Source organism: Streptomyces sp. NPDC004031 (assembly GCF_053604375.1).
The window spans coordinates 1-57006 of record NZ_JBSGHL010000017.1 but is presented as its reverse complement, the minus strand read 5'-3'; the positions used below and the strand labels follow the sequence as shown (position 1 = coordinate 57006).

The following is a 57006-nucleotide window of genomic DNA, read 5'->3' as shown; positions in this document are numbered from 1 at the left end:
TCGCCGACACGCGCGGGGCGGCACGGCGTTTCTTCCACATCGACGCCGAGTCGATCGTGCTCGCCGTGCTGACCGAGCTGGCGCGTGACGGCAAGGTCGACCGGTCGGTGCTCAAGCAGGCCGTGGACCGCTACCAGCTGCTCGACGCGTCGGCCGCCGACCCCGGCGCCGCCGGCGGCGACGCCTGACACCCGCACCCACGGAGCACCCCGGAGCCCCGGACGGCAGCCCTGCCGCCCGGGGCTCCGCCCGTTCCCGGGCCTTGTCACGCGCTTTCCCGGCCCCGGCTTGTCTAGGCTGACCGGGCGCGCCGCCGTCCCCTGACCCCCGGCCGGGCCGCCCGCACCCCCGCACGGTCCACGCCGCTCCGTCCCGAGGCAACCGCGAGTGTCCGCACCTCCAGCGCCGCCCCTTCCCCGCGAACCCCTTGCCGGGGAGCCGCGCCGCACCGGGGCCCGGCCCGCCACGGGAGGCCCGCCGCGCCCGCGCGGGCCCCGCCCCGGCACCGGTCCCGCGCGGGCGGTGGCGCTGCCGCGTCCGCGGACCGAGGCCGTACCCCCGAAAGCCGTACCCCCGAAGGCGGTACCCGCCAAGGCCGCGCCGCCGGCCGCCCGCGTCTTCCTGCCCGGCAGGAGGGGGCCCGGGTCGGCGCGGGTGCTGGTGGCGCTCGCCGTGGCCTTCGTGCTGCTGGCCACGACCGGGTGGACGGCCGTCCGCCCGCACGGCCCGCGCGACGCCCGTACCGCCGCCGTGCACGCCTGGCGGCGGGCCACCGTCGCGGGCCACCGGCTGCCGGACCCGGACACCGCGCCGCCCGGCGTCGTCGCGCGCTTCTTCGCGTCCCTCGGCCGCCCGCAGGCCCTCGCCCTGGCCCGCCGCTACGCCCTCGTCGTCGGCAACCTCGACGGGGCGCCCGTGGCGCTGCGCTACCAGGCAAACCGGTACGCGCTGCGCGCCGCCCGCGACCGCGAGCGGCGCCGCTCGGCCGACGCCGCCCTGTCGCCCGCGGGCCGCACGGACGCCGGGCGGCTCGCCAACCGCTACGCCTCGCTGCTGCGCGGCGGCCGGCAGATCCTCGCGTTCGACCCCGCCGGGGACGGGCGGGCCGCCGAGGTCTTCGGCGACCTCACGACGGCGGCCCGGGTCGCCGTCGTCGTGCCGGGCGTCGGCACGGACATCCTCACCTTCGAGCGCACCTACGGCCGCTACTCCGCCCCCGCCGGCATGGCCCGCGCCCTCTACCGGCGCGAGCGCGCCCTCGACCCGTCCGCCGGGGTCGCCGTCATCGCCTGGGCCGACTGGACCGCCCCCCAGGGCATCGGCCTGGACGCCTCCACCGCGGAGCTGGCCGAACGCGGCGCGCCCCGGCTGCTGCGGCTGCTGGCCGCCCTGCCGCGGCGGCAGCACGTGGCCCTCTTCTGCCACTCGTACGGCTCGGTGCTGTGCGGGGTGGCCGCGCCCCGGCTGCGGCGCGGGCAGGTGACCGACATCGCGGTGTCCGGCAGCCCCGGGATGCACGTCGGGAGCGCCGCGGATCTGCACACCGCGGCGCACGTGTGGGCGGCCCGGGACGACGGCGACTGGATAGCGGACGTCCCGCACATCGAGTTCGCCGGGCTCGGCCACGGTACGGATCCGGTCGCCGCGGCGTTCGGCGCCCGGGTGGTGCGGACGGGGCGGGCCGAGGGGCACGCCGGATATTTCGTCCCCGGTACCGCGAGCCTTGCGAACTTCGCCCGTATCGCGCTGGCCCGCTACTCCTCGGTCACGCTGAAGTCTGCGCCCCCCTCCGCGTAACGGGCCTGCACCGTGGGGCAGAGGGATGGACCGATTACGCATAGGGTGACGCGTATGGGCGATGTGCTGGCCGGAAGCAATGCCGTATGGGAGTTCGAGCCCGACGCCGTCGTGATCCGGTACAGCCGGAGCGCGGGCCGCAACGCGCGGCTGCTCCCGGCACTGCGCGAGCGGCGGATCCCGCACGCCGCGCTGGAGGCGGTGGAGCTGGAGGCGGGCCGCCGCGGCCATGTGGTGCTGCGGGCGGTGCCGCGGGCGGGGGCCGACCCGGTGGTCGAGGCGGCGGCCGGTCAGCTCAAGGAGACCGCCGACCCCTACCGGCTGATCCTGCCCGACTCCGCGGAGGTGCTCGCGGAGTTCTACCGCGACGAGCTACGCGCGGTGATCGCCGGACCCGGCGAGCCGCTGACCCGCTTCCTGGTGGACGCCCCGGCCCCGCCGCTGGCCTTCAAGGCGTACGACGCGCGGGTGCTGTTCGACGGCCGCACGGTCAGCTTCCGCTGGTTCTGGACCGGCGCGTCCACCGCCAAGTGGAAGGCCGGGGACCAGAGCTTCCCGGTCGAGGAGCTGCGCGGCGTCGACTGGCGCTCCCCGGAGCTGCTGCACGGCTATCTGCGGCTGCTGCGGCGCGACGGCGGGCCCCAGCCGGGCGAACCCGACCAGGACCCGGCCGCCGTGCTGTTCGGCCTCGGCTACGGCCCGGTGCAGGAGTCGCTGCCGTTCGCCGCCGCGGTGCTCGCGGCGATCCGGGCGGCCCGCGTCCGGCCGTAGCCGCGGGTCACTCGCGCGCGTCGGACGTCGAGCTCATGTCCGGGTAGCGGTCGCCCGCGACCTGCCCGGCGATGGCGTCCAGCTCGGCCAGCTCGGCGCCGTCCAGCACGATCCCGGCCGCCGCGACGTTCTCCAGGACCCGGGAGGCCTTGCGGGTGCCGGGGATCGGCACGACCGCCAGGCCGTGCGCCTGGGCCCGCGAGTGCACCCACGCCAGCGCGATCTGCCCCGGTGTCGCGTCGTGCGCCTTCGCGACCCGGCGGATCGGCTCCAGCAGCTCCGCGTTGCGCCGGGCGTTGTCGCCGGTGAAGCGCGGCTGGTGGCGGCGGAAGTCGTTCGCGGCGAGATCCGCGGTGGCGTCCTGGAAGGAGCCGGTCAGGAAGCCGCGCCCGAGCGGCGAGTACGGCACGAAGGCCACACCCAGGTCGGCCGCCGCGCCGACCACCGACTTCTCCACGTCCCGGCTGAAGAGCGACCACTCCGACTGCACCGCGGCGATCGGGTGCACCGCGTGCGCCTCGCGCAGCTCCGGCCCGGTCACCTCGGACAGCCCCAGGTGCCGCACCTTGCCCGCGGCCACCAGCTCGCCCATCGCGCCGACCGACTCGGCCAGCGGCACGTCCGGGTTGCGGCGGTGCATGTAGTACAGGTCGATGACGTCGATGCCCAGGCGGCGCAGGCTCGCGTCGACGGCCTGCCGGATGTACGGCGGGTCGTTGCGGATGGCCCGGTAGGTCGGGTCGTCCGCGCGGCGCTCGTTGGCGAACTTCGTCGCGAGGGTCACCTCGTCGCGGTGCGCGGCGAGGAAGGGCGCGAGGAACTCCTCATTCGCGCCGATGCCGTACATGTCGGCGGTGTCGAAGAGCGTCACGCCCGCGTCCAGCGCGGTCTCCAGCGTCTCGCGGGCGGCAGCCTCGTCGGTGTCGCCGTAGAACTCGCTCATGCCCATGCAGCCCAGGCCCTGGACACCCACCAGCGGGCCGTCCGCGCCCAGCCGTACCGTCTCGATCCGTGCGGCGGCCATCATGCACCTGTCCTCTCCGGCGCCGGTTCGGCGCCCCCATACGTACCGATCTTGTGGTCGAGCACCGTCAGGGTGTCCTGCAGCTCGGCGATCCGCGCGACCACGTCCTCCCGGGTCGCCTCCAGCAGCGCCTTGCGCTGCGCGAAGGTCTGCTCCCCGGCCTTGACCATCTCCGCGTACGTCACCATGTCGGCGACCGGCATACCCGTCAGCCGCAGCTTCCCGACGAAGGCCAGCCAGTCCAGATCCCGGTTCCGGAAGCGGCGCTGCCCGGTGTTCGACCGGTCCACGTGCGGCATCAGCCCGATCCGCTCGTACCAGCGCAGCGTGTGCGCGCTCAGCCCGGTCAGCTCGGCGACCTCGCTGATCGTGTACTGGTCCCGCCCGTCCGGTCTCGGATACGGCGGGGGCGGCGTGCACACCGCGGCCGGGGGTGTTTCCTGCTGCACCATCTGGACGACCGTCATGCTCTCCACGCTAAGACCTTGGAGTGCACTCGAAGCAAGTACGGCCGGTTAGGCTCGCCGCATGCAGACCCTGCGGATGATCGAACAGTGGCCCGTCCCGAACGCGGCGGCGGTCGTCGTACGCAAGGACGGCACCCTCGCGGGCACGTACGGCCCCCAGGACCGGCCCTTCCCGCTCGCCTCGGTCACCAAGCCGCTCACCGCCTGGGCGGCGCTCGTCGCCCTCGAGGAGGGCGCCTACGAGCTCGACGACCCCGCCGGGCCCGACGGCTCGACCGTACGGCATCTGCTCGCGCACACCTCGGGCCTCGCGTTCGACGAGCACCGGGTCATGGCCGCGCCGGGCACCCGGCGGATCTACTCCAACGCGGGCTTCGAGGTCCTCGGCGAGACCGTCGCCAAGGCCACCGGGATGTCCTTCGCCTCCTACCTCGACGAGGCGGTGCTCCAGCCGCTCGGCATGACCGCCACCACGCTGCCGGGCTCCCCCGGCGCGGGCGCCGTCTCCACCGCCGCGGACCTGGCCCGCTTCGCCGCGGAGGTGCAGGCGCCGCGCCTGCTCCACCCCACGACGGTGGCGGGCGCGACCCTGGAGGTCGCCTTCCCCGGCCTGCGCGGCGTCCTCCCCGGCTACGGCATGCAGTCCCCCAACGACTGGGGCCTCGGCTTCGAGATCCGCTCCACCAAATCCCCGCACTGGACCGGCGCGCACTCCTCCCCCGCGACCTTCGGTCACTTCGGCCAGTCCGGCACGTTCCTGTGGTGCGACCCGAACGCGGGGTTCGCGTGCGCGGCCCTGACCGACCGCGATTTCGGCCCCTGGGCCATCGAGGCGTGGCCGCCCTTCACCGACGCGGTGCTGGCCGAACTCGCGTAGGGGGGCTGAGGCCCAGCCCCACGGGCTGCCCCGTACGGCCGTCGCGGGACCGTCCGCCGGTGGATGGCTGAGCGCGCAGTTCCCCGCGCCCCTGGGTGACTGCCACTTGGCGTCGCCGGGTGCCTTTCCCACCGTGGGGGCTGAGCGCGCAGTTCCCCGCGCCCCTGGTGTGTTGCCCTGCGCGGCATGAGCAGGCCCTTACCGCCCAGGGTGAGCGTTTTTAGGGGCGCGGGGAACTGCGCGGTCAACCCACCACCGGGGGAAGGTCCCGGGCCGGCCGCAAGGGGCAGCCCGGGGGGCTGGGCCTCAGCCGAAGGAAGGCTCCGCGGACATCGCCCAGTAGACGTATTCCGCCGGGCCCTCCGTGCTGAGCGCAGCGGATTGCTCGTCCGTGAGGCGGGCGGCGTCGCCCGGAGAAAGCTCGGCTCCGTCGAGCCGCACGGTGCCCCGGAGTACGTGGACGTACCCGAAACGGGCCCCCGGCAGGGAGAGCTCGTCCGGCGCGGCCGGGCGCCCCGCCCACAGGGTCGCCGCGGGCTGCCGCAGGGGCAGCACCGCGTCGGGGCTCTCCCCGGCGAGGAGCGTGAGGCCGGGCCCCACCGGCACGGGCGCGGTCGCGGCGGCGTACTGCGGGGGCACCCCGAAGGCGCCGGGGTGCAGCCACATCTGGAGGAAACGCAGGGGCCCCGCCCCGGCGTTGGCCTCGATGTGCCGTACCCCCGAGCCCGCGCCCAGCAGTTGCGCGTCCCCGGCCGCCAGCCGTACGACGCGCCCCGAGGCGTCCCGGTGCTCCAGGGTGCCTTCGACGACCCACGTCACGATCTCCGTGTCGCGGTGCGTGTGTTCGGCGAATCCGGCGCCCGGCGCGAGCCGTTCCTCGTTGCAGGCGACGAGCAGCCCGAAGCGGACGTTGCCGGGGTCGTAGTAGCCGGAGAAGGAGAAGGCGTGCCGGGTGTCGATCCCGGCGGCCTCGTCCCCGCCGCGGTAGCGGTCGGCGGCCCGCCGTACGTCGATCATGCGGCCCACCGTATCCACCGGCGGGGGAAGTGGGGCGAAAGCCCGCGAACGGGCATCCGGCGAATGGCGGGAAATCGGACCCCATAGGCTTGGCCATGTGCCGCATGCCTCGCAGTCTCCGCAGCCCCCCGCCGAACCCGGTCGCGGGGAGCACTCCGCGACGCTGCGCCGGCTGGAGAAGTCGGCGGGGCGGCTGGCCGCCAACGCCATCGCGCGGATGGACGAGACGCTGCCGTGGTATCGCGCGATGCCGCCGGAGAACCGCTCCTGGATCGGCCTGGTCGCCCAGGCGGGCATCGCGGCCTTCACCGAGTGGTTCCGGCACCCGGAGGCGCCGCAGGCGATCAGCACGGACGTCTTCGGCACCGCGCCGCGCGAGCTGACCCGGGCGATCTCGCTGCGGCAGACCGTGGAGATGGTGCGGACCACGATCGAGGTCATGGAGGCCGCGATCGACGAGGTCGCGGCGCCCGGCGACGAGGCGGTGCTGCGCGAGGCGCTGCTGGTGTACGCGCGGGAGATCGCCTTCGCCACCGCGCAGGTCTACGCGCAGGCCGCGGAGGCGCGCGGCGCGTGGGACGCCCGGCTGGAGTCGCTGGTGGTCAACGCGGTGCTGTCGGGCGAGGCGGACGAGGGCGTGCTGTCCCGGGCCGCGGCGCTGGGCTGGAACTCGCCGGACAAGATCGTGGTGGTGCTGGGCACCGCGCCCAACGGGGACAGCGAGCTGACGGTGGAGGCGATCCGGCGGGCCTCGCGGCACGCGAAGCTCCAGGTGCTGACCGGGGTGCTGGGCGAGCGGCTGGTCGTGGTGGCGGGCGGCTCGGACGATCCGCTGCGGGTCGCGAAGGCGCTGATCGGGCCGTTCGCGCCGGGTCCTGTGGTGGCGGGCCCGGTGGTGGGCGACCTGCTGTCGGCGACCCGCTCGGCGCGGGCCGCGGCGGCGGGTCTGCGGGCCTGCCAGGCGTGGCCGGACGCGCCGCGGCCGGTGTCGTCGGACGATCTGCTGCCGGAGCGGGCGATGGCCGGCGACCGGACGGCCCGCGAGCAGTTGGTGGAGGAGATCTACAGGCCGCTCGAAGAGGCGGGTTCCGCGCTGCTGGAGACGCTGAGTGTCTATCTGGAGCAGGCGTCTTCGCTGGAGGGGGCCGCGCGCATGCTGTTCGTGCACCCCAATACCGTTCGCTACCGGCTGCGACGTGTGACCGATGTCACCGGCTGGTCACCCTCCGATGTGCGCTCGGCGTTCACCCTGCGCATTGCCCTGATCCTCGGCCGGCTCTCCGAGAGCGAGCGGCCTCACTAGGGGTTTGTTGGACACCCACAAATCACCTCACAGTTCTTGGTCCCTGTCCCCACGGGCGTCGGACCCCGTCGGCGAGAGAGAGTGTGAACGTGCTCGTACTCGTCGCTCCCGGCCAGGGCGCCCAGACGCCCGGCTTCCTCGCCCCATGGCTCGAACTGCCCGGCGCCGCCGACCGCCTCGCCGGGTGGTCCGCCGCGGCCGAACTCGACCTGGCCCGCTACGGCACCGAGGCCGACGCGGACGAGATCCGCGACACCAAGGTGGCGCAGCCGCTGCTGGTGGCCGCCGGTCTGCTGTCCGCGGACGCGCTCGGTGTCACCCCCGCCGTGCTCGCCGGACACAGTGTCGGCGAGATCACCGCGGCCGCGCTCGCCGGAGTGATCTCGGCGGACGACGCCATCGCCTTCACCGCCGCGCGCGGTCGGGCGATGGCCGAGGCCGCCGCGGTGACCGAGACCGGTATGTCCGCGGTCCTCGGCGGCGACCCCGACACCGTGCTGGCGCACCTCGACGCGCTCGGCCTGACCCCGGCGAACATCAACGGGGCCGGTCAGATCGTCGCCGCGGGCACCCTGGAGCAGCTCGCCGAGCTGTCCGCGAACCGCCCGGAGAAGGCGCGGGTCATCGCGCTCAAGGTGGCGGGCGCGTTCCACACCGCCCATATGGCCCCGGCCGTCGCCGCCCTGGAGACGCTCGCGCCGAAGTTGGCCGTAAACGACCCGTCCGTCCCCTATGTTTCCAACGCCGACGGGCAGACGGTGGACAGTGGCGCCGAGGTTGTCCGCCGGCTCGTGGTGCAGGTGTCCAACCCGGTGCGCTGGGATCTGTGCATGGAGACGTTTGTGGAGCGCGGCGTCACCGCGATCATCGAGGTCTCGCCCGGCGGCACCCTCGTCGGGCTGGCCAAGCGGGCGCTGCCCGGGGTGCGGACGCTGGCGCTGAAGACCCCCGAGGACCTGGAAGCGGCCCGCGAGCTGATCGCGGAGGACGCCGAAGCAGCGGCCGCATCCGAAGCACCTGCCGAACAGGAGCCGTTGCAGCGATGACAGCGAAGATCAGCCCCAGCAAGGGTTCCCCGTACGCGCGGATCCTCGGCGTGGGCGGCTACCGCCCGAGCCGGGTGGTGCCCAACGAGGTGATCCTGGAGCGCATCGACTCCAGCGACGAGTGGATCCGCTCGCGGTCCGGCATCGCCAGCCGGCACTGGGCGGGCCCGGAGGAGACCGTCGCGGAGATGTCGCTGGAGGCGGGCGGCAAGGCCATCGCCGACGCCGGGATCAGCGCCTCCGAGATCGACGCCGTCGTCGTCGCGACGGTGTCGCACTTCAAGCAGACCCCGGCCGTCGCGACCGACATCGCGCACCGCATCGGCGCGGGCAAGCCGGCCGCGTTCGACATCTCCGCGGGCTGCGCGGGCTTCACCTACGGCCTGACCCTCGCCAAGGGCATGGTCACCGACGGCACCGCCAAGTACGTGCTGGTGATCGGTGTGGAGCGGCTGAGCGACCTGACGGACCTGGAGGACCGGGCGACGGCCTTCCTGTTCGGCGACGGCGCGGGCGCGGTCATCGTGGGCCCCTCCCAGGTGCCGGCGATAGGTCCGACGGTGTGGGGCTCGGAGGGCGACAAGTCCGAGACCATCAAGCAGACCGTGTCGTGGGACGAGCACTTCCGCGGCGCCGAGGCGGCCGAACTTCCGGTGGACTCGTCCGGCAAGGTGAAGTTCCCCGCCATCACCCAGGAGGGCCAGGCGGTCTTCCGCTGGGCGGTCTTCGAGATGGCCAAGGTCGCCCAGGAGGCGCTGGACGCCGCCGGGGTCAGCGCCGACCAGCTGGACGCCTTCATCCCGCACCAGGCCAACATGCGCATCATCGACTCGATGATCAAGGCGCTCAAGCTGCCCGACCATGTCGCGGTCGCCCGCGACATCGAGACCACCGGCAACACCTCCGCCGCGTCCATCCCGCTCGCCATGGAGCGGCTGCTCGCCACCGGTGCGGCCAAGAGCGGTGACACCGCGCTGGTCATCGGCTTCGGGGCGGGTCTGGTGTACGCGGCGACTGTGGTTACTCTCCCCTAGTCACACCCCCGCGGCGCCGCAGTCCCGCGCCGTCGCTTTCGGTTACACATCAAGGAGCCCCGAAGACAATGGCCACCCAGGAAGAGATCGTCGAAGGTCTCGCCGAGATCGTGAACGAGATCGCCGGCATCCCCACCGAGGACGTCAAGCTCGACAAGTCCTTCACCGACGACCTGGACGTCGACTCGCTGTCCATGGTCGAGGTCGTCGTGGCGGCCGAGGAGCGGTTCGGTGTGAAGATCCCGGACGACGACGTCAAGAACCTCAAGACCGTCGGCGACGCGGCCGACTACATCCTCAAGGCCCAGCAGGCCTGACGCCCGTAACCGGGCCGAAACGATCCCTCGGCCTCGGCCCGGGGACCGGCAACCGGGACGACGCGCCTGTCGCCCGCCCTTCTAGAGTGGAGAGACAATTCCTGTGAGCCCGACCAATCGCACCGTGGTCGTCACCGGTATCGGAGCAACCACACCGCTGGGTGGCGACAGCGCGTCGACCTGGGAGGCGCTGCTGGCCGGACGGTCCGGCGTGCGCCTGCTCGAACAGGACTGGGCCGCCGAACTGCCGGTCCGCATCGCCGCCCAGATCGCGGTGGAACCCGCCGAGGTGCTGCCGCGGCCGCTGGCCCGCAAGCTGGACCGCAGCGCGCAGTTCGCGCTGATCGCCGCGCGCGAGGCATGGGCGGACGCGGGCTACACCGCGAAGGCCGGCGAGGACGAGAAGGTCGACCCGGACCGGCTCGGCGCGGTCATCGCCTCCGGCATCGGCGGTGTGACGACCCTCCTCGGGCAGTACGACGTGCTCAAGGAGCAGGGCGTCCGCAAGGTCTCCCCGCACACCGTGCCGATGCTGATGCCCAACAGCCCGGCCGCGAACGTCGGCATCGAGGTCAACGCGCGGGCCGGCGTGCACACCCCGGTCAGCGCGTGCGCCTCGGGCGCCGAGGCCATCGGCTACGCGGTGGAGATGATCCGCACCGGCCGCGCCGACGTGGTGGTGGCCGGCGGCACCGAGGCGGCGATCCACCCGCTGCCCATCGTCGCCTTCGGCAACATGATGGCGATGTCCAAGAACAACGACGACCCGCAGGGCGCCTCCCGCCCCTTCGACGCGGACCGCAACGGCTTCGTCATGGGCGAGGGCGCGGGCGTGATCGTGCTGGAGTCCGCGGACCACGCGCGGGCGCGCGGCGCCCGGGTGTACGCCGAGGTGATAGGGCAGGGGATCTCCGCCGACGCCCACCACATCACCCAGCCGGAGCCGAGCGGCCGCGGGATCGCGGCGGCCCTCCAGCACCTGCTGGACAACTCCGACCTCAAGCCGGCCGAGATCGTGCACGTCAACGCGCACGCCACGTCCACCCCGCAGGGCGACATCGCGGAGATCAAGGCGCTGCGCAGCGTCTTCGGCGACGACGTGGACCACATGGCGGTCTCCGCGACCAAGTCCATGACCGGCCACCTGCTGGGCGGCGCGGGCGGCATCGAGACCGTCGCCACCGTGCTGGCCATGCACCACCGGCTGGCCCCGCCGACCATCAACCTGGTCAGCAAGGACCCGGCGGCCGACGCGGACATCGTCTCCGGCGAGGCCCGCCCGCTGCCCGAGGGCACGATCGCGGCCCTCAACGACTCCTTCGGCTTCGGCGGCCACAACGTCGTCCTGGCCGTGCGGAGCTGGAACGGCTGACCTCCGCCGTACGAGCGCGCCGGGAGACCCGGGGCGGGCCGCGTGCCCGCCCCGGGTCCACCGTTTTTCCACCGCCTTACGCGTCCCAGCTCGCGAAGTAGCCCGCCGCCATGTCCTCGCCGCCGTGCCCCTGCGCGGCGGCCCGGCGGAAGCGGGCGGAACCGGCCGAGGCGACGTCCATCCGCACACCCGCCGCCTGCCCGGCCGCGACGATGAGGTCCAGGTCCTTGGCGGCGCCCTCGACCGTGAAGCTCGGGGTGAAGTCGCCGCCGAGGATGGCCGCGGCCTTCGTCCGCAGGTACGGCGAATCCATCGCGCCGCCCTCGATGGCCTCGAAGAAGCGGTCCGGGTCGACGTCCAGCGCCTTGGCCAGGGCGAGCGTCTCACCGGTCGCGGCGGTCAGGGCCAGCACCCAGTTGTTGAGGACGAGCTTCAGCCGGCTGGCCGGGCCCTCCTCGGGCGCGCCGGACAGCCATACGGTCGTCCGCCCGATCGCGTCGAAGACCTTGTCGGCGACCGGCCGGGCGGCGTCCGGCCCGGCCGCGAGCACGGTGAGCTGCCCGGAATCGGCCACCGAGCGGGTACCGAGCACGGGCGCGTCGACGAAGAGCAGGTCGTGGGCGGCGGCGCGGGCGGCGAGCAGCGCCTGCGCCTCGGGCCCGACCGTACCCGTCTGCAGCCAGACGGCACCGGCGGGAAGGGCGGGCTCGGCGGCGGTCAGCACCTCCAGGGTGGCCGGGCCGTCCAGCAGCATCGTCAGCACGGCGTCGGCGCCGCGTACGGCGTCGGCGGGGGCGGTGACGACGTCGATGCCGTCGGCGGCGAGGGGCTTCGCCTTGGCGGTCGTACGGTTCCAGACCCGGACGTGGTGGCCGGCCGCGGACAGGTTGCGGGCCATCCCGGCGCCCATCAGGCCGGTGCCGAGGACCGCGACGGTGAGGTTGTCGGACATGAGCGCAGGCTACGGTGCGGGACCGCTGCCGCGGCAGGGCCCGAACGGGTCACACTGCGCCGGGTGCGGCCGTCCGGGTGACCTCAGACGACCTGGTGCAGCCAGCGGACCGGGGCGCCCTCACCCGCGTAGCGGAAGGGCTCCAGCTCGTCGTCCCACGGCTTGCCCAGCAGGCGCGCCAGCTCCGCCTCCAGATCGGCCTCGCCCTTGCGGGCGCGCTGCATGGCCGCGCGCAGCCGGTCCTCGGGGATCAGGATGTCGCCGTGCATGCCGATGACGGCGTGGAAGATGCCCAGCTCGGGCGTGGCGCTGTAGCGCTCGCCCTCCGAGCCCGCCGAAGGCTCCGCGGTGACCTCGAAACGCAGCAGGTGCCAGCCGCGCAGCGCGGACGCCAGCTTGGAGGCGGTGCCCGGTTCGCCCTGCCAGGAGAACTCGGCACGCCAGGTGCCGGGCGCGGCCGGCTGCCGGATCCAGTCCAGGCTCACGCGCACGCCGAGGACGCCCGCGACGGCCCATTCGACATGCGGGCAGAGCGCGCGCGGAGCGGCGTGCACGTACAGAACACCACGTGTCGTCACCGGTACCTCCAGTGTGGGACGAGGTTCGCCTTCCCCAGCGGCCTCGCCACCCGAACCGGCTGCTCCCGGGGCAACATCAGGCTTTATTCTGCACTATTCACGACAAACAGGACAACACCAGACGTATGACGCCCGGTCATGCCGACCTCCCGTCATCTCACCCGGGTGTCAGGGAAAAAGCTACCTTGCGGCGTCTCCGAGAGCGTGACGTACGGTCGGGCTGGTAGCGGATGTCACCCACTCGTCGGAGGGAAGTCCCGTATGCGCGCGCTCCTGCGACACTCCCTGGCGCTCGTCGCCGGTGCCGCTCTGCTGGGCGGATGCTCCACGGGCGGGACGCCCGCCGCGACCAAGGGCCCCTCGGCCGGGTCGCCCTCCGCACACACCTCGCATTCCGCGCCCAGGCCCGCACCCGCGGCCCCCGCGCACCCCTGGAACGTCCACCCGGCGTCCGTCGCCGCCCTCGGCGACTCCATCACCCGCGGCTTCGACGCGTGCAAGCCCCTGCTGGACTGCCCCGAGGTCTCCTGGGCGACCGGCTCGCGCGACACCGTCGGCAGCGTCGCCAGCCGCGTCACCACGGGCGGCAGCTGGAACCTCGCCCGCACCGGCGCCCGCGTCCGCGACCTCCCCGCCCAGGCGAAGGCCGCCGCCGCGCACAAACCGGCCATGGTCACGATCCTCATCGGCGCGAACGACGCGTGCCGCTCGACGACCGCGGCGATGACGTCCGTCGCCGGCTTCCGCGCGGACTTCGCGAAGACGCTGAGCTACCTGCACCGCACGCTGCCCGCCACACAGGTGCTCGTCGCCTCCGTCCCCGACCTCCAGCATCTGTGGTCCGTGGGCCGCGGCAACCCCCTGGCCCAGCAGCTCTGGAAACTCGGCCTGTGCCCCACGATGCTGGACGACCCCGGCTCCGACACCGCCGCCGCCCGCTCGCGCCGGACCGCCGTCCGCGAGCGGGTCATCGCCTACAACGCGGCGATGGGCGCGGTGTGCGCGCAGTACGTGCGCTGCCGGTACGACGGCGGGGCCGTCTTCCGCTACGCCTTCACCGCGGGCCAGCTCAGCACGTGGGACTGGTTCCACCCCAACCCCCAGGGCCAGCACGAGCTGGCCACCCTCCTGGCGGAAATCGCGTCGCGACCGCCGCGGTGACGCACCGGGGTGCGCCTCGCGCTGCCGCGCGCGACCGTCCGCCGGTGGGGGCTGGTCGCTCCGTTCTCCCCCAGGCTTCGCCCGGGAGGTGCCCCCACGCGCGCCTGGGGGTGCCCCCATCCCGCAGGGTGAGCGTTTTTCAGGGGCGCGGGGAACTGCGCGACCAGCCACGACGGCGGGGAAGGTCGCGACGCCCACCGCAAGGGGCACCCCGGTGCGCAAGGGGCACGCCGGCGGGTGCGGGGTCAGGCGAGGGCCACCGTCAGGGTGGAGGTTGAGAGGGTGAGGGGGGACGGGGGGAGCTCCCAGGTATGGGTGGTGGGGGACCAGGATTGCGCCGCCCTGCGTGGGAGCGGGATCGCCGTCACCACGACCTCGCCCGGCGCCGCCGTGACCACGGCGAAACCCGCGAGGGTGGTGACCGGGCCCGCCGGGGTGGTCCGGTGGAGGTAGAGCTGGACGACCTCCCGTCCGGGGCGGGCCCCGGTGTTCCGGATCCGGACGGTCACGGACGCCAGCAGCGCCGGATCCTGCGCGGGCAGCGCGATCAGCTCCTCGTACGCCCAGGACGTGTACCCGAGCCCGTGCCCGAAGGCGTACGCGGGGGCGGGCGCCCCGGCCCGCTGCCAGGCGCGGTATCCCACGTCCGGCCCCTCCTCGTACGCGAGGACGCCGTCGCGCGGCACGACCTGCGTGACGGGCGCGTCCGCGAGCCGCGCCGGCCAGGTCGTCGGCAGCCGTCCCCCGGGCTCCTCCACGCCGAGCAGCACGTCCGCGAGGGCGGCCCCGCCCTCCTGCCCGGGGAACCAGCACAGCAGGACCGCGGCGACGTCGGCGCGCCACGGAAGCTCCACGGGCGCACCGGAGTTGACGACGACCACCGTCCGCGGGTTGGCCGCGGCGACCCGCGCGACCAGTTCGTCCTGCCGCCCCGGCAGCCGCAGGTCGCGCCGGTCGAAGCCCTCGGACTCGACGCGTTCGGTCGTGCCGACGACCACGACCGCGGTGTGCGCGGCCCGCGCCGCCTCCTCCGCCTCGGCGAGCAACGCCTCCCCGTCCTGCTCGGGTTCGGCGTGCAGCAGGCTGAACCCGACCGCCGGCAGCGGGAGTTCGTCCGGCTTGGGCGGCAGGTGCAGCAGGCTCACGTCCACCGGCTCGCCCGCGGTGAGCACGACGGTGCCGCGCTGCGTGGGGGTGCCGAAGAACGCCTCGAAGGGGTCGCCGTGCGGGTCGAACTGCGGGCCCTCGTACAGCACATGACCGCCGACGGTGAGGGCGAAGCCGCCCGTGCCGCGGGTCCCGAAGCGGTGCGGGCCGCTCACCCGCGGGGTGAAGGTACCGCGGATCTCGACGGAGTGCAGCGCGTCGTAGTCGACACCCGGCGGCATCTCGCCGAACCACTGCACCTGCCCGCCGGGCAGCGGCTCGGTGCCGAGTTCGCGCCCGTCCGCCGCACGGGCGACGGCCCGCAGCGCGAACCCGCCCGCCGCGGACGGCAGTTCCTCGGCGGGATCCGCGCCCATGGCGTACGTGAGCGGCGTCCCCTCGGGCAGTACCGCGCCCAACGCGTCGAGCAGCGACACCACATGCCCCGGAAAGACCTGCGCGGACCCGCCCCCGAGGATCCTCGGCTCCCGCGCGGCGGCCCCGAACACCGCGACCCCCCGCCGCAGTTCGTCCCCTTCGAGCGGCAGCACGGGCGCCTCCCCCACCGCCTCGTTGCGCAGCAGCACGCACCCCCGGACGGCGATCTCCCGCGCCAGGGCGTCCCCGTCCACCGGCGCGGGCCGGTCGGCCTCGGGAACGGCGGCGGAGACGCCCGCCAGCAGCCCCGCCCGCGCGGCGAGCCGCAGCACCCGGCGGACGGCGGCGTCCACCAGCTCCTCCGGCACCTCGCCCGCGCGCACCGCGGCGGCCAGCGGCGGCCCGTAGACCGTACGCGGTCCGGGCATCGCGAGGTCGAGCCCGCCCCGGATCGCGGCCACGCTGTCACGGGCGGCCAGCCAGTCCGAGACGACGACACCGTCGAAGCCCCATTCCCCCCGCAGCACACCGTTGTTGAGCGCGGCGTGCTCCGTCATCGTCACGCCGTTCACCGCGTTGTACGCCGCCATGACGCCCCACGGCCGCGCGTCCGCGACGATCGCCTCGAAGGGCGCGAGGTACAGCTCGCGCAACGCGCCCTCCGGGATGCGGTTGTCGACGGTGAAGCGGTCGGTCTCCGCCTCGTTCCCCACGAAGTGCTTGACGGTGACACCGACCCCGCCGTCCTGCACACCCCGCACGTACCCGGTGCCGATCGCCCCCGTCAGCAGCGGGTCCTCGCTGTAGGCCTCGAAGTGCCGCCCGCCCAGCGGGCTGCGGTGCAGATTGACCGTCGGCGCGAGCAGCACGTGCACGCCCTTGCGGTGCGCCTCCTGCGCCAGCAACCGGCCCGCCCGGCGCGCGAGTCCGGGATCCCACGACGCGGCCAGCGCGGTCGGGCTCGGCAGCGCCACGGAGGGGTCGTCCGCACTCCACCGCCGCCCTCGCACCCCCACCGGGCCGTCCGACATCACCAGCGAGCCGAGCCCCACCGCGGGCAGCGCGGGCAGCGACCACATGTCCTGCCCCGCCAGCAACCGCGCCTTGTCGTCCAGGCCGAGGGCACGCAGCGCCGCCTCCACGGCGGCTTCGCGCTCGGCGTCCCCCGCCGTACCGTCCAGGCCGTTCGAGTCCACCGTCATCGCTCCATGCTGGCCCCGCGGGGCCAACTTGCCTGCCGTACGGTAGGTATGGATACCGATCCGTGACCCGAGCGGGGGCAGCACGTGCCGAGGACCAGAAGCGACCGCGGACAGCGCCGGGCGGAGATCATCCAGGCGGCCACCGAGGTCATCGCCGAACGCGGCTACCGCGGCGCCACGCTCGCGGCCGTCGCCGAACGCGTCGGCCTCACCCAACAAGGCCTCATGCACCACTTCCCCACGAAAGAGGCACTCCTCGTCGCCGTCCTCGACGCGCGCGACCAGTGGGACATGGCCTCCTCGGCGCTGCGCGCGCAGGGCGCGTGGCCGCTCGACATCGTGGCCGAACTCGTCGAATACAACGCGACCCGGCCCGGGATCGTCCAGGCCTTCACCGTCCTCGTCGGCGACAGCGTCACCGACGGCCACCCCGCGCAGGACCACTTCCGCGAGCGGTACGCCCGGGTCCGGGCAGGCGGTGCGGAGGCACTGCGTGCGGCGTACGGGGACCGGCTCCCCGGGGGACTCACGCCCGAGCGGGCCGCGACGCTGCTCATCGCCGCGATGGACGGCCTCCAGATCCAGTGGCTCCTCGACCCCGACTCCGTCGACATGCCCGCCGCCTTCCGCGACTTCCTCGCCCTCCTCACCCCGTAGCCCGCCCCGAGTTGCCTCCTGCGGCCCGCCGCGCGCCCCTCCGCCGGCGGAGGCTTGTCGCTCCGGGGTGCCTGTTGCGGTGGGCGTCGCGATCGTCCCACCGTCGTGGCTTGTCGCGCAGTTCCCCGCGCCCCTAAAAACGAGTGCCCTCCCACACAGCCGTACCCCCCGCCCCTGAAAAACGGGTGCCCTCCCACACAGCCGTACCCCCCGCCCCTGAAAACGAGTGCCCTCCCACACAGCCGTGCCCCGCGCCGTGGAAAAACGGGTGCCCGCACCCCACAAACGCTCACCCCCACCGGCAGGCAGCCGCTCAACCGGCTGAAAGGGGGACGGTGCGGGGTGCCCCCGCAGGAATGCGCTGTCGGTGGCTCACCGACCAGGTAAGAGGCCGAACGCGCATTCCGAGGAGGTGCCCCGTGGCGGCCCCCGACCCAGCGGCGGCGGCGCCGCGTAAGGGGCGCGGGGAACTGCGCGCTCAGCCCCCACAAAGGGAAGGTCGCACACCGCACCGCACCACGCAGAACGGAGCGCCCCCTAATCACACCACCAAAGCACCTGCTTGCACGTCGGCGACGCCGACGGCGACGACGGGACCGTGGACGGCCGCGGCGGCGCCGTCGTCGGCGGAGCCGTGGTGCGGGTGGGACGCGGGGTCACGGGCACCGTGGGGCGGGAGGCCGTCGCCGTCGGGGAGGTCGTCGAGGGCGACGCGCTCGGCGGCCGGGAGTGACGCGGCGCGGACACCGTGGGCGCGGACACCGCCGCGGACGGCGACTCCGACGCGTCGGGCGCGCTCGTGCCGGGGGACGGCGACGTCCCGTCGGGTACGTCCGGGGCCGACGGCGCCGGCGCCGCCCCGCCCCCGGACAGCGCCGCCATGGACAGCATCGCGAGCGCGCCGGCGACGGCGACCGCCCCGACGCCGTAGACGGCGGCCCGCTGCTGCCGGTCGCGGCTGCGCCGCCGTTTGCGGGTGCGGGCCCGGTTGCGGGCGGCGGCCCGCCCGCCACCGGGCCGGGCGGAGGAGGGCAGCGCCTCGTCGTCGGCGGGGACGAGCGGGAGTTGTGCCGTCTCCCCGACCTGCGGGAGCTGCAGTTGGTCCGCCGGCGTACCGCACCCCGGGCAGGAGTATGCGCCGTTGAGGTGGCGGCGGCACGCGTAGCAGTAATCCATGGCGCATGGACCTTATGGGACGGGTGTGGCGTGACGAAACCCCCGGGGCCCGCTTGCCCCGACTTTGCCGGGAAGGTCCCACCGGTCCCACCGCTGGCGAATCGTCGCAGGTGAGACAGCTTCCGCGGAGTGTCCCGTTCGCGACAGACCGCCGCTGATGTTCCTTGCCGGGGCCGCGCGGGCGCGGTGAGACTCGGTGCCGGACGGGTCGTCCGGGGCGGGACACGGTGTCGCGCCCGGCGTGTGCGGCCCGGGTGAGGGGCAGGCGATGCGTGCGGTGCAGGTACGGGAGTTCGGGCCGCCGGAGGTGCTGCGGGTGGTGGACGTGGACGATCCGCGGCCGGCGGCCGGTGAGGTCGTGGTGGCGGTGGAGGCGGCGGGGGTGATCTACGGGGACGTCATCGTGCGGTCGGGCGGCTACCCGTTCCCGTTGCCGTACGTGCCGGGTCTGGAGGTGGGCGGTCGGGTCGTGGCGGTGGGGCCGGACGGGGACGCCGGGTTGCTGGGGCGCCGGGTCGTCGCGACGACACCGGGCTCGCAGGGCGGTTACGCCGAGTTGGCGCGGGCGGCGGTGGCCGATGTGCACGTGCTGCCGGAGGAGTTGGAGCTGCACCGGGCGGTGGCCGTCTTCCAGGCGGGTGCGCTCGCGGCGGGGCTGCTGGCGGCGATGCGGGTCGAGAAGGGGGACACGGTGCTGGTCACGGCGGCGGCCGGGCGGGTCGGGTCGCTGCTGGTGCAGCTCGCGAAGGCGGCGGGCGCGACGGTGGTGGGGGCGGCGTCCGGGGCGCGGAAGGTGCGGGCCGCCGGGGAGTTCGGCGCGGACCGGGTCGTGGACTGGGCGGAGGAGGGCTGGGCCGAGCGGGCCGGGGCGACCGACGTGGTGCTGGACGCGGCGGGCGGCGAGCTGGCCGCGCAGGCGATGAGCACCCTGCGCAAGGGCAGCGGGCGCTTCGGCACGTACGGTTTCACGTCGGGTTCGTGGGTGCGGCTCGACGCGTACGAGCTGGGTGTGCGCGGCCTGACGGTGGTCGCGGCGGCGGGCATCGCCTTCGCCCGCCCGGCGGCGGAGCAGTACGCGGCGGCGTCCCGCGCGCTGGCGGAGGCGGCGGCGGGCCGGCTGACGCCCCGGATCCACGCGGTCCGCCCGCTGTCCGAGGCACCCGCGGCCCACGCGGAGCTGGCGTCCCGCGCGACGGTGGGCGCGACGCTGCTGGTCCCCTGAGGGCCCGCCCCCGACGGCCCCCGCCGCACCGCGCGCTCAGCCCGGCGTGCACACGTCGGTGAGCCCCGTCTCCCCGTCCTGGTCGCGGGTTCTCTGCAGGGCTGTCAGCTGGTCCTCCAGGGTTGCCGGGTCGGCCAGGTAGCGCAGGACGGCCAGCGCGAAGGCGTCGCGCTCGGCGGTGGGCATCGCGTCGGAGGCGTCGTAGCAGTGGACGGCCTTCGGGTCGCGCAGGGCCTCGGTGATGCGGGCGGTGAGCGGGTCGGCCGGGGTGTCGGACAGGACGGAGCCGCGGACGGAGAAGCCGGACTGCGTGCTGGCCCAGGCCCGTTGGGCGCGGTCGGAGGCGAGGTAGCTGATGAGCTGGTGGGCCTGCGGGGTGTCGTGCAGGACGGCCGCGAGGTCGCCGGAGACCTCCCAGCGGGCCGGGCCGCCCCGGGCGCCGGGGATGAGCTGGGCGGAATGGGTGAAGGAGGCCGGCGTCCCGGCCCAGCCCACGTCACCGCGCGCGAAGGAGGACTGGTGCTCCAGCTCGCACGTGGGCGCCGGACCGGCGACGCCCTTCGCGGCCTGCCCGAAGGGCGTGGTCAGCGCGTGCCGGGCGGCGGCCTGGCCGCCGGGCCGGACGAGGTCGTACCAGGTCGTCCAGGCGTCCTTGACGTGGGAGTCGGTCCACGGCAGCGTGCCGGCCGCCCACCGCTCGTAGACGTCCTTGCCGCTGCGCTGCAGCAGGATGTCCTCGATCCAGTCCGAGCCGGGCCAGCCGGACGTGGCCCCGTCGGCGAGGCCGAGGCACCAGGAGGCGGGCTTGCGCGCGGCGGCGGTGATGCCGTCCTGCCGCGCCGACGGGTACCACACCATGCTCTTGAGATCGGCCTTGATGGGGACCCAGTAGAAGTGGCCGTCGACCTTCGGCACCCAGGTCGGGGCGAAGCCGGCGGGGCGCACGATGTCGTCGAGGGGGGTGAGCCGGCCGCTCTCGGCGTATCCGGCGAGTTCGCCGGGTCCGGGCAGCACGGCGACGTCGGGCGGGGTGCCCGCTTCCACCTCGGCGGCGAGGACGGCGCTCTCGGCGGAGCTGCCCTCGTAGTCCACGCGGATGCGGTACCGCTTCTGGAAGTCGTCGATGACGTTGTCCTTGAACTGCTGCTCCTGTGTGCCGGTCCAGTTGGCGAGCAGCGTCACCGAGCCTTTCCAGCCGGTGGCCTGCACGGCGACGACGCCGAGCGCGGCGAGCAGCGCGAGGCTCACCGCGACGGCCCCGAGGGTGCGCGGGCGCGGCAGGCGCCAGGCGGTGACGCGGACCCGGTATTCGTTGATGCGCGGTTGCAGCGCCAGCAGGACGAGCGCGGCGAGGACGAGCCCGCCGACCGCGATCCAGTCCGCGGCGGCGGCGCGGAAGCCGGTCCCGGCGAGGCGCGCGGAGGCGTGCGCCCCGGTGCTGGCGATGCCGTCGCCCGTCAGGGTGGGGGCCAGCGCCTGCTGCGCGTCGCGCAGCGCGGCGTGGGTGAGGACGGTGAAGGCGACGAGCGTGGCCAGGCCGCCCGCGAGCAGCAGGCGGGCGGCGATCAGCGGGACGTTCCAGCGCCGCCGGAAGCGCGCGCTGCTGAACCGCGCCGCCTCGCCGAGCAGCACCAGCAGCGCGAGCGCGAGCAGGACGGCCAGGCTCCAGCCCGCCCACAGCAGCGGCCCGAAGCGGCTGTGGTGGCGCGCCTTGTCCTGCTGCCCGGCCTGGAGGTCGCGCAGCCGGCCGAGGATGGTGGCGTCGGCGGCGGCGCCGGTGTCGTCGAGCATGGACTTCGCGTAGGAGATGTACGCCTGGTGCAGCAGGGAGCCGGGCGGCAGGGCGTTGGCGTCCTCGATCCAGCCGGAGTAGGTGGTGATCAGGCCGGTGACGGTCTGGATGGACAGCCGCCCCTGCGCCCCGGTCACGTCGGCGGCCGCGGCCCGCGCGAGGCTCTGGTGGGCGACCGAGACACGGGTGTGGAAGGTGGTGCTGCTGCCTGCGCCGGTACCGGAGGCGCTCTCCCCCGGGTGGGTCGCGGCGTAGTCCTCGGCGGTGTCGATGTCCTGCTGGGCCTGCCGGAGCGCGTCCATCGCGGTGTCGACGGCGAGGATGCCGGGCACGTCGGCGGTACGCAGCGGGCGGGCGTCGGCGTGCACGCCCTGGAAGGCCGCGAACAGCGCGACGGTCGTGAGCAGGACGAGGGCGAGCAGCGCGAGACGGCGCCGGGTCAGCTCGCGCAGCGTCCCGCCGGATCCCGGCCCCGGCCCGGACCCGGATCCGGGCTCGCCGGGGCCGCCCGCGTCGGACGGGGTCGTGCGGCGGCCCCCGCCGCGTATCCCGGTCGGGGTGTCGGGCCCGGTCGGGGTGTCGGTTCCGCTCATGACGAAGCCCCCATCGTGGCACCGCAGTTGCCGCAGTAGCGGGAGCGGGCGGGGTAGCGGTGGTGGCACCGCGGGCAGGGGACCAGTTCGCCGCCCTGCCGGGGCGGCCCGGCGGGCGCGGAGCCGTCCGGGCCGTGGGTGGTGTGGCTGCTCGCGGTCATCAGGTGCTGGAAGTCGACCGGATCGACGTGGGAGCGCAGGGTGACGCGCCCGGTGTCCTCGTCGTGGATCTCGACGAGCCGGGCCAGTTCGGCCAGCAGCCGCCGGGCGCCCGCCCGGTGGGCGAGGGCGACGGCCCGGCCGAGCAGCGCCTCGGCCCGGTCGTGCTGCCCGCGGGCGTGGGCGTCGGTCGCGTCGGCGACCGCGGTGCCCAGCTCCTCCCACACCTGGGCGTGCGCCACCTGCCCGTCGGTGAGGCCGGAGAGGGCCGGGTCGTCCGTCCAGTGCACGACGAGCGGCTGCGACGCGGGCGGCGCGACACGTGATCCGGCGGGGAGGCGTACGGCCACCTCGGCGGCGAGCAGGTCCTGGTCGCGCAGCTCGCCCTCGGGGTCGGCGGTGAGGCAGATGTGGAAGCGGCGCAGCTCCTCGCCCCAGGCCCGCGTGACGTACGTGCCGGGCTCGTCCGGTTCGGGCGTCATGGGCTTCTCGTGCGGGAACGTCTGCTTGACGTACCGCAGTTCGGCGCCGGGCGCCAACGCCCCTACGGTGACGGTCAGTTCGGGGACGGTCTTGGCCAGCAGGGCGCGCATCAGCGTCCGGTACCGCTCGGCGAGGTCGGACTCGACGCGTACGGCGTCGGCGCTGCCGTGCAGGGCGGCGGCCACGTCGAGCAGCAGCCGGGCGTCCCAGTCGGTGCCGATGCCCCAGGCGTGGCACACGAACTGCCCCGCGCAGTCGTCCAGTACGCCCGCCAGCGGCAGGAAGTGGCCGTGCTCGTCGCGCCCGTCGGTGAGCAGCAGGGTGTGCCGGATCGGCGCGGACTGGGCGGCCAGTTCGCGGCGGGCCAGGTCCAGCCAGCGGCCCAGGCACGTACCGCCCGCGGCGACCAGTTCGTGCACGGCGGCGGTCGCCGCGGCCCGGGTGAGGTCGTCGGCGAGTGCCATGGCGCCGCCGGGCGGGTAGGCGGGCGCGGCCTCGTGGGTGCCCGCCACGACCGTGAACGGTGTTCCGTCGGGGAGGAGTTGGAGCGCGGCGACGGCGGCCTTCTTGGCCTCGCGGAACTTCTCCGGGGGCCGGTCCATCGAGCTGGAGCAGTCGACGACGAGGACCTCGGCGAGCGCGGGCCCGGGGACGGCGCCCGCGGCCCCGCCGACCCGGACCGTCACGACGGCATGCAGCTCCTGGACGCCGCCGCCCGCGGGCAGGTACTTCTGCTGGCTGACGGCCAGGTCGACGGTGATCGCCGGGGCTTCCGCATTCTCGGCGCTCTCCGGCCTGTCGGGGTGCGCGGGGTTCGTGGTGTCCACTGTCGCTGTGACTCCTCACCGCTGAGCGGCTGCAACCGCGGGGGCTGCGGGGTTCGTTACGGGCGGGCGCGTGGTCAGACGAGGCTCTCGGGGCGTATGGCGTAGGCGCGGTCGAGCAGTTCGGCGCGCAGGGCGGGCGGGGCCTGGGCCGCGAGGGCGCGCAGCGACCCGTACAGCAGCCCGGCGAGCCCGGCGAGGCTGTCGGTGCCCGCGAACAGTTCGCCGGGCGGCAGGGGGGCGAAGTCGGGGCCGTCCGGGCGGCGGCCGAGCGCGTACCGCCACAGCGCGGGGCGGTCCGGGGGGCGGCGTCCGGCGAGAACGTTCTCGCGGATCTCGGCGACGAGCCGTTCGCGCGCGTCGTCGTGCGGCAGCCGGGCGAGGCGTTCGCCGGCCCGCCGCAGGTCGTCCGCGGTGGGCGCCTTGCCGTCGAGGCGGCCCGCCAGGACGCGCAGGGCGGCGACGCGGGCGGCGTCGTAGGTGCGGGACGTCGTCGGCACCTGGTCGAGGTGGCGGACCGCGCCCGCCCGGTCGCCGTGCCGCAGCCGCAGCCGCGCCAGCCCGAACGCGGCGCTCGCCTGCGAGCGGTCACGTTCCCACACGGCCTCGTAGTAGGCGGTGCTCTCCGCCTCCGCGCGTGCCTCGGCCTCCGCGGCGACCGCCCGTTCGGCGTCGGACGCGGGCGGCGGCACGTCCGGGCCCGGCCGCCCGCGCAGGTGTTCCGCGCAGTAGCCGAGGGCCAGTTTGGGCGCCCACTCCCCCGGTACGGCCGCGTAGACGGCCGCGAACTCCCCCTCGGCCTTGCGGACTTCGCCGCGCGTCAGGTGCAGCAGCCCGCGGTGCCACGGCGGCCGCCAGTCGTAGCCCGCGGCTCCCGGCCCGAGCAGCCGCTCGGCCTCGGCGAGCCAGCGCTCGGCCTGCGCGGTGTCGGCGGGGTCGCGCAGCAGGTACGAGCGGCACAGCCACAGCGCCATCTCGACGGTGCGCAACTGCGGGTCTTCCCGGACCAGTTCGGCGGTGCGCTCGGGTGCGTCCCCGGCGAGGCCGCCGAGCAGCACCGACGCCGGGTCGGCCGGGTCGGCGATCGGTCCGGGCAGCGCGCGGGCGGTCTCCTGCGGGCTGGGCGGACCCGCCGCCAGGTCCGGCGGCGGGCCCCCCGCGGGACGGTCCGTCCAGTGGGTGAGCGCGGGCACGGTCCCGAGGTCCGCGCCGAACAGCAGCGCGGTCGGCTCGAAGCGGGTGGACCGCTCGGGGTAGCGCTCGCCGCGGCCGAGCGCCCGGTGCTCGCGCAGCACCTCCCACAGCTGGCGGGACATCTGCGCCGCCGAGGTGAAGCGGGCGGCGGGCTCGTCGTGCGTGGCGCGGCCGACGAGCCGGTCGAAGGAGCGCGCGGCGAGCCCGGCGGGCGGCGCGGCACGGCGGGCCAGCGCCTCCAGGGTGCGGCCGACCGTGAACAGGTCGGTGTCGACGAGGAAGCCGCGCGTGTCGCGCTCGCGCTTGTGCGGCGCGAACCACGGCGTGTAGACGAGCGCGCTGGTCCGGTCGTCGGCCCGGCGGACCGCGCCCAGGTCGATGACCTTGATCTCGCGGCCGTAGTGGATGACGTTCTCCGGCTTCATGTCGCAGTAGAGCAGCCCCTGGTCGTGCAGGTACTCCAGCGCACCGAGGATCTTGCAGCCGTAGGTGAGGACGTGGTCGAGCGCGAAGGGCTCCCCGAACAGCTCGGTAAGCTCCTCGACGGAGGTGCGCAGCAACTGGTCGAGCGGTTTGCCCGCGACGTACTCCATGACGATGTAGTCCGCGGGCTCGTCGTGGCCGTCGGCGCGGTGCCGCGTGGAGCTGACGATCCGCACGATGTCGCGGTGGTGCAGGCTGGTGAGCGAGCGCATCTCCTCGACGGCCTTGCGGCGGGCCGCCGCGTCCGAGGTGTTGAGCAGCGCCTTGAGCACGACCCGCTGGTCCGGCAGCGCGACGTCCCGGGCGAGGTAGACCCAACCGGTGCCGCCGGGCGCGAGGTAGCCCAGCACCTCGTACTGCCCGGCGACCACGTCCCCCGGACCGAGCTGCGGCCGCAGGTCGTACGGGGTACCGCAGTCGGGGCAGAAGCCGTGATCGGGGGCGGGCCCGTCGTCGTACCCGACCCCGATCGTGCCTGGGCACTCCGGGGTGCCGCACGGCCGCCCTCCCTCGGGCCTGCGGGCGGTACGGCGGACGGCCTCCTCGTCCAGGGGCGGCGGGACGTTCGGGAGCTGCACGAGCCCGTCGCGGTCCAGCCCGCCGGTGCCGGGGGCGGGCCGGGGGCGCTCGGGGGTGTGCGCCGGGGGCTGCGCGGGGATGTGCGTGCGCGTCTGCGCGCGGGCTTGCGCCGGGGCGGCCGGGGGACGAGGGCTCGGGGCGGCGGGCGCGCTCGCGGCGCTGCGGCGGCAGCGGGCGCAGAAGCCGGTGGGCCCGACCGTGCCGGGGCAGTCGGGATACGGGCAGGGGCGGGCGGCTCCGGCGCCGGCCTCGGCGGTCGCGGTCACTGCGGCAGGCCCCCTCGGGGGTGCCCCGCGCTTCCCCCGCCGGGCGGCGGGGTCGTGGGGGGCGGGGTGCGGGGTGGGGCCGGGGTTCGCGGCGGGGCCTGCGCCGGGGTTCGCGGGGGCGGGTCCCCGGGCCCGGCGGGTACGTCAGGGGGTCCGGCGGGTGGTGCCCCGGGCCCCGCGGGCTGCGGGCCGGGCGGTACGGCCGGGGGTCCCGGCGGGCGGGGCGGCGGGATCGGGTGCGGGCCCGGACGCGCGCCCGGGACGTGCGGCGGCTGCGGTGGGCGGGGCGGGGTGCCGGGTGGGGTGCGGGGCTGCTCGGGCGGGCCCGGCGGCTCGCCCGCGGGCCGCCCGCCCGGCGGTGGACCGTCCGCCGGGGGCAACGGACCGCTCTCCCAGGCCGGTTGGGGCTCCTCCGGGGGTGGACCGGGGACAGGGCCGTCGACGAAGGCGACGTACGCGCGGGTCGCCGCCTCCGACGCGGGGACGTCGCAGGGGCGTTCGTGCAGCAGCCGGTGGGCGGTGAGGTAGAGGTCGTCGGCCGCGAGGTCCTCGGTCCGGGCGGCCCCTTCCTCGTACACCCGGCGGTAGTTGACCAGGCGGCCGCGCAACTCGTTGCGCCGGTGCAGCAGTTCGGTCAGCGCGGTCACCGCGGGCGGGATGCGGTGCTCGGCGCGGGCGGCGACGCGTTCGTAGTGGCCCAGGTCCGGCGCCCGGTCCGGCGGGAGGGCGAAGGGGCCGCGTCCGGCGGTGAGTTCGGCGCGGGCGGCGATGACGTGGACGAGGGCGCGGACGGCCCGGTCGGCGAGGTCGGCGGTCTCCTCGGGCCCCTTCACACGTGCCATGAGCCCGTCCAGCTCGGGCGCGGCTGTCCCGCAGATCCGTGCGTAGCGCGCGGCGAGCTGCTGCCTGCGCTGCACGGCGGGGCGTACCAGCAGCTCGTCGCGGGCCCGCGCGAAGTGGTCCCCGGCGGTGCCGAAGGCGAGCAGCACCCGGCTGCCGCCCGCGACCAGCACGGCCAGCAGATCGAGCAGCGAGGCGGGATCGGCGGCGGCGTCCACCCCGACGACGACCAGCGTGATCGTCACGCGGGCCGCCGCGATCCGCTGCGCGGGCGGCAGTTCGCGGTTCTGCCCGAGGCCCATCCGCAGCGCGATGCGTTCGGCGACCGAGGCGGTGTCGCTGCCCGCGACGTACAGCGCGAGGTCCAGGCCGCCCGCCGCGGGCACGGTCCCGGGCGCGTCGAGCGAGGCGCGGCGGGTCGAGAGGCTGGTGCGCAGTTCGCGGTCGGCCAGGGTGATCGCGCGGCGCAGTGTCGCCGCGCGCGCGGCGTCGTCCTCCGGCACGAGGCTGATCTTCACCTGCGGTGCGGCGCCGTCGCCGCGTACGGCCGCGTCACCGCGCAGCCAGCGGGCCAGCCGTTCCGCGAACGGCTGGTCGAGCGGCGCCGGACCGGCCGCGGACTCCTGGGCCCGCAGCTCCTCGTCGACGGCGGCCGGGCCGTCCGTCCAGTCGGCGACGTCCGGCAGGTGCTGGACGACGGTCTCGGCCGGGCTCATGAAGGAGTAGCCGCCGACGGGTTCCGAGGGACCGGCCAGCACCATGCCGACGACCTGCTCGGTGGCGAGGTCCACGACCCCGCCGCCGCTGAAGCCGGGCCGGGCGGCCTCCGCCGGGCTGGGCGGGCGCAGTTGGACCTGCCCGTCGCGCCCGCAGCCGCCGATGATCGTGGCGGGCAGCCACAGGCCGCCGTTGAAGTCGGCGGGGAAGCCGTACATCCGCACCTCGCGGCCCGGCGCGGACAGCCGGTGCAGCGTCGTGGCCTCACCGGGCGGGCGCGGGCGGTCCAGCGCGAGCAGGGCGACGTCGCCGCTCGGGTCGCCGTCCGCGTCCCGCTCCTCCGGCCGGTAGGCGTCCCCGGCGACCCGGGCCGCGACGCGCGGCACGTGCGCGCCCCCGGCGCCGACGAACTCCGCGACGACCTCCTCGTCACGCCCCAGCACATGCGCGGCGGTCAGCACCCGGTCGGGGCTCAGCAGGATGCCGCTGCCCGCGATCTCCCCGTCGGCCCGGCGGATCCGCACGGCCCAGGACGGTGTCGCCACGGCACTGGGCCGGGCAGCGCCGCCCCTGTCGGCGTCTCCCCCGCCTCCTCCGTCTCCCCCGTCGGCGACCATGCCGTGCACCCTACGCCTGACGCCACGTCATGTCGCGCCTAAAGCACGACAATTGACCCCTCGCACCGCAGAACCACCGCTGCGGGAAGCCATCGTGGAAGAGCCGTCCTTCGTCGGCCTGCGCCGACTTCCCTCCACCTGTCTTCTGAGCGCGCGGAGTTGCCCCGCTGAACACGCCGTTCCGTCCCGGCCCCGTCACACCTGCGTCACAGCGCCCGCCCCGCACCCGCGGCTCCGCGACGCTGGCCCGATGCGTATCCGAATCGCCGCCGCGGCCGTCGCAGCAGCCGCGCTCGTCACCCTCACCGCGTGCTCGTCCGACCACAAGGACAGCGACACCGACGGCCGGTCCACCACCTCGGCCACCACCCAGCCCGCGTCCCCCTCCGACTCAGCCTCCACCGCAGACTCCACCGCGGGCGACACGAGCGGCGCGGGCGTCCCAGCGAAGCCGGACCCGGCCACGCAGCAGCTGGTCATCGGCTCCCTCCAGCAGATCGACCCCGCCCTCGCGGCCGACCCGGACCGGACGATCGCCTCCGCCCGCACCCAGTGCCAGGTCCTCGCGGGCCGCGGCGACGGCACTGGCCACCAGGCCGCCCAGCGCTTCAGCACCCCCGACCACCCGCTGACCGACGCCCAGGGCATCGCGATCAACGCGGCCCTCAACGCCCTCCTCTGCGACCCGTCCTTCTGACCGCGCGCCCGGGGCGCGCGAACGGCACCGGGGGTCGAGGCGGCCTCAGCCGAGACCGCGGTGGGCAGCCCACAGGCTCCCGGCACGACTGGCGGCGTCCGCGACCAGCGACGCGAGTTCGGCCGTGTCGGGAACCGGGAACGACACGTACGCGCCCCGCCCCCCGGCGACGGGTCGACCGTAGGCCTTCACCGCGAGGTGACCGTCCGGGAGCAGCCTGACGTTGAGCGTGGTGAGCCTGAACGCCTCACCCCGTCGCGTGTCCGTCCACTGCAGCGCCTGCGGGATCGTGACATTGATCGCCAGCGCACTCACTTCCAGGTCCCCGCCCATACCCGGATGATCCCACGCGAGCCCCCGGAGCCCGCGCCCCGGCGCCATACCGTGCCCGCGTCCCCGGGGCATGTCACACGTCCGTGCGCGGGAAGCGCCGGCTCAGCCCCCGCCGCAGGCGACCCCGCACTGCGGCGGCGCGGAGGACAGGCACCGCGAGCCGGCCACCGCGCGCTGCCCGCCGTCGCGTCAGGAACCTTCCACGATGTCGATCCCGGCCTCGGCGATGTCCACGGAGTTGGGGATCATCGCCTGGACCTTCACCACGTTGCGCAGCAGGAAGTCCATCAGGTCCGGGCCGCTCTTCGTCTTCAGCGACTTCGCGAGGGCGGGGTTGCTCTGCTCGAAGCGCATGATCTCGACCACCACGCGGTCGACCAGTCCGGGCAGGATGTCGCTGTCGGCGAGGATGTTGTTGTGGAGCAGCTCGGGGCGCTCCAGGTGCTTCTCCGGTCCGTAGACCATGCGGCTGCCCGGGTCCATGAGGGCGTACTGGCGGGCGAGTTGGTGCGACTGGCGGCTTTCGATGTCGTCGATGTCCTTGAAGGCGGAGAAGGACTCCATGAACTTGTCGTCGTCCGGCACGCCCCGTTTGAACGTGCGCGTGGTGTCGGTGGCCTCACCGGACTTCGCGGAGTCCGCCACCTGGCCCGGCGTGCCGCGGACCGTGCGCAGCTCCGGGTAGTCGCGCTGCACGAGGTCGCTCAGCATGATCCAGCCCTGGCTGAGCAGGCCGGACTCCGCCAGCCCGAGTTCGATACGGGCCTTGTCGTTGCCCTCGTCCTCCTTGCCCACCGCGAAGCGGGACTTGCGGCCCTTCATGCCCGCGGGCTCGATGTAGAAGAACACGAATCCGTCGTTGGCGAGCATGTGCTTGTCGACGTTCATGGTGTTGTGCTTCTCGCCGACGCCCTCCCGGTCCAGCTCCGTCTTCGACTTGAGCGTGTACTCGCCGGACGCCGCGATCGCGTCGTAGCGGGCCTTCGGGGTGTAGTGGGCGACCACGCTCTGCCTGAGCGCGTTCTTCAGCTTCGTCCGGACGTCCTGCACCCAGGCGTCGTCGCTCCGTCCGCCGATCTCCCGGCGCTGGTCGGCCCGGTTCATCTCCGACAGCTCGCGGACGTAACTGGCGCCGCTCATACCCAGGTTGGTGGTCCCGTCCTGGTACTCCGCGTCCTTCCACAGCGGGCCCCGGTCGGTCATGTCCTGGTACGGGACCCGGGCGGCGGCGGGCATACGACCGTCGCGCGCCACCTGGCCGCCCAGCACCTCCAGTTCGCCCGTGATGACCCGCAGCGCCTCCTCCAGATAGGCCCGCTCGGCCTTCTGCGCCTCGTCCATGAGGTCGTACACCCGCATCTGGATGGTGGCCAGTTGCGCCATGCAGCGCTCGGGGTCGCGCTGGGGCGAGTCGTCGTAGGCCTGGAGCGCGTCCCGGACCGACGCGATGACCGGGCTCTCGGGGGCGGGCTTCCTGACCCAGGAGGCCAGCGAGTCGAACGTGGACTTCTGGGGCCTGAGCTGGTCCTTGAGCTTGTCGTGGCCCTTGCGCTGCACCGCCACGGCGGAACCGTGGACGGCGACGGGCGCCCGCTGCACGGAGGCGGGATGCCCGGAGGCGCCGGGCGGCGCGAGGTCCGGGGCCAGCCCCCGGGCGAGCCTGCGGCCGTTGGCGGCGGCGCTCCGCTCGAAGGCGTCGTCCGGGCTGGACACCCTCGCGCCCGTACCGTTGTCGGTCCCCGCCACCGGGCCCACGGCCTGCTGGTGGACGTGGTCGACCTCGTGGAACAACGTCTCGTCGTCCAGGCGCGGTTCGCCGCTGACGATGTGCGAGCCGGTGGTGTAGGCGAGCGCGCCGAAGTCCGCCGCCGAGCGCTGTGCGACCGGGCCGGTGTGCACCCGGACGTGGCCGAAACTCATGCCGTACGCCTGTTCCGCCCTGCTGCGGATACGCGGCTCCAGGGGGCTGCCCGGCGAGGCCAGCACCTCCCCCACCGGCGTCCGCCGCTGAACGGCCGCCTCCTCCCCGGTGCCTTCCGTCTCCGGGTGCCCGCAGCCGGGCTCGTGCGCCTGCCGCTCCCGCTGCGCGATACGCGCCACCGCCGCGTTCCCCACGAGGCGTTGCAGACCGAGCAGCCGTCCGCCCGCCGTGCCCGGCACGGGCGCGGGGCCGCGCGCGGCCTGCGCGCCCGCCCGCTGGGCTGCCTGGTTCTCGTGTGCGCGCACGACGCTCCCCTTCGCGCGAACGGCTGGGCCCCCAGTCTCCCCCGAACGCCCCGGCACGGACCAGAGCCCCCGGCGGCGCATTCCCGGCGGACGCGGGGCGCCCCCCTTCCCGGTCGGCCGGTATTCCCCGCTCCTTTTACGGCGCTCTGCCGAAACGGCGCTTCCCCGGCAAACAGTGGTGCGAGAGCGGGGAATCGGTCCGGTCATCGGTCAGGATCTGCCTGAATCCACGACTCCAAGGCGGAAAAAGTCGGATCCGAGCCGCGTCACATGTCCGATATATCGAGAGGGTACTCCCACTCGGGAAGCCACAGAATGTCCCGCCGACCGGAGAAGGCAAAGGACGCCCATTCCATCAGAGGCAGGTCCGATTCATACCATTCGTGCCGCTGCCGCACCCACGCCGCCACGCGCCAGCCGGCCGGTCGCTGCACCATGAACAGCACGTCGGCCTCGACGGTGCTTCCCCACACGAACATGCCCCGCACCTCGGGAAGCCACGGATCCGGGATTTCTCGCACAGCGGCGAGCGACTCCCGAAAGAACCCCTGGCATTCGACGAGAGCGCCGGGCGGGACGATGGACAGGAATTCCGACACCCAGACACCACCGTAGGCGTCGAGGAAACTCCTGACGTCGTCGGGAACGGCGACGCAGAACGCCTCCCCGACCTCGGCCCAGACTTCTTCGCCACCACCCCCGGCGCGCACCGGCCCCAAGACGTCGCGCAGCTCTTCCGGAATATCCAGCCACCCCCGCCTTGCCGGAAATTCCCGACGACAGCGCCGCCACCGGCGTCACGTTCCGCCGGAGTCCCGGAGTGGACGCGGCCGATGCCGCCGCTCAGCTCGGTCGTCTCCGCGGACTCTTCGACGGGGGCGGGTCCCGGCGGGTCTCGGCCGTACGCGGTAGCGCGTCGGTGACGCTCACGGCGTTGCCGCCGGCTCACGAAATCTCTCGCACCGAGCCCCACCCCGGGCGCAAACCCGCAGCTCAGCGGGCATGCCCGAGGGGGGCCTCGGTGGGGCGGCTGGGACTCGAACCCAGGACCGGCGGATTATGAGTCCGCTGCTCTAACCGGCTGAGCTACCGCCCCGTACGGCGTGGCGTGCGCCGTCTGCCGCAGCATAGCTGCTCATACGATCTGTCGCCCTCGTGGGTCACAGACGCGGCATCAGGTGGACTCCCCGGGGCAGGCGGATGGTTCCCGCGGGTACGAAAAAGGACCCCAACGGGGTCCCTGGTCGTGCGCTCCCCCGACTGGACTCGAACCAGTAACCTGCCGGTTAACAGCCGGCTGCTCTGCCAATTGAGCTACAGGGGACCGAAGCTCCCCCGACTGGACTCGAACCAGTAACCTGCCGGTTAACAGCCGGCTGCTCTGCCAATTGAGCTACAGGGGATCGCTTCGCGTGCACCGAATGCACCCGCCGGAGGCTTCCCGGAAGGCGCGCGTTCGGTGCGACACATACATTAGCGCAAGTGGGGGGGTGCTCCGCCAACCCTTAGCTGCCGGGTTGCGGCTCGGGCGCGGAGGGTAGGCGCCCAGCCACGACGAGCAGGACCAGCAATGACGAGCGACGCGGCCGCCAGGGGTACGGCCGCAGCGAGGATGGTGGAGCCATGCGCTACAAGCTGACGTTCATCGCGGGGGCCGCGGTCGGGTTCGTGATCGGTGCCAGGGCGGGCCGGGAACGGTACGAGCAGCTGGTCAGGGCCGGTCAGGCCTTCGTCCAGAACCCGGCGGTGCGCAACGCCGCGGAGAGCGCCGCGCAGCAGAGCCGTACGGCGGCGGTGCGGGCGGCGGACACGGTCGTCGTCAAGGTCGGGCCGCGGCTGCCCGAGCCGCTCGCCGAGAAGGTGCGGGCGATGCGTAACGGCAGCGCGTCCCAGGACGACTGGGGCACCTCGAACACCTGAGCCCGCCGGGGCGCACCGGACGGCGGGCCGCGCGGCGCGCGGGCCGCCCGGTGCGGCATCATCGGCCCATGGGCAAAGTGGCCGGTATAGACAACTCCTCCGCGGGCACCACCGTCGTCGTCTGCGACACGGACACCGGTGAGATCCTGCGGCAGGGTTACGCACCCCACGAGGTGCCGGACGGCGGCAAGCCGTCCGAGCTGGACCCGCAGGCCTGGCTGCTGTCGCTGGGCGAGGCGGCCAAGGGCGGGGTGCTGGAGGGTGTGCAGGCGATCGGGGTGTGCGGCCAGCAGCACGGGCTGGTCGCGCTGGACGCGGGCGGTGTGACCGTACGGCCCGCGATGCTGCGCGGCGACAACCGCGCGCAGACGCAGGCCGCGGATCTGCTCCAGGAGCTGGGCGGGCCCGCGGGCTGGGCGGACGCGGTGGGCGCGCAGCCGCAGGCCGCGTACCCGGTGGCGAAGCTGCGCTGGCTGGCCCAGCACGAGCCGGCCGCGGCGGCGCGCGTCGCCGAGGTGATGCTGCCGCACGACTGGCTGGTGTGGCAGTTGCTCGGGCAGCCCGCCCGCCGCACCACCGACCGCGGTGACGCGTCGGGCACCGGCTACTGGTCGGCGGCCACCGGCGAGTACCGCCCCGACCTCGTCGAGCGCGCTCTCGGCCGCTCCGTGGCGCTGCCCGAGGTGCTGGGGCCCGCCGAGCCGGCCGGGCAGACGCCCGAGGGCCTGCTGATCTCGGCCGGTACGGGCGACACCATGGCCGCCGCCCTGGGGCTGGGTGTCGGGCCCGGCGACGCGGTGGTGTCGCTGGGCGCGGGCGGCAGCGTCTTCGCCGTCCACCACGAGGCGCTGAAGGACCCGACCGGCACCGTCACCGCCTTCGCCGACGCGACCGGCCGCCACCTGCCCGTCCTCCAGGTCCGCAACGCCGTACGGACGCTGCGCGGCGCCGCCGAACTGCTCGGCACGGACCTCGCCGGGCTCTCGGAGCTGGCGCTGGCCTCGACGCCCGGCGCGTACGGGCTCGTCCTGCTCCCCTATCTGGAGGGCGAGCGCACCCCGGACCTGCCGCACACCGCGGGCACGCTGGCCGGGCTGCGGCGCGAGTCGATGAAGCCGGAGCACCTGGCCCGCGCGGCCTTCGAGGGCATGCTGTGCGGGCTCGCGGACGCGCTGGACGTGCTGCGCGGCAAGGGCGTGGAGATCCGCCGGGTGGTGCTGCTGGGCGCGGCGGCGGAGCTGCCGGCCGTCCGGGCGCTGGCGCCGTCGATCTTCGGGACGTTCGTGGCGGTGCCGCCGGCGGCGGAGTACGCGGCGATCGGCGCGGCCCGGCAGGCGGCCTGGTCGCTGGGCGCGGTGCTGGGCTCGCAGGCGCAGAGCGAGCCGCCCGCGTGGCCGCAGCCCGCGGGCACCAAGGTGCTCGACCCGGAGGACGCGGTGGAGCCGGACGGCCCGGGGCAGGACGGTACGGGGCCGGGCGGGCCCGGACACGGCGGCGGCGGACCGGCGGTCGGCTCGGCGGTGCGGCAGCAGTTCATCGCGGTGCGCGAGCAGACCCATCCGGGGGCTTTCGCCGCGCTGTGACCGGCGGCCCGGGGCGCCGGTCGGCGTCGGGGCCTGTGTCGGGGCCGCAGGGACCGTCGGTGGGGTACGGCGGGGTTCGGCGGGAGCGGGGGCCGGGGCGTGCGACGTGTGCGACCCACGTGACCCCGGCGACCCGGGCGACGCGGGAGCTTTTGCCTCTCTTTAACCGGATGCGGCGGCGCGATGTCCGACGATAGGGTTGCGCGCCGCCGCGGGGCGGCCGCTCAACCCTGCACGGACGGTACGGCGTCCTGAAGGGAAAAGGCACGGTGCCGTCGTCCTTCGCCGGTGCCGGGCCTGTCGTGATGTCGTGATGTCTTGATGTCGTGAGAGAGCCGAGCGCCGCCCCTTCCCGTACCGACCGACCCCGAGGTAGTCAGTGTGCTGATCCGACTCCTGCGGTCCCACCTGGGACCGTACAAGCGCCCCATCGGCGCGCTGGTGGCCCTGCAGTTCGTCTCGACCCTTGCCGCCCTCTTCCTGCCCACCCTCAACGCCGACATCATCGACAACGGCGTGGTCAAGGGTGACTCCGGCTACATCGTCGGCATGGGCGCGACCATGCTCGGCGTGACCGTCGTGCAGGTGCTGTGCGCGATCTGCGCGGTGTACTACGGCGCGCGGACGTCGATGGCGATCGGGCGGGACATCCGCGCGGCGGTCTTCGACCAGGTGCAGAGCTTCTCCGCACGCGAGGTCGGGCAGTTCGGCGCCCCCTCGCTGATCACCCGCACCACCAACGACGTCCAGCAGGTCCAGATGCTGGTGCTGATGTCGTTCACGATGATGGTGTCCGCGCCGATCATGTGCGTGGGCGGCATCGTGATGGCGCTCGGCCAGGACGTGCCGCTGTCGTCGCTGCTGCTGGCCGTGGTGCCGGTGCTGGGCATCGCCGTGAGCCTGATCATCCGCAGGCTGCGCCCGATCTTCCGGACGATGCAGAAGCGCGTCGACACGGTGAACCGGGTACTGCGCGAGCAGATCACCGGCATCCGGGTGATCCGCGCCTTCGTCAAGGACGACTACGAGCAGCGCCGCTTCGGCACCGCGAACGAGGAGGTCACGGCGGTCTCGCTGGCCTCCGGGCGGCTGCTCGCGCTGATGTTCCCGACGGTGATGGCGATCGTGAACCTGTCGAGCGTGGCCGTGCTGTGGTTCGGTGCGCACCGCATCGACAGCGGCGGCATGCAGATCGGCGCGCTCACGGCCTTCCTGAGCTATCTGATGCAGATCCTGATGTCGGTCATGATGGCCACCTTCATGTTCATGATGGTGCCGCGCGCCGAGGTGTGCGCCGAGCGCATCCAGGAGGTGCTGGGCACGCAGTCCAGCGTCGTCCCGCCGAAGGCGCCGATCACGACGCTGGAGCGGCACGGCGAGCTGGAGCTCTTCGACGTCGACTTCGCCTACCCCGGCGCCGAGGTCGCGGTGCTGCGCGGCATCGACCTCATCGCCCGCCCCGGCGAGACGACCGCGGTGATCGGCTCCACGGGCAGCGGCAAGTCGACCCTGCTCGGCCTGATCCCGCGGCTGTACGACGCGACGGGCGGCCGGGTGCTCATCGACGGCGAGGACGTCGCGGAACTCGACCCCGCGCTGCTCGCCGAGACGGTCGGCCTGGTGCCGCAGAAGCCGTACCTCTTCTCCGGCACCGTCGCCTCCAACCTGCGCTACGGCAAGCCCGACGCGACGGACGAGGAGCTGTGGCACGCGCTGGAGGTGGCGCAGGCCAAGGACTTCGTCGAGCGCCTGGACGGCGGCCTCGACGCGGAGATCGCGCAGGGCGGCAGCAATGTCTCCGGCGGGCAGCGGCAGCGGCTCGCGATCGCGCGGGCGCTGGTGCGGCGCCCGGAGATCTACCTCTTCGACGACTCCTTCTCGGCGCTGGACTACGCGACGGACGCGGCGCTGCGGCGGGCGCTCGGCGCGGAGACGGCGGACGCGACGGTCGTGATCGTGGCCCAGCGGGTGTCCACGATCCGTGACGCCGACCGGATCGTCGTCCTCGACGAGGGGCGGGTCGTCGGCACCGGCACCCACAACGAGCTGATGGCCACGAACGAGACCTACCGGGAGATCGTGTTGTCCCAGCTGACCGAGCAGGAGGCGGCGGCATGAGCGACGCCCCCCACGGCGGTCCCGCCGACAAGACCCCCGGCGGTCCCGGCGGCACAGCCCCCGGCGGTCCCGGCGACAAGGCTCCCGGCGGCGGGCCGGACAAGCCCGGCGGCAAGGGCGTCATGTCCACCGCCCAGCGCGGCCCGCGCCCCATGGGCGGCCCCGCCCGCTTCATGAGCGGCGGACCCATCGAGCGCTCCATGGACTTCAAGGGCTCCTCCAAGCGCCTGATCGGCCTCATGCGGCCCGACCGCGCCCTGCTCTACGTCGTCCTCGCGGTCGGCCTGGTCAGCGTCGCCCTCGCCGTGACCGGGCCCCGTATCCTCGGCCACGCCACCGACCTGATCTTCGCGGGCGTCATCGGCCGCCAGCTCAAGGGCGGCTCGAAGGAGCAGGCGCTCGACTACCTGCGTGCCCACGGCAAGGGCGGCGTGGCGGACATGCTGTCCGGTATCGACTTCACCCCCGGCCAGGGCATGGACTTCGGCGCGATCGGCGCGGTCCTGCTGCTCGCCCTCGGGGTGTACCTGGCGGCCTCGGTGTTCAGCGTCGTCCAGATGCGGACGGCGACGACGGTCATCAACCGCACGGTCTTCCGGCTGCGCCGCGACGTCGAGGCGAAGATCTCCCGGCTGCCGCTGTCGTACTTCGACAAGCAGCCGCGCGGCGAGGTCCTCAGCCGGGCCACGAACGACATCGACAACATCGGCCAGACCATGCAGCAGACCATGGGCCAGCTGATCAACTCGCTGCTGACCATCGTCGGCGTGCTGGCGATGATGTTCTGGATCTCCTGGCTGCTGGCCCTGGTCGCGCTCGCCACGGTGCCGCTGACGCTGCTGATCGCGACGCGGGTCGGCAAGCGCGCGCAGCCGCAGTTCGTCCAGCAGTGGAAGACGACCGGCACGCTGAACGCGCACATCGAGGAGATGTACACCGGCCACAGCCTGGTGAAGGTCTTCGGCCGCCAGCAGGAGTCCGCCGAAACCTTCCGGCAGGAGAACGAGGCGCTCTACGAGGCCGGTTTCAAGGCGCAGTTCCTGTCCGGCACGATCCAGCCGCTGATGATGTTCATCGGCAACCTCCAGTACGTGCTGATCGCCGTCGTCGGCGGGCTGCGGGTCGCGTCCGGCGCGCTGTCGATCGGCGACGTGCAGGCGTTCATCCAGTACTCGCGGCAGTTCAGCCAGCCGCTGACGCAGGTCGCGAGCATGGCCAACCTGATCCAGTCCGGGGTCGCCTCCGCCGAGCGGGTCTTCGAGCTGCTGGACGCCGAGGAGCAGTCCCCGGAACCGGCCGTCCCGGCCCGCCCGGCCGCGCTGACCGGCCGTGTCGCGCTGGAGAAGGTCGCCTTCCGCTACGACCCGGACAAGCCGCTCATCGACGGCCTGTCGCTCAGCGTCCGCCCCGGCCAGACCGTCGCGATCGTCGGACCCACGGGCGCGGGCAAGACCACCCTGGTCAACCTGCTGATGCGGTTCTACGAGGTGACCGGCGGCCGGATCACCCTGGACGACGTGGACATCGCCGCGATGTCCCGCGAGGACCTGCGCTCGTCCATCGGCATGGTGCTCCAGGACACCTGGCTCTTCGGCGGCACCATCGCCGAGAACATCGGCTACGGCCACGAGGACGCCACCCGCGAGGACATCGAGGCGGCCGCGCGCGCCGCGCACGCCGACCGCTTCATCCGCACCCTCCCGGACGGCTACGACACCGTCCTCGACGACGAGGGCACGGGCGTCAGCGCGGGCGAGAAGCAGCTCATCACGATCGCGCGGGCCTTCCTGTCCGACCCGGTGATCCTGGTCCTCGACGAGGCCACCAGCTCCGTCGACACCCGCACCGAGGTGCTCATCCAGCGCGCGATGGCCCGGCTCAGCCACGGCCGTACCAGCTTCGTGATCGCCCACCGGCTGTCCACGATCCGCGACGCCGACGTCATCCTGGTGATGGAGTCCGGCGCGATCGTGGAGCAGGGCACGCACGACGAGCTGCTCGCCGCGCAGGGCGCGTACGCCCGGCTGTACGCGGCGCAGTTCGCCCAGGCGGTCGCCGAGGTCGACTGACCGGCCGCCGGGTGCCCGGGACTCCCCGTCCCGGGCCCCCGGCCCGGCTCAGCGGTTGACGGACTGGATCTCCCGTACGGTGACGGTCTGGTGGCTCGCGAACGTCCCCGTCGGCAGCTTCGTCGGGTTCGGGTGCCCGGTCCCGACCCAGGTGATGTTCCAGGTCACGGTGATGTTCATGGTGTACGTCCCGTTGCCGGAGTCCTTGAGGTACACCACCCCGCACGGCGGCACGTTCCCCGCCCCCGGCGTCCACGCCGTCCCCGTGCCCTTGCACTTCCCCGACGCGGGGTACGTCTGCGCGTACGACGTCCCGGGGTCGATCGTGAACCCGGAGGGCGTCGCGGTCGTCGTCGCGGAGACGTTGTAGTCGGGGAGGAAGGCGGTGACCGACACCGGGTGGAAGACGGTGGGGTCCATCCACACCCAGGTGGGGATGTTCACGCCCTGCTTGCCGGCGGGGTTGATGGTGGCGTCGCCGGTGGGGATGCGGATCTCGTTGTAGGCCAGTTCCGCGAGCACCTCGGGCGTGATCACGTTGTGGTGGGCGGCGGGCGGGGTGTCGCCCTTGTCGACCCAGAAGGGCGGGTCCTGACACTGGTCCCAGCCGGGCGCGCCGGGGTTCGGCACGTAGCCGTACCACCAGTAGCCCTTGCCGGTCTTGTCCACGTTGAAGTCGGTGTACGGCTTGCCGTTCTCGTAGTGGTCCTTCTGCCCCACGACCCATTCGTTGCCGACGGACGGTTGAGCCCACACTCTCTCCCGCTCCGCCTTGAGCTGGGCGGGGGTGTAGTACGGCTCGTACCAGCACGCCGGCGGCTTCCAACTTCGGACGGGCGTGAGCGGACCGGCCGGATGGCCGGACGACGAGGTGCCGTTCTTGTCCCTGTTGTACTGCACGCCGGCGGTGGCGGTGATGTTGCCCCCTTTCTCACCACCGCCCGCGTTGCCGAGGTCGCCCAGGTCCGCGTGCGCGGGGACCTGGAGCAGCGCGGTCGTCAAGGCTGCCGCGGATCCGACCAGCAGCGCCCGCTGTATCCGCCGCGTCACGGCTGGCACTGCTTCGACCCCCGCTCGGAGACGATGTCGGTCGTCTGCCAGACCCCCTGCGCGCTCTTCTTCGCATGGGTGCTGTACAGGACGTAACTACGAGACGTTGTGGCGGACTTGTCGACTTTGCCGGAGCTGACGTGCTTGGGGAAGGCCTTGCTCTCGTCGGAGCAGTAGACGACCGACGCGTCGTCAGCGTCCTCCAGCGTGACCTTGCGGTCGAAGAACCGCACCGTTCCCGTCCACACAAGGCCCTTGTCGTGAACACCTTGGACATAGCTGATCGCGTTCGCGAGGCCCTTCTCGGTGGCGTAGAAGCCGAGATTCTCGGTCGTCGTGCCCTTGAAGACACCCTCGTCCATCGCGAGGACGTAACCGGCGTTGTCGGCGAGGACGGCGTCCTTCACGGGGTCACCCGTGTGCGCGTCCTCGAAGACGTCCTTCGCGTCGGAAGGCAGCGTGATCACCGGCCGCTTCGCCCCCGACGCGGTCGGCGACGGCGCGGCCGATGTCGTCGTCGGCGCGGGGGCCGACGTCGTGACGTCCTTGCCCGGGTCCTCGATCTTGCCGTCGTCCTTCTTCGAGCCGCCGCAGGCGGTGAGCACAAGCGCGGCAGAGACGGCCACGCAGGTGGCGGCGAGCGCGTGCGGTGCGCGCATGGTCAACAGACTCCCCGTTCGTTCGGCGAAAGGCCGCCGAACCGGGCACAACGGCGCACTCCCCCCGCGCACTCGGTCCACGGCCCCGTTTCGTGTGACGCCCGAGACTATCCAAGTCCCCGGCCCCACACGAGATGGACGCCCGCTTGGCCGGGACCGTTCCCTCCGGGCCCGGAAAGGCGCGGGCGGGCGCACTATGGGAGGAGCGGGTTCACGCGCGGACGGGGGTACGGCGATGAGCGGCAGGCGGTGGGTGGCGGGCACGGGGGTGGTGGCCGCGGTGCTGGTGGTGCTGGCGGGGTGTCAGCCGCCGGACACGGGCGGGACGTCGGGCAAGCGGGGGACGGGGACGCGCGCGCCCGCGGCCACCTCGTATCTGACCGGGGAGCCGGGGGCGGCCGGGCGCGTGCTGGCCGTGAAGATCGACAACGTGGGACCGGCGCGGCCCGCGACCGGGCTGGACGACGCGGCGATCGTGTACGCGATCGAGGTCGAGGGCGGGCTCTCCCGGCTGATGGCCGTCTACGACGACAAGCATCTGCCGCAGAAGGTCGGGCCGGTGCGCAGCGCGCGCGAGACGGATCTGCAGCTGCTCGCGGAGTACGACCACCCGGCGCTGGCCTTCTCCGGCGCGCAGAGCAAGCTGCTGCCGGTGCTGAAATCGAGCGACGACCTCACGGCGGTGACAGGTACCCGCGACTTCTTCCGCGACTCCGCCCGCCGCGCCCCGCACAACGAGTATCTGCGGCCGGCGGGTCCGGCGGCGAAGGGCAGCACCGCGCGGGACATCGGGCTGCGGTTCGCGGCGGCCGTCCCGGCGGGCGGTACGGCGGCCACCACCGCGTCGGCGAAGATGCCGTCCGCGCGTTTCTCGTTCGCCTGGGACGGCTCGCGCTACCGCGTCGCGATGGACGGGAAGACGTCCCCGTGGTCGGCGGACAACGTGATCATCCAGCACGTGGACGTCCAGGAGTCGCACTACCACAGCCGTACCGGCTTCGTTCCGTTCACGCAGACCGTGGGCCACGGGCAGGCGCGGATCCTGCGGGACGGCCGGTCGTACGCGGCGGTCTGGGACCGGCCGTCCGCCTCGTCCGGCACGTCGTACACGCTGCACGGCGCCGCGCTGCCGCTCAAGCCGGGGCACACCTGGATCGTGCTGGAGCCCTGAGGGGCGGGGACGCCGAGGGGGAGACGAGGAGATAGACAGCCAGCTGCACAGTTGGCTGTCCAAGTGCTACGGTGGAGGCATGAGCACGCAGCCCCCGCCCCCGCGGACCGACACCGGCGTCCTGGCCGGTGAGCTGCGGGTGGCGCTCGCCGCGCTGGTGCGGCGGCTGCGCGAGCAGGCGGACGGGATGGACCTCACGCGGTCGCAGTCGTCCGTGCTGCTGCGGCTGGAGCGGGAGGGGCCCGCGACGGCCACCGTGCTGGCCCGCGCCGAGGGCGTACGGCCGCAGTCGATGGCCAAGATCGTGCAGGCGCTGGAGGCGGCGGGGCTGGTCGGCGGCGCGCCCGACCCGAAGGACGGGCGCAAGACGCTGCTGAGCCTCACCGAGACCGCCCGGGAGGAATTCCGCACCGGCCGGCTCGCGAAGCAGGACTGGCTGACCAAGGCGCTCGACACGACGCTGAGCGCCGAGGAGATCGACCGGCTGGCGTCCGTCACCGACCTGCTGCGGCGGCTCGCCCAGTTCCCGTGACACCGCCGGCCGTCCGCCGGTCCGCGCCCGCCGTCGTACGGGGCAATCCACCCACCGATCGACCGAAGGACTCCGCATGCCCGTCACCACGCTCGACGAGAGCACCGCGCTCGTCGTCATCGACCTCCAGCGGGGCATCGTCACGATGCCCCTCGCCCACCCCGTCGAGGACGTCGTGGCGCGCTCGGCGGAGCTGGCGCGGGCCTTCCGCGACCGCGGGCTGCCCGTCGTGCTGGTCAATGTCGCCGGCACCCCGCAGGGACGGACGGACGCCGGGCCGGTCGCGCTGGACCGGCCCGAGGGCTGGACGGAGCTGATACCGGAGCTGGAGCAGCAGCCCGGCGACGTCCTCGTCACCAAGCACGCGCGCAGCGCCTTCACCGCCACCGGGCTCGCCGACACCCTGCGCGGGCTGGGCGTGACGCAGGTGGTCGTGACCGGCATCGCGACCAGCGGCGGCGTCGAGTCGACCGCGCGGGACGCGCACGAGCAGGGCTTCCACGTCACGCTGCCGGCCGACGCCATGACCGACCGGAGCGCCGGGCGGCACGACCACAGCCTGCTCCAGGTCTTCCCGCGGATCGCCGAGACCGGCACCACGCGGGACGTCCTGGACGCCCTCGCGTCCCTGCCGGTACAGCCCGGACTGCCGGTACAGCCCGGACAGTCCGGCAGCGGCTCCGCCGCCGGCCGGTCGTGACCGCCGCGACCCAGACCACCGCGACCGCGCCGCAGGCACCCGGCGGCGGCAAGCCGTTCGGCGCGCGCTTCGTGAGCCCGCTGCTGCTCGGCTCGACCCTGAACCCGATCAACAGCTCGATGATCGCGACCGGCCTGGTCGGGATCGGGCTGGACTTCCACAAGGGCGCCGGCACCACCGCCTCGCTGATCTCCGTGCTGTACCTGTGCAGCGCGGTCGCGCAGCCCACCATGGGCAAGCTCGCGACGCTCTTCGGGGCGCGCCGGGTGTTCCTGAGCGGGGTGGCGATCCTGCTGGTCGCGGGGGTCGTCGGCGCGACGGCGCCCGCCTTCGGTTTCCTGCTGGTGTCGCGCGCGCTCATCGGCATCGGCACCTCGGCCGCGTACCCGACGGCGATGGCGCTGGTCAGGAAGCGCGCGGACGAGGTGGGCACGGGGGTGCCGAGCCGGGTGCTGGGCAACTTCTCGATCGCCTCGCAGGTCACGATCGTCGTGGGGCTGCCGCTCGGCGGGCTGCTCGCGGGGGCGTGGGGCTGGCGCGCGCTCTTCCTGGTGAACGTGCCGCTCGCGCTCGTCACGCTGGTCTGCACGCTCGTCGGGGTGGCACCGGACCGGCCGGTGGCGAAGGAGTCGCGCGCGGCCCTGTTCACCGCGGTGGACGTGCCCGGCATCACGCTCTTCGCGGCCACGATCGTGAGCCTGCTGCTCTTCCTGTCCGACCTGACGTCGCCCGCCTGGTGGCTCGTCCCGGTGACGCTGCTGCTGGGCGCCGCGCTGACGGTGTGGGAGCGGCGGACGGCGCGCCCGCTCATCGACGTGCGGATGCTGGGCCGCAACCGGCGGCTGCTGCGCACGTACATCCGGCAGGCGGTCGTCGCGCTGGGCACGTACACCGCGCTGTACGGGCTGAGCCAGTGGATGGAGGAGTCCGCGGGCTACAGCGCCTCGCAGGTGGGGCTGATCATGCTGCCGCTGTCGGGCATCAGCATCGTGGTGGCCCGGCTGGTGTCGGGGCGCGGGTGGGTGCGGATGCCGCTCGTGCTGACCGGGGTGTCGCTGGTCGCGACGGGGGCGGTGATGCTGTTCATCACGCACACCTCGTCGGTGCTGGTGCTGCTGTGCATGTCGGCGCTGTTCGGTTTCGCGAACGGCTTCTCCGGCTTCGCCAACCAGGCCGCGCTGTACGTGCAGGCGCCCGCCGACGAGATCGCGGTCGCGTCCGGCCTCTACCGGACCTTCGCCTACATCGGCGCGATCTTCTCCTCCAGCCTCATCGCCATCGCCTTCGGGCACGCGGCGACGGACTCGGGCCTGCACGGGGTGTCGTACGTCATCGCGGGGATCGGGGTGCTGGTGCTGCTGATGAGCGTGCTGGACCGGGCGATCCCGGCCCGCACGGAGCGCTGAGCGGACCGTCGGGTCCTCGGACCCGCGGACCGCGGCCCCCGGGAGACCGGGGGCCGCGGCGGGCTCAGAGGGTGGCGGGCGGGTTGACCTGGGACTGCGGGATGCCGCTGCCGGTCAGGCCCCACTTGGCGAAGATCTTCGCGTAGTCGCCGCTCGCGATGAGCTTGTTCACCGCGTCGCTGAGCGCCTTGGCCACCGGGGAGTTGCGGGCGGTGACGAAGCCGACCGGGGTGGTCGACACCTCGCCCAGGAAGCGGGTGCCGGGGATGTGCGCCGCGTCGTACTTCAGGCCGAGCGTCGGGCCGAACATGACGTCGATCCGGCCGTTCTGGAGGCCCAGCACCCCGGCGGCCGAATCCGAGGAGTACTGCACGGTGTACGGCTTCTTGCCGGCCGCGGCGCACTTGTCCTTGTTGGCGTCGAGGATCTGCTGGAAGGTCGAGCCGGAGCCGGTGGAGATGGTCAGGCCGCACACGTCGGTGATCTGCGTGACGGTCTTCAGGTCGGAGTCCTTCGAGGCGAGGAAGGCCTGGCCGTCGTTGAGGTACGTGGCGAAGTCGACGACCTGCTCGCGGGCCTTGGTGACACCGAAGTTGTCCTGGCCGACGTCGTAACGCCCGTTCTGCACACCGGGGATGACGGTGGGGAAGGTGCCGTACTGGATGTCCCACTGCACGCCGAGCACCTTGGCGACCGCGTCGCGCAGGTCCACGTCGAGGCCGACGGGCTTGCCGTCGACCTCGCCGCCGTGCGGCAGGCCGACCGTGCCGGGTGCGCGGGTGGTGCCGAGGGTGAGCTTGCCGGCGTCGCGGATCTTCGCGGGGAGTTCGGCGGCGACGGTCGGGTCCGTGGCGATCGCGGACACCACGTCCTGGGTCGGGACGGCGTCGGTGTCACCGGACTTGGCGGCCGCGGCCTTGGTGGAGTCCTTCGTGCCGGAGCCCGTGCCGGAATCGGAGCCGGAGTCGGAGGAGCCGCAGCCGGCGAGCAGCAGCAGGGCCGCGGTCGCGGCGGCGAGGGCCGCGAGGGGGCCGCGTCTCGCGAGGTTCGGTCGGGCGGTGCTGCGGGTGCGGGCGCTGGTCACGGGCGTGCCTTTCGTACGGCGGAGCTGGTGGGCGGTTCGGGTACGCGGAGGTGCCGCGGGGGAGACGTGCAGGGGCGGGAGTGCCGCGGGGGTACGGCGGTGCGGGGTCACAGCACCGCCGAGAGGAAGGCGCGGGCGCGCTCGTGGCGGGGGGCGGTCAGGACGTCGGCGGGGGCGCCGGATTCGACGATGCGGCCGCCGTCGAGGAAGACCACGGTGTCGGCGACCTTGCGGGCGAAGCCGATCTCGTGGGTGACGACGATCATCGTCATGCCGCTGAGCGCCAGGTCCTGCATGACGCCGAGGACCTCGCCGACGAGTTCGGGGTCGAGCGCGCTGGTCGGCTCGTCGAAGAGCAGCAGCCGCGGGTCCATGGCCAGCGCGCGGGCGATGGCCACCCGCTGCTGCTGGCCGCCGGACAGCTGCCGCGGGTAGGCGCCCTCCCGGCCGCCGAGCCCGACGCGTTCCAGCAGTTCGCGGGCGCGGGCGGCGGCCTGCGGGCGGGAGCTGCCGCGGACGGCGACGGGCGCCTCGGTGACGTTCTCCAGCACGGTCAGGTGCGGGAAGAGGTTGAACTGCTGGAAGACCATGCCGACCTGGGCGCGCTGCCGGGTCACCGCGCGCGGCGGCAGCTCGCGCAGCCGGGTGCCGTCCCGGCGGTAGCCGACGAGGTCGCCGGCGATCTCGACGAAGCCCGCGTCCGGCTTCTCCAGGTGGTTGACGCAGCGCAGCAGCGTGGACTTGCCCGAACCGGACGGCCCGAGCAGCACCGTGACCTCGCCCTCGCGCACGTCGAGGTCGATGCCGTCCAGGACGGTCGTGCCGCCGAAGCTCTTGCGCAGGCCCCGTACCCGCACCAGCGGGTTTCCGCCGCCGGTCACGACAGCCCCGCCAGGTCGGTCCTGGTGCGTCCGAAGAGCGGCAGGTTGGCGCGGGTGAGCTGCCAGAACCCGCGCGCGGCGGGGCCGTTACGGGCCGGGCCGTCGCGCCGCGAGCCGCGGGCGTAGTACCGCTCGACGTAGAACTGGCCGATCGACAGCACGGTGGTGAGGATGATGTACCAGACCGTCGCGACCAGCAGCAGCGGGATGATCAGGAAGTTCTGGTTGTAGATGAGCTGCGCGGAGTAGAGCAGGTCCTCCACCGCGATGACGCTCACGATCGAGGTGGCCTTGAGCATCCCGATCAGCAGGTTGCCGGAGGCGGGCACGATCGCGGGCATCGCCTGCGGCAGCACGATCCGGCGGAAGATCCGCGCCTCGCCCAGGCCCAGCGCCTTGGCGGCCTCGCGCTGCCCGGGATCGACGGCGAGGATGCCGCCGCGCACGATCTCGCTGCTGAACGCGGCGACGTCCAGGGTCAGTCCGACGTACGCGGCGAGGATGCCGCTGAACAGGTGCGCGGTGCGGAAGTGCAGGAATTCCGGGCCGAAGGGCACGCCGAACGACAACCGCGGGTAGAGCGAGGCGAGTTCGAACCAGAACAGCAGCTGTACGAGCGGCGGCACCGAGCGGATGAGCCACACGTAGCCGAAACTCACCGCGCGCAGCACCGGGTTGCCGGACAGCCGCATCGCGGCCACCGCGATGCCCAGCAGGTAGCCGCTGGTCATCACGGCGGCGGTGAGCCAGAGGGTGAGTTCCAGGCCGTGCAGGATGTTGTGGCTGAGGAAGTAGTCGCCGACGACGCCCCACTGGAAGCGCTTGTTGGCGACGAGGGTGTGGCCCGCCATCGCGAGCAGCAGGAGCAGCACCGCGGCCGACACCCACTGGCCGGGGTGGCGCAGCGGTACGAGCCGGGCGGCGAGCAGCTCCCGGTCGGCGGGCCGGTGGTCGAGGGCGGACAGCGACGGCGGGGGCTGCGTACCGGGCGGCGGATGGCCGGGGTCGGGGCCGCCCGCGGGGTCCTTGCCGGGCGGGTCGGGGTCCTTCGCGAGGGAGGGTGCGGGCGCGGGGGTGTCGTGGGGCATGGCGGGTCCCGTCTGGTCGGGAGCACGGCGGCGCCGGGCCGCGTACGGCGGTGTACGGGCGTGCGCGCTGCCGGACGTGCGGCAGGGAGGGGCGGCGCGGAGCAGGAGGCGGGACGGCGCCCCGGACACGGGGGCCGCCCACGGAGCCGGGGAGACCGGAGAAGGCGGTGCGGCCGGGGACGGGCGCCGTCACACGGGCGGCGGCGCCTGCGGGGAAAGCGGCCGGGCGGAGGGAGAAGTGCGGCTCAGACGGCCGGGCGGGCCACCGGACACAGGGCGCTGCTGACGCGGAGGAGGTCGACGTGCCGCCGCTCCACCCGGGCCGGGAAGGAGCCGCGGGGGTGCGTCGTGCGGTCGCGCTGCACTGCGGCGGCCATGGCTTCCCCTCGCTCTCTCGTCTCGACGCGCATCGCCCCGTACGCGGTACGGGGCCTGTGGGCCAGCACGTTAACGGGCAGTCGCCGTTCGGACAATCCCCTTCCCCGGCACCGGAGTCGAGAAGCGACGCACGTCACGTGCGGCGGAAGGGGATTGTGCGGGGCCGCGCGGCGGAGTTACGGTCGGGCGGAGGCCACAGGTGCCGCCAGGCAGCGGGCCGTCGAGGATGTGCACCGGACACGGGCGAGACCCGGCCGGGCGACGGGGAGGGAGGCGGAAGCGATGCGGTCCACCCGGCGTACCCGCCCGGCCGTCACCAGCCCGACCGTCACGGCCGCGGCCGTCACGCCCTCCCGTCGCACCGCCCCGGCGCCGCTCGCGTACCCCCGGCCCGCCTCCCCCGCGCCCGCCGCGTCCTGCGGGTGCACGCCGCCCGCGCTCGTGACGTACTCCCGGCGGCACATCGACCTGCAGCGTGTCGCCACCGCCCTGTGTCCGGGCCTGGCGAACGGCCGTTCCGGGGCCTGACCACCGGACCGCCGCGCGACCGGCGCCGTACGTCCGCGCCCGCGCCCGCCCCACCCCGCACCATCCCGTTCCCGGCCCCGCACGGCCCGGCCCCGCGTACCCCGCACCGGCGCACCCCGCGCCGTGACGCCGTACGCGGAGGCGGCCCGCGCCGCCGGTCCCCTCGCGATCCTCGCGCCCCTCCGAGCAGGAAGCGGTAACCGCCCATGCCCCGGAACCCCGACCACCTCCACCTCGCCGCCGCCCTGGACGGCGCCGGCTGGCATCCCGCCGCCTGGCGCGAGCCCGGCGCGCGGCCCGCCGACCTCTTCCGGGCCGGCTACTGGGCCGACCTGGCCGCGCGCGCCGAACGGGGCCTGCTGGATCTCGTCACGATCGAGGACTCGCTCGGCCCGCAGACCGCCCCGCTCGCCGGTCCCGACGACCGCACCGACCTGGTGCGCGGGCGGCTCGACGCCGTGCTGACCGCGGCCCGGATCGCGCCGCTGACCCGGCACCTGGGGCTGGTGCCGGTCGCGGTGGTCACCCACACCGAGCCCTTCCACCTGTCGAAGGCCGTCGCCACGCTGGACCACGTCAGCACGGGGCGGGCGGGCGTGCAGGTCAGGGTGTCGCTGCGGCAGGACGAGGCCGCGCACTTCGGGCGCCGTGACCTGCCCGGCATCTCCTCGGTCGCCGAGCTGGAGTCGCCCGCCGGACAGGCCCTGTTCCGCGAGCTGTTCGGGGAGGCGGCCGACGCGGTGGAGGTGGTGCGGCGGCTGTGGGACAGCTGGGAGGACGACGCGGTGATCCGCGACGCGGCCACCGGCCGCTTCGTGGACCGCGGCAAGCTGCACTACATCGACTTCACGGGCGACCACTTCAGCGTCAAGGGCCCCTCGATCACCCCGCGCCCGCCGCAGGGCCAGCCGCTGGTGGCGGGCCTCGCGCACGCCGGCGAGCCCTTCCGGCTCGTCGGCACCTCCGCCGACCTGGGCTTCGTCACCCCGCACGACACCGCGCAGGCCGCCGCGACCGTCGCGGCGATCCGCACCGCGCAGGAGGACGCCGGGCGCGGCGGCGAGACCGTGCACGTCTTCGCCGACCTGGTGGTCTTCCTGGACGCCGAGCCGGGCCGGGCCGCCGAGCGCCGGGCCCGGCTGGACGCCGCGCTCGACGCCCCGTACCAGAGCGACGCCCTGGTCTTCGCCGGGACGCCCGCCGAACTCGCCGACGTGCTCCAGGACTTCGCCACCGCCGGGCTCACCGGCTTCCGGCTGCGCCCGGCCGAACTGCCGCACGACCTGGACGCGATCACCGAAGGGCTGGTCCCGGAGCTGCAGCGGCGCGGTGCCTTCCGCACCGCGTACGGGGCCGACACCCTGCGCGGCCTGCTCGGGCTGCCCCGCCCGGCGAGCCGCTACGCCGCCGTCTGACCCGCGACCCCGCCCGCCCGCACCACCCCCCTTGGAGGGCCACCCGCCATGAGCACCGCGCCCGGCAGCCGCACCGAGTCCGGCAAGCCCCGCAAGCAGATCCACCTCGCCGTGCACTTCCCCGGCGTGAACAACACGACCGTGTGGAGCGACCCGGCGGCCGGCAGCCAGATCGACTTCGCCTCCTTCGTCCACCTCGCCCGTACCGCCGAACGCGCCAAGTTCGACTTCCTCTTCCTCGCCGAGGGCCTGCGGCTGCGCGAGCAGGCCGGGAAGATCTACGACCTGGACGTGGTGGGCCGCCCCGACACGTTCACGGTGCTGGCCGCGCTCGCCGCCGTCACCGACCGGCTCGGCCTGGCCGGCACGATCAACTCGACCTTCAACGAACCGTACGAGGTGGCACGGCAGTTCGCGTCCCTCGACCACCTCTCGGCGGGCCGCGCCGCGTGGAACGTCGTGACGTCCTGGGACGAGTTCACCGGGGAGAACTTCCGCCGTGGCGGCTACCTCGCCCGCGAGGACCGCTACACGCGGGCCACGCAGTTCCTGACCGCCGTCACGGCGCTGCTCGACTCCTGGCGCGGCGACGAGATCGCCGCCGACAAGGAGTCCGGGACCTTCCTGCGCGACCCGGACGCCGGACGGTTCGCCCACCGGGCCGACCAGTTCGACATCCGCGGGCGCTTCAACGTGCCGCGCAGCCCGCAGGGCCGGCCGGTGATCTTCCAGGCGGGCGACTCCGACCAGGGCCGGGAGTTCGCGGCCTCCGGCGCCGACGCGATCTTCACCCGGCACGGCACGCTGGAGGCGGGCAAGGCCTTCTACGCCGACGTCAAGGGCCGGCTGGCGAAGTACGGCCGCTCCCCCGACGAGCTGCTGATCCTGCCCGGTGTCACCTTCGTGCTCGGCGACACCCCGGCCGACGCCGCCGAGAAGGCCGACGTCATCCGCCACCAGCAGGTCAGCGGGCCCACCGCGATCGCCTTCCTGGAGCGGGTCTGGAACCGCGACCTGAGCGGCTACGACCCGGACGGCCCGCTGCCGGACGTCGAGCCGCTGTACGAGGGCGAGCTGATCGCCCTCGGGCGCGCCGACGCCCGCGGCCAGGAACTGCTGGAGACCGTGACGCGGTGGCGGGAGACCGCCGAACGCGACAAGCTGTCGATCCGCGAACTGGTCATCGCCGAGACCGGCCGCCAGTCCTTCATCGGCACCCCGCAGCAAGTGGCCGCGCAGTTGGACGACTTCGTGCAGGCCGACGCCAGCGACGGCTTCATCCTGGCGCCGCACCTGATCCCCGGCGGGCTCGACGACTTCGCCGACACGGTCGTGCCGCTGCTCCAGGAACGCGGCGTCTTCCGCACCGAGTACACCGGCGAGACGCTGCGCGACCACCTGGGGCTGCCGCCGCTCCCCCCGGTGGCGGGCGGCCTGCGCACGGTGGAGGCGGCGTCGTGAAATTCCTCGCCATCACCCTGATCGTGCACGCCCCGCACCCCGTGACCGGCGAACTGCCCTCGACGCAGGAGCGCTTCCGCGAGGTGGTCGACAACGCCCTGCTGGCCGAGGAGCTGGGCTTCGACGGTTTCGGGGTGGGCGAGCGGCACGAGCGGCCCTTCATCTCCTCCGCCCCGCCGGTGGTGCTCAGCCACCTGGCCGCCCTCACCTCCCGCATCCGGCTCTTCACCGCCGTGACGACACTGAGCCTGCTGGACCCGGTCCGGGCCTACGAGGACTACGCCACGCTGGACCATCTGTCTGGCGGGCGGCTGGAGTTGATCGTCGGCAAGGGCAACGGCAGCGCGCAGCGCGAGCTGTTCGACGTCACGACGGAGGACCAGTGGGCGCGCAACGCCGAGAGCTACGCGCTCTTCCGGCGGATCTGGCGCGAACGCAAGGTCACCGCGCAGCCGCGCTTCCGCCCCGCGCTGGAGGAGGCCGAGGTGTGGCCGGAGCCGTACCAGCAGCCGATCCGGATCTGGCACGGCAGCGCCACCAGCCGGGAGTCGGTGGACCTCGCCGCCCGGTACGGCGACCCGCTGTTCTCCGCGAACGTCACCAACCCCATCGAGCCGTACGCCGAGTTGGTGCGGTACTACCGGGAGCGCTGGGCGCACCACGGGCACGATCCGGCGCTCGCCACGGTCGGCGCGGGGTCCGCGGGCTACTACGCCGCGCGTACCTCGCAGGAGGCCGTCGCCGCCTACCGGCCGGTGTTCGAGGGCCGTCTGGCCTTCCAGAAGCGGCTGGGCGTCGAGCCGGTCTTCGCGACGCTGGAGGACTTCGTGGAGCGCAGCTCCGCGCTGATCGGCAGCCCGCAGCAGGTCGTCGAGAAGGTGCACCGCTACCACGAGCAGTTCGGCCACAGTGTGCTGCACCTGCACGCGGACGCGGACGGCCTCACCCAGGCGCAGCACCGCGACGCGCTGGAGCTGTTCCAGGCGGAGATCGCGCCCGTGCTGCGCAAGGAGATCCCCGACCCGCCGTGGCCCTGGGCCCCGGCCGGGCTGCCGGACGCCCCCCGCTCTACCGACCACGCCGACGCGGCCCCCGCCGCCTGACCGACAAGGAGCGCCGCCGTGGCACCCACCCCGCTCGCCGTCCTCGACCTCGTCCCGATCCCGTCCGGCTCCACCGCGCCGCAGGCGCTGCGCAACAGCATCGATCTCGCCCGGCGCACCGAGGAGTTCGGCTACGCCCGCTACTGGTTCGCCGAGCACCACCTCAACCCCGGGGTGGCCGGCACCTCCCCCGCGGTCGTGCTCGCCCTCACCGCCGCCGCGACCCGCACCATCCGGCTCGGCTCGGGCGCGGTGCAGCTCGGGCACCGCACCGCGCTGGCGACCGTCGAGGAGTTCGGGCTGCTGGACGCCCTGCACCCGGGCCGCTTCGACCTCGGCCTCGGCCGCTCGGGGGCGCGCGGCGCGCCGGGCGAGGCCCCCAAGGTCGCGGTGCCGGCGGGCGGCACCCCGCCCCCGGTCGTCGACGGCCGCGCCCCGAACGGCCTGCGCATACCGGCCCGGTTCGCCCCCGAGCGCCTGCTCGCCTCGCCCCGCTTCGTCCTGCACCAGAAGCTGCTGACGCTGCCGGGCGCCCAGCCCCAGCCCTACGACGAGCAGATAGCCGACATCCTCGCGCTGCTCGCCGGGACGTACGTCGGCGCGGACGGCGTGCCCGCGCACGTCGTGCCCGGCGAGGGCGCCGACCTCCAGCTGTGGATCCTCGGCAGCAGCGCGGGCGTCAGCGCGCGGACGGCGGGCGCGAAGGGCCTCCGGTTCGCGGCCAGTTACCACGTCAGCCCGGCCGGCGTACTGGAGGCGGTGGAGGCCTACCGGGCCGCCTTCGTGCCGTCCGCCGAGCTGGAGCGCCCGTACGTGAGCGTGTCGGCGGACGTGGTCGTGGCCGAGGACGAGGCGAAGGCGCGGGAGCTGGCGTCCGGGTACGGGCTGTGGGTGCACAGCATCCGCAGCGGCGCGGGCGCGATCCCCTTCCCGACCCCGGAGCAGGCCGCCGCGCACGTGTGGCAGCCGGAGGAGCGGGAGCTGGTCGCCGACCGGATCGAGACGCAGTTCGTCGGCAGCCCGCGGCAGGTCGCCGACCAGCTGGAGACGCTGCGCGACGCGACCGGCGCCGACGAGCTGATCGTCACCACCATCACCCACGACCACGCCGACCGGGTGCGGTCCTACCAGCTGCTCGCCGAGGAGTGGCAGCGCCGCTGACACCCCCACCCGGCCCCCGTACGTCCCACCACCACGACCAGGAAGACACCATGAGCGCATCCGCACAGCCCATCACCGCCGCCGACCGGGCGGCCTTCGCCGAGGAATGGCAGGAGTGGCACCGGCAGAAGGACGAGACGTTCGCCGGCCCGCACGGCTTCCTCGCCATCACCAGCCTCAACTGGCTGGACGAGAACCCCACCCGCTTCCCCGACGCGCCCGGCCTGTGGTCCAGCACCGCCGAGGGCGTGACCGTCCAGCTCGACGCGGACGAGGAACTGCTGCTGGACGGCGAGGTCCTGCGCGGCCGCCACGACTTCGGTGTCCTCGCCGAACGCTCCAGCGTCTACCCCGCCGCCGGGGACGCGGTGTTCGAGGTCGCCAAGCGCGGCGGCCACGACATCCTGCGCCCCCGGCACCCCGACAGCGAGCTGCGGCAGTCCTTCACCGGCACCCCCGCCTACGACCCCGACCCGCGCTGGGCCGTGCCCGGCCGCTACGAGGCCTTCGCGACGCCCCGCCCCACGACGGTCGGCGCGGTCGTGGAGGGCCTGGAGCACGTGTACGACGCCGTGGGCCGCGTCGACTTCGCGGTCGACGGCACCTCCTACGCGCTGACCGCGTTCGAGGGCGCCGCCCCCGGCACGCTCCACATCCTCTTCACCGACGCCACCTCGGGCGTCACCACCTACGCCGCCAACCGGTCGCTGTCGGTCGCCGCCCCGGACGCCGAGGGCAACGTGGTGCTCGACTTCAACCGCGCCACCAACCTGCCGTGCGCCTACACCGACCTCGCCACCTGCCCGCTGCCGCCCGCCGAGAACCGCCTCGCGCTGTCCGTCGAGGCGGGCGAGCTCATCCCGACGGTGCCCGCGGCGGCCACCCGCTCCGTCCCGGCCTGAGGCCCGCGCTCATCCCGCCGCCGTGGCGTATCCCGCGACCAGGTCCGCGAGGCGCCTGCCCTCCCCCTCGGCGTCGGCGAACACGGTGAGTCTTCTGATCAGGTCCACGTCCGCGAGCCGGACGCCCTCGCGGGCGAGGACGAAGACCAGGGTGAGGAAGGCGCAGCGGGCGTTGCCGTCGTCGAAGGGGTGGAAGAAGCAGATGTCGAGGTGGGCCCGCGCCGCCCGCGCGGGCAGCGGCGGGGCGCCCGCGCCGTCGGCGGCGCTCTCGGCCAGGCACGCGTCCAGCCGCGCCCGGGTGCCGGGACCGATGCCGTACCGCTCCCGGCCGCCCTTGGCGAAGGCGGGGAGGGTGCGGAAGGCGGGCGGCCGCGGGGTGCCGAGGACGTGCTGCTGCCAGCGGGCGAGCAGGCCGGTGTCGAGCCGGGCGCCGCGCGCCGCGTCGGCCCGCACCAGGCGGAGGGCGGCGGCCAGGCCCTCGGCCCGGTCCGGGTCGATGAGGGTGTCGAAGGTGCGGATGTGCTCCGCCGCGCCGTCCCGTCCCGGGGTGGCGGAGCCGCCCGGACCGATGTCCCGCACGTCCGCCCAGCGCTCGGCCGCGCGGACCTCCAGCCAGCGCGCCAGGTGGTCGGGCGGCTCCGCGGCGGGGGCGGGGGCGTCCTGCGGGCGCAGCGGCGCGGTCAGCCGCGCGGCGACCTCGTCGGCGGTCGCCGGGTCGGGGCCGCACCAGCTGCGGAAGCGTCCGCCCACGGCCTGCTCGACCAGTTCGGCGGCGCGCGCGTCGGCCACCTCCCACCGGGTCAGGTACCAGCGCAGCACCTGGCGGCAGTGCCCGTACCAGCCGCTGGCGCCCTCGGTGCGGTCGCCCACCTGGAGGATCAGGGCGCGCGCGGTGCGCTCCCACAAGATGCGCTGGTCGTCGATGTCGGCGAGCCGCAGCGGGTAGGCCTCGAAGCGCCAGGCCAGGTTCTCCAGCCAGTCGCGCCACTCGCGCAGCGCCTCGGCGACCACGGCGAGCGTCTCGTCCGGGTCCTCGCGGATCGAGTCGGAGGCGTGGCACCAGGCGGAGACGGGGCCGCCGTCGAACTCGGCCTCGCCGATGCCCCAGCACCAGCCGGCGGCCCAGCGGCCGTAGTGCCGCGCGAGGCCGTAGGTGAGGGCGTCCGACCACGTCCTGGCCTCCGCCCGCCAGGTGCTGTCCAGGTGGTCGAGCCCGCGCAGGCGCGGGTGGACCGGTATGCGGCGGGCGGCGGTCAGGGACCGTACGACGTCGTCGGCGGACGCGCTGTCGAAGGGATGCCGGGCGGGGTCCACGTCGTCCCAGCTCAGCAGGCGGGGCACCCAGGGGTGTAGCACGCCCGCCAGTGTCCGCGCCGGCCCCGCGCCCGGCAACCGGATTTGCGCCGCCGCCCCGGGCCGCGGCCGGGCCCGTCAGTCGAGGTAGCCGCGGAGCTGGTCGGCGAAGGTGTGGTCGCGGAGTTTGTTGAGAGTCTTGGACTCGATCTGGCGGATGCGTTCGCGGGTCACGCCGAACAGGCCGCCGATCTCCTCCAGGGTGCGCGGGCGGCCGTCGGCGAGGCCGTAGCGGAGCTGGACGACGCGGCGTTCGCGCTCGCCGAGGGTGGACAGGACCGCCTCCAGGTGCTCGCGCAGCAGCAGGAAGGCGGCCGTCTCGACGGGGGAGACGGCGTCGCCGTCCTCGATGAGGTCGCCGAGGGCGACGTCGTCCTCCTCACCGACCGGGGCGTGCAGCGAGACCGGTTCCTGGGCGAGCCGCAGCACCTCGCCGACGCGTTCGGGGGTGATGTCGAGCTGCGCGGCGACGTCCTCGGCGGTGGGTTCGTGGCCGCGCTCCTGGAGCAGGCGGCGCTGGACGCGGATGACGCGGTTGATCAGTTCGACGACGTGGACGGGCACGCGGATCGTGCGGGCCTGGTCGGCGAGCGCGCGGGACATGGCCTGCCGGATCCACCAGGTCGCGTACGTCGAGAACTTGTAGCCGCGGGTGTAGTCGAACTTCTCGACGGCCCTGATCAGGCCGAGGTTGCCCTCCTGGACGAGGTCGAGCATCGTCAGGCCGCGTCCGATGTAACGTTTCGCCACCGAGACCACCAGCCGCAGGTTCGCCTCGATGAGCCGCCGCTTGGCCACCCGGCCCAGCACCACGATGCGGTCCAGGTCCACCGCGAGCCGCGAGTCCAGCGCGGGGAAGGCGGCGAGCTTCTCCTCGGCGAAGAGCCCCGCCTCGACCTGCCGGGCCAGCTCCACCTCCTGCTCGGCGGTGAGCAGCGGAATGCGCCCGATCTCCCGCAGGTACTGCCGGAAGAGGTCGGCCGACGGGCCCGCCGGGTCCGCGCGCGGGCGGGCCGGGAGCGGTACGCCGACCGCCTCGCCCTCGTCGTACGGCGCGGCGCCCGGCTCGCCGTCCGCCGGATGCGGCTCCGTACGACTCCTACCCGGCCGACGACCCCTTCTGGACGGTGAAGCCGGGCGACCC

At 74.2% G+C, this 57006-nt stretch carries 49 protein-coding genes, 3 tRNA genes and 2 pseudogenes (1 of these 54 only partly in view); 29 read left to right on the top strand and 25 right to left on the bottom strand.

The features are described 5' to 3' along the window. The 3 genes and pseudogenes from aceE to ACWERV_RS13620 all read left to right on the top strand — a co-directional run. A protein-coding gene (gene aceE, locus ACWERV_RS13630; protein WP_452932485.1) for a pyruvate dehydrogenase (acetyl-transferring), homodimeric type crosses the window boundary here: on the top strand, positions 1-188 show its 3' end. 2560 nt of this gene lie to the left of the window's left edge; the window shows 188 of its 2748 coding nt (coding positions 2561-2748); its start codon lies beyond the left edge, outside the window; it ends in the stop codon at positions 186-188. 484 nt (positions 189-672) lie between these two features. Further along, positions 673-1797 (top strand): alpha/beta hydrolase, encoded by a 1125-nt coding sequence (locus tag ACWERV_RS13625; RefSeq protein WP_452932624.1) that lies wholly within the window; start codon positions 673-675, stop codon positions 1795-1797. Between the two features lie 54 nt (positions 1798-1851). Beyond that, positions 1852-2565 (top strand): annotated as a pseudogene (locus ACWERV_RS13620) (DUF4429 domain-containing protein); the annotation flags it as partial. A gap of 10 nt (positions 2566-2575) precedes the next feature. Here the strand turns inward: ACWERV_RS13620 and ACWERV_RS13615 are convergent. After that, a complete protein-coding gene (locus ACWERV_RS13615; RefSeq protein ID WP_452932622.1) occupies positions 2576-3592 on the bottom strand; it encodes an aldo/keto reductase in 1017 nt (338 codons plus the stop codon). Next, positions 3592-4059 (bottom strand): MerR family transcriptional regulator, encoded by a 468-nt coding sequence (locus ACWERV_RS13610; protein WP_452932482.1) that lies wholly within the window; start codon positions 4057-4059, stop codon positions 3592-3594. The genes ACWERV_RS13615 and ACWERV_RS13610 overlap by 1 nt, the downstream gene beginning before the upstream one ends. 61 nt (positions 4060-4120) lie before the next feature. Here ACWERV_RS13610 and ACWERV_RS13605 point away from each other — a divergent pair, with 61 nt between their 5' ends. Then, a complete protein-coding gene (locus ACWERV_RS13605; protein ID WP_452932479.1) occupies positions 4121-4936 on the top strand; it encodes a serine hydrolase domain-containing protein in 816 nt (271 codons plus the stop codon). Between the two features lie 306 nt (positions 4937-5242). Here ACWERV_RS13605 and ACWERV_RS13600 read toward each other — a convergent pair whose 3' ends face one another. After that, positions 5243-5953, bottom strand: a complete 711-nt coding sequence (locus tag ACWERV_RS13600) for a pirin family protein (protein WP_452932476.1) — start codon at positions 5951-5953, stop codon at positions 5243-5245. Between the two features lie 97 nt (positions 5954-6050). On the opposite strand from ACWERV_RS13600, the gene ACWERV_RS13595 reads away from it, so the two are divergent. The 5 genes from ACWERV_RS13595 to fabF all read left to right on the top strand — a co-directional run bounded on the left by ACWERV_RS13595 (position 6051) and on the right by fabF (position 11025). Next, positions 6051-7256: a PucR family transcriptional regulator gene (locus ACWERV_RS13595; RefSeq protein WP_452932473.1), complete on the top strand. Its 1206-nt coding sequence runs from the start codon at positions 6051-6053 to the stop codon at positions 7254-7256. 89 nt (positions 7257-7345) lie between these two features. Then, positions 7346-8302 carry an ACP S-malonyltransferase gene (locus tag ACWERV_RS13590; RefSeq protein WP_398191881.1) on the top strand — a complete coding sequence of 319 codons (957 nt, stop codon included), beginning with the start codon at positions 7346-7348 and terminating at the stop codon, positions 8300-8302. Continuing rightward, positions 8299-9336, top strand: coding sequence for a ketoacyl-ACP synthase III (locus ACWERV_RS13585; protein ID WP_398191884.1), 1038 nt, complete (start codon positions 8299-8301; stop codon positions 9334-9336). Before ACWERV_RS13590 ends, ACWERV_RS13585 begins: the two co-directional genes overlap by 4 nt. Before the next feature lie 68 nt (positions 9337-9404). Beyond that, entirely contained in the window at positions 9405-9653 is a 249-nt protein-coding gene (locus ACWERV_RS13580; RefSeq protein WP_398191887.1) for an acyl carrier protein, read from the top strand. A 103-nt stretch (positions 9654-9756) separates the two neighbouring features. Beyond that, positions 9757-11025, top strand: a complete 1269-nt coding sequence (gene fabF, locus ACWERV_RS13575; protein ID WP_398191890.1) for a beta-ketoacyl-ACP synthase II — start codon at positions 9757-9759, stop codon at positions 11023-11025. A 76-nt stretch (positions 11026-11101) separates the two neighbouring features. Here fabF and ACWERV_RS13570 read toward each other — a convergent pair whose 3' ends face one another. Together ACWERV_RS13570 and ACWERV_RS13565 are read right to left on the bottom strand one after the other, a co-directional pair. Beyond that, positions 11102-11977: an NAD(P)-dependent oxidoreductase gene (locus ACWERV_RS13570; RefSeq protein WP_398191893.1), complete on the bottom strand. Its 876-nt coding sequence runs from the start codon at positions 11975-11977 to the stop codon at positions 11102-11104. 83 nt (positions 11978-12060) lie between these two features. Beyond that, positions 12061-12555: a DUF3145 domain-containing protein gene (locus ACWERV_RS13565; RefSeq protein ID WP_398191896.1), complete on the bottom strand. Its 495-nt coding sequence runs from the start codon at positions 12553-12555 to the stop codon at positions 12061-12063. Positions 12556-12816: 261 nt separating this feature from the next. On the opposite strand from ACWERV_RS13565, the gene ACWERV_RS13560 reads away from it, so the two are divergent. Beyond that, positions 12817-13716 (top strand): SGNH/GDSL hydrolase family protein, encoded by a 900-nt coding sequence (locus ACWERV_RS13560; protein ID WP_452932469.1) that lies wholly within the window; start codon positions 12817-12819, stop codon positions 13714-13716. Between the two features lie 245 nt (positions 13717-13961). Here the strand turns inward: ACWERV_RS13560 and ACWERV_RS13555 are convergent, their stop codons facing one another. Then, positions 13962-16442 carry a glycoside hydrolase family 3 protein gene (locus ACWERV_RS13555; RefSeq protein WP_452932466.1) on the bottom strand — a complete coding sequence of 827 codons (2481 nt, stop codon included), beginning with the start codon at positions 16440-16442 and terminating at the stop codon, positions 13962-13964. Between the two features lie 84 nt (positions 16443-16526). Between ACWERV_RS13555 and ACWERV_RS13550 the strand changes: the two genes are divergently transcribed. The 3 genes from ACWERV_RS13550 to ACWERV_RS13540 all read left to right on the top strand — a co-directional run bounded on the left by ACWERV_RS13550 (position 16527) and on the right by ACWERV_RS13540 (position 18030). Beyond that, positions 16527-17099, top strand: a complete 573-nt coding sequence (locus tag ACWERV_RS13550; RefSeq protein ID WP_452932463.1) for a TetR family transcriptional regulator — start codon at positions 16527-16529, stop codon at positions 17097-17099. Positions 17100-17661: 562 nt separating this feature from the next. Continuing rightward, the gene (locus ACWERV_RS13545) at positions 17662-17832 is read left to right on the top strand and encodes a hypothetical protein (RefSeq protein WP_452932634.1); all 171 of its coding nucleotides are present in this window, start codon (positions 17662-17664) and stop codon (positions 17830-17832) included. 15 nt (positions 17833-17847) lie between these two features. After that, the gene (locus ACWERV_RS13540; protein WP_398191912.1) at positions 17848-18030 is read left to right on the top strand and encodes a hypothetical protein; all 183 of its coding nucleotides are present in this window, start codon (positions 17848-17850) and stop codon (positions 18028-18030) included. Here ACWERV_RS13540 and ACWERV_RS13535 read toward each other — a convergent pair. Further along, positions 17994-18275, bottom strand: a pseudogene (locus tag ACWERV_RS13535) (SCO2400 family protein); the annotation flags it as partial. The gene ACWERV_RS13540 and the pseudogene ACWERV_RS13535 sit on opposite strands and share 37 nt — an antisense overlap. A gap of 268 nt (positions 18276-18543) precedes the next feature. On the opposite strand from ACWERV_RS13535, the gene ACWERV_RS13530 reads away from it, so the two are divergent. After that, positions 18544-19497, top strand: a complete 954-nt coding sequence (locus ACWERV_RS13530; protein WP_398191915.1) for a zinc-binding dehydrogenase — start codon at positions 18544-18546, stop codon at positions 19495-19497. Positions 19498-19533: 36 nt separating this feature from the next. Here ACWERV_RS13530 and ACWERV_RS13525 read toward each other — a convergent pair whose 3' ends face one another. From ACWERV_RS13525 to ACWERV_RS13510, 4 genes are all read right to left on the bottom strand, one after another. Then, on the bottom strand, positions 19534-21882 hold the full coding sequence (locus tag ACWERV_RS13525; protein WP_452932460.1) for an ABC transporter substrate-binding protein: 2349 nt from the start codon (positions 21880-21882) through the stop codon (positions 19534-19536). Next, positions 21879-23351: a VWA domain-containing protein gene (locus ACWERV_RS13520; RefSeq protein WP_452932457.1), complete on the bottom strand. Its 1473-nt coding sequence runs from the start codon at positions 23349-23351 to the stop codon at positions 21879-21881. The genes ACWERV_RS13525 and ACWERV_RS13520 overlap by 4 nt, the downstream gene beginning before the upstream one ends. A 74-nt stretch (positions 23352-23425) precedes the next feature. Then, positions 23426-25870, bottom strand: a complete 2445-nt coding sequence (locus ACWERV_RS13515) for a tetratricopeptide repeat protein (RefSeq protein WP_452932454.1) — start codon at positions 25868-25870, stop codon at positions 23426-23428. Further along, a complete protein-coding gene (locus ACWERV_RS13510) occupies positions 25867-27951 on the bottom strand; it encodes a S1 family peptidase (RefSeq protein ID WP_452932451.1) in 2085 nt (694 codons plus the stop codon). Before ACWERV_RS13510 ends, ACWERV_RS13515 begins: the two co-directional genes overlap by 4 nt. 343 nt (positions 27952-28294) lie before the next feature. Here ACWERV_RS13510 and ACWERV_RS13505 point away from each other — a divergent pair, with 343 nt between their 5' ends. Then, the gene (locus ACWERV_RS13505; protein ID WP_452932448.1) at positions 28295-28741 is read left to right on the top strand and encodes a hypothetical protein; all 447 of its coding nucleotides are present in this window, start codon (positions 28295-28297) and stop codon (positions 28739-28741) included. 45 nt (positions 28742-28786) lie between these two features. Here ACWERV_RS13505 and ACWERV_RS13500 read toward each other — a convergent pair whose 3' ends face one another. The 6 genes from ACWERV_RS13500 to ACWERV_RS13475 all read right to left on the bottom strand — a co-directional run bounded on the left by ACWERV_RS13500 (position 28787) and on the right by ACWERV_RS13475 (position 32703). Then, positions 28787-29074, bottom strand: a complete 288-nt coding sequence (locus tag ACWERV_RS13500; RefSeq protein ID WP_452932445.1) for a hypothetical protein — start codon at positions 29072-29074, stop codon at positions 28787-28789. A 189-nt stretch (positions 29075-29263) separates the two neighbouring features. Then, positions 29264-31300, bottom strand: coding sequence for an eCIS core domain-containing protein (locus ACWERV_RS13495; protein WP_452932442.1), 2037 nt, complete (start codon positions 31298-31300; stop codon positions 29264-29266). A 266-nt stretch (positions 31301-31566) separates the two neighbouring features. After that, positions 31567-32019, bottom strand: coding sequence for a hypothetical protein (locus ACWERV_RS13490; RefSeq protein ID WP_452932439.1), 453 nt, complete (start codon positions 32017-32019; stop codon positions 31567-31569). A gap of 303 nt (positions 32020-32322) precedes the next feature. Then, positions 32323-32396, bottom strand: a tRNA-Ile gene (locus ACWERV_RS13485). 155 nt (positions 32397-32551) lie between these two features. Next, a tRNA-Asn gene (locus tag ACWERV_RS13480) sits at positions 32552-32624 on the bottom strand. Between the two features lie 6 nt (positions 32625-32630). Then, positions 32631-32703, bottom strand: a tRNA-Asn gene (locus ACWERV_RS13475). 220 nt (positions 32704-32923) lie between these two features. On the opposite strand from ACWERV_RS13475, the gene ACWERV_RS13470 reads away from it, so the two are divergent. The 4 genes from ACWERV_RS13470 to ACWERV_RS13455 all read left to right on the top strand — a co-directional run bounded on the left by ACWERV_RS13470 (position 32924) and on the right by ACWERV_RS13455 (position 38990). Continuing rightward, positions 32924-33220 (top strand): YtxH domain-containing protein, encoded by a 297-nt coding sequence (locus tag ACWERV_RS13470; RefSeq protein ID WP_398182090.1) that lies wholly within the window; start codon positions 32924-32926, stop codon positions 33218-33220. Positions 33221-33288: 68 nt separating this feature from the next. Then, positions 33289-34803 (top strand): FGGY family carbohydrate kinase, encoded by a 1515-nt coding sequence (locus ACWERV_RS13465; RefSeq protein ID WP_452932437.1) that lies wholly within the window; start codon positions 33289-33291, stop codon positions 34801-34803. A 381-nt stretch (positions 34804-35184) separates the two neighbouring features. Continuing rightward, on the top strand, positions 35185-36921 hold the full coding sequence (locus tag ACWERV_RS13460; RefSeq protein ID WP_452932434.1) for an ABC transporter ATP-binding protein: 1737 nt from the start codon (positions 35185-35187) through the stop codon (positions 36919-36921). Positions 36922-37073: 152 nt separating this feature from the next. Continuing rightward, the gene (locus ACWERV_RS13455) at positions 37074-38990 is read left to right on the top strand and encodes an ABC transporter ATP-binding protein (protein ID WP_398182171.1); all 1917 of its coding nucleotides are present in this window, start codon (positions 37074-37076) and stop codon (positions 38988-38990) included. 48 nt (positions 38991-39038) lie between these two features. Here the strand turns inward: ACWERV_RS13455 and ACWERV_RS13450 are convergent, their stop codons facing one another. Together ACWERV_RS13450 and ACWERV_RS13445 are read right to left on the bottom strand one after the other, a co-directional pair. After that, positions 39039-40040 carry a hypothetical protein gene (locus tag ACWERV_RS13450; protein ID WP_452932431.1) on the bottom strand — a complete coding sequence of 334 codons (1002 nt, stop codon included), beginning with the start codon at positions 40038-40040 and terminating at the stop codon, positions 39039-39041. Next, positions 40037-40699: a hypothetical protein gene (locus tag ACWERV_RS13445; protein ID WP_452932428.1), complete on the bottom strand. Its 663-nt coding sequence runs from the start codon at positions 40697-40699 to the stop codon at positions 40037-40039. The genes ACWERV_RS13450 and ACWERV_RS13445 overlap by 4 nt, the downstream gene beginning before the upstream one ends. A 235-nt stretch (positions 40700-40934) precedes the next feature. Here ACWERV_RS13445 and ACWERV_RS13440 point away from each other — a divergent pair, with 235 nt between their 5' ends. The 4 genes from ACWERV_RS13440 to ACWERV_RS13425 all read left to right on the top strand — a co-directional run bounded on the left by ACWERV_RS13440 (position 40935) and on the right by ACWERV_RS13425 (position 44508). After that, entirely contained in the window at positions 40935-41870 is a 936-nt protein-coding gene (locus ACWERV_RS13440; RefSeq protein ID WP_452932425.1) for a DUF3048 domain-containing protein, read from the top strand. Between the two features lie 79 nt (positions 41871-41949). Beyond that, complete coding sequence (locus ACWERV_RS13435; protein WP_452932422.1) at positions 41950-42402, top strand: MarR family winged helix-turn-helix transcriptional regulator; 453 nt, start codon at positions 41950-41952, stop codon at positions 42400-42402. A gap of 76 nt (positions 42403-42478) precedes the next feature. Further along, positions 42479-43102 (top strand): isochorismatase family cysteine hydrolase, encoded by a 624-nt coding sequence (locus ACWERV_RS13430; RefSeq protein WP_452932419.1) that lies wholly within the window; start codon positions 42479-42481, stop codon positions 43100-43102. Next, entirely contained in the window at positions 43099-44508 is a 1410-nt protein-coding gene (locus ACWERV_RS13425) for an MFS transporter (RefSeq protein WP_452932416.1), read from the top strand. Before ACWERV_RS13430 ends, ACWERV_RS13425 begins: the two co-directional genes overlap by 4 nt. Positions 44509-44572: 64 nt before the next feature. Here ACWERV_RS13425 and ACWERV_RS13420 read toward each other — a convergent pair whose 3' ends face one another. The 4 genes from ACWERV_RS13420 to ACWERV_RS13405 all read right to left on the bottom strand — a co-directional run bounded on the left by ACWERV_RS13420 (position 44573) and on the right by ACWERV_RS13405 (position 47938). Next, positions 44573-45592, bottom strand: a complete 1020-nt coding sequence (locus ACWERV_RS13420; protein WP_452932413.1) for an ABC transporter substrate-binding protein — start codon at positions 45590-45592, stop codon at positions 44573-44575. Between the two features lie 107 nt (positions 45593-45699). Next, on the bottom strand, positions 45700-46473 hold the full coding sequence (locus ACWERV_RS13415) for an amino acid ABC transporter ATP-binding protein (RefSeq protein ID WP_452932410.1): 774 nt from the start codon (positions 46471-46473) through the stop codon (positions 45700-45702). After that, complete coding sequence (locus ACWERV_RS13410) at positions 46470-47561, bottom strand: amino acid ABC transporter permease (RefSeq protein ID WP_452932408.1); 1092 nt, start codon at positions 47559-47561, stop codon at positions 46470-46472. The genes ACWERV_RS13415 and ACWERV_RS13410 overlap by 4 nt, the downstream gene beginning before the upstream one ends. A 245-nt stretch (positions 47562-47806) precedes the next feature. Beyond that, positions 47807-47938 carry a putative leader peptide gene (locus tag ACWERV_RS13405; protein ID WP_398182053.1) on the bottom strand — a complete coding sequence of 44 codons (132 nt, stop codon included), beginning with the start codon at positions 47936-47938 and terminating at the stop codon, positions 47807-47809. A gap of 283 nt (positions 47939-48221) precedes the next feature. On the opposite strand from ACWERV_RS13405, the gene ACWERV_RS13400 reads away from it, so the two are divergent. From ACWERV_RS13400 to ACWERV_RS13375, 6 genes are all read left to right on the top strand, one after another. After that, positions 48222-48467, top strand: a complete 246-nt coding sequence (locus ACWERV_RS13400; RefSeq protein ID WP_452932404.1) for a putative leader peptide — start codon at positions 48222-48224, stop codon at positions 48465-48467. Positions 48468-48673: 206 nt separating this feature from the next. Beyond that, positions 48674-49882, top strand: coding sequence for an LLM class flavin-dependent oxidoreductase (locus ACWERV_RS13395; RefSeq protein WP_452932401.1), 1209 nt, complete (start codon positions 48674-48676; stop codon positions 49880-49882). A gap of 48 nt (positions 49883-49930) precedes the next feature. Then, positions 49931-51343: an NtaA/DmoA family FMN-dependent monooxygenase gene (locus ACWERV_RS13390; RefSeq protein WP_452932399.1), complete on the top strand. Its 1413-nt coding sequence runs from the start codon at positions 49931-49933 to the stop codon at positions 51341-51343. Beyond that, the gene (locus ACWERV_RS13385) at positions 51340-52446 is read left to right on the top strand and encodes an LLM class flavin-dependent oxidoreductase (protein WP_452932396.1); all 1107 of its coding nucleotides are present in this window, start codon (positions 51340-51342) and stop codon (positions 52444-52446) included. Before ACWERV_RS13390 ends, ACWERV_RS13385 begins: the two co-directional genes overlap by 4 nt. 18 nt (positions 52447-52464) lie before the next feature. Next, complete coding sequence (locus ACWERV_RS13380; RefSeq protein ID WP_452932394.1) at positions 52465-53607, top strand: LLM class flavin-dependent oxidoreductase; 1143 nt, start codon at positions 52465-52467, stop codon at positions 53605-53607. A 50-nt stretch (positions 53608-53657) separates the two neighbouring features. Next, complete coding sequence (locus ACWERV_RS13375; RefSeq protein ID WP_452932391.1) at positions 53658-54509, top strand: DUF1684 domain-containing protein; 852 nt, start codon at positions 53658-53660, stop codon at positions 54507-54509. A gap of 9 nt (positions 54510-54518) precedes the next feature. Here the strand turns inward: ACWERV_RS13375 and ACWERV_RS13370 are convergent, their stop codons facing one another. Then, a complete protein-coding gene (locus ACWERV_RS13370; protein ID WP_452932388.1) occupies positions 54519-55865 on the bottom strand; it encodes a Fic family protein in 1347 nt (448 codons plus the stop codon). A gap of 75 nt (positions 55866-55940) precedes the next feature. Next, positions 55941-57006, bottom strand: a 1066-nt coding sequence (locus ACWERV_RS13365; protein WP_452932385.1) for an RNA polymerase sigma factor, incomplete at its 5' end; no start/stop codon positions are given.

Coding starts and splice junctions, on each gene's coding strand:
- ACWERV_RS13615 (WP_452932622.1), bottom strand. CDS start 3,592: ATGGCCGCCGCACGGATCGAGACGGTACGGCTGGGCGCGGACGGCCCG.
- ACWERV_RS13610 (WP_452932482.1), bottom strand. CDS start 4,059: ATGACGGTCGTCCAGATGGTGCAGCAGGAAACACCCCCGGCCGCGGTG.
- ACWERV_RS13605 (WP_452932479.1), top strand. CDS start 4,121: ATGCAGACCCTGCGGATGATCGAACAGTGGCCCGTCCCGAACGCGGCG.
- ACWERV_RS13600 (WP_452932476.1), bottom strand. CDS start 5,953: ATGATCGACGTACGGCGGGCCGCCGACCGCTACCGCGGCGGGGACGAG.
- ACWERV_RS13585 (WP_398191884.1), top strand. CDS start 8,299: ATGACAGCGAAGATCAGCCCCAGCAAGGGTTCCCCGTACGCGCGGATC.
- ACWERV_RS13580 (WP_398191887.1), top strand. CDS start 9,405: ATGGCCACCCAGGAAGAGATCGTCGAAGGTCTCGCCGAGATCGTGAAC.
- ACWERV_RS13570 (WP_398191893.1), bottom strand. CDS start 11,977: ATGTCCGACAACCTCACCGTCGCGGTCCTCGGCACCGGCCTGATGGGC.
- ACWERV_RS13560 (WP_452932469.1), top strand. CDS start 12,817: ATGCGCGCGCTCCTGCGACACTCCCTGGCGCTCGTCGCCGGTGCCGCT.
- ACWERV_RS13555 (WP_452932466.1), bottom strand. CDS start 16,442: ATGACGGTGGACTCGAACGGCCTGGACGGTACGGCGGGGGACGCCGAG.
- ACWERV_RS13530 (WP_398191915.1), top strand. CDS start 18,544: ATGCGTGCGGTGCAGGTACGGGAGTTCGGGCCGCCGGAGGTGCTGCGG.
- ACWERV_RS13525 (WP_452932460.1), bottom strand. CDS start 21,882: ATGAGCGGAACCGACACCCCGACCGGGCCCGACACCCCGACCGGGATA.
- ACWERV_RS13505 (WP_452932448.1), top strand. CDS start 28,295: ATGCGTATCCGAATCGCCGCCGCGGCCGTCGCAGCAGCCGCGCTCGTC.
- ACWERV_RS13500 (WP_452932445.1), bottom strand. CDS start 29,074: ATGGGCGGGGACCTGGAAGTGAGTGCGCTGGCGATCAATGTCACGATC.
- ACWERV_RS13470 (WP_398182090.1), top strand. CDS start 32,924: ATGCGCTACAAGCTGACGTTCATCGCGGGGGCCGCGGTCGGGTTCGTG.
- ACWERV_RS13465 (WP_452932437.1), top strand. CDS start 33,289: ATGGGCAAAGTGGCCGGTATAGACAACTCCTCCGCGGGCACCACCGTC.
- ACWERV_RS13455 (WP_398182171.1), top strand. CDS start 37,074: ATGGGCGGCCCCGCCCGCTTCATGAGCGGCGGACCCATCGAGCGCTCC.
- ACWERV_RS13445 (WP_452932428.1), bottom strand. CDS start 40,699: ATGCGCGCACCGCACGCGCTCGCCGCCACCTGCGTGGCCGTCTCTGCC.
- ACWERV_RS13440 (WP_452932425.1), top strand. CDS start 40,935: ATGAGCGGCAGGCGGTGGGTGGCGGGCACGGGGGTGGTGGCCGCGGTG.
- ACWERV_RS13435 (WP_452932422.1), top strand. CDS start 41,950: ATGAGCACGCAGCCCCCGCCCCCGCGGACCGACACCGGCGTCCTGGCC.
- ACWERV_RS13430 (WP_452932419.1), top strand. CDS start 42,479: ATGCCCGTCACCACGCTCGACGAGAGCACCGCGCTCGTCGTCATCGAC.
- ACWERV_RS13410 (WP_452932408.1), bottom strand. CDS start 47,561: ATGCCCCACGACACCCCCGCGCCCGCACCCTCCCTCGCGAAGGACCCC.
- ACWERV_RS13405 (WP_398182053.1), bottom strand. CDS start 47,938: ATGGCCGCCGCAGTGCAGCGCGACCGCACGACGCACCCCCGCGGCTCC.
- ACWERV_RS13400 (WP_452932404.1), top strand. CDS start 48,222: ATGCGGTCCACCCGGCGTACCCGCCCGGCCGTCACCAGCCCGACCGTC.
- ACWERV_RS13395 (WP_452932401.1), top strand. CDS start 48,674: ATGCCCCGGAACCCCGACCACCTCCACCTCGCCGCCGCCCTGGACGGC.
- ACWERV_RS13390 (WP_452932399.1), top strand. CDS start 49,931: ATGAGCACCGCGCCCGGCAGCCGCACCGAGTCCGGCAAGCCCCGCAAG.
- ACWERV_RS13375 (WP_452932391.1), top strand. CDS start 53,658: ATGAGCGCATCCGCACAGCCCATCACCGCCGCCGACCGGGCGGCCTTC.